This window comes from Streptomyces sp. WM6378 (assembly GCF_001279695.1).
Lineage (GTDB): Bacteria > Actinomycetota > Actinomycetes > Streptomycetales > Streptomycetaceae > Streptomyces.
Genome location: NZ_LGDD01000322.1, coordinates 17,274 through 65,159, shown reverse-complemented (window position 1 = coordinate 65,159; position 47,886 = coordinate 17,274). Strand labels below are relative to the sequence as shown.

The window sequence follows — 47,886 nt, the reverse complement described above, 5'->3', positions numbered from 1 at the left end:
GGCGGGGTGGGGGAAAGCCCCCCTCACCCCACCCGCCGCGCCCCCTCCGACGGCACCGCCTCGAACATCCTCGGGCGGGTCAGGCCGGCCCCCTCGAAGGCTGTCACCAGGGCCTTCGTGACCGGGCCCAGCTCGGCCTCCTCCAGCAGTACGATCGCCGAGCCGCCGAAACCCCCGCCGGTCATGCGCGCACCCAGCGCCCCCGCCGCTACCGCCGTCTCGACCACCAGGTCCAGCTCCGCGCAGGACACCCGCAGATCGTCCCGCAGGGAAGCGTGGCCCTCGGTCAGGACCGGGCCTACGCCCCGGACGTCGCCCGCCGCCAGCAGCGCCGCCACCCGCTCCACCCGCTCGTTGTCGCTCACCACGTGCCGTACGTAGTCCCGTACGGCCGGGGACGACAACTGGACCAGCGCAGAGTGGAGTTGCGCGAAGGGGACCTCGCGCAGGGTCCGTACACCCAGCTCCCGCGCGCCCCGCTCACAGCCGGCGCGCCGTTCGGCGTACGCGCCGTCCCCCAGCGCGTGCTTCACGCGGGTGTCCACGACCAGGAGCCGCAGTCCGTGCGCCGGTAGGTCGAACGGGATCTGGCGTCGGCTCAGGTCCCGCGCGTCCAGGTGCAGCACGTGGCCTTCCGTGCAGCACGCCGACGCCGTCTGGTCCATGATTCCGCACGGGACCCCGACGAAGGAGTTCTCCGCCTTCTGCGCCAGGCCGGCCAACTCCTCCATGGACAGCTGGAGTTGGAATACGTCTCGTAGCGCCAGGCCCGTCACCACCTCCAGTGCCGCCGACGACGACAGGCCCGCGCCCGTCGGTACCGTCGACGTCAGGTGGATGTCGGCGCCGGTCACCTCGTGGCCCGCCTGTCGCAGCGCCCACACCACGCCCGCCGGGTACGCCGCCCAGCCCGCGCCGGACAGCGGTTCCAGCTCGTCGATCCGGAGCTCCACGAGCGGGCCCCCGATGTCCGCCGAGTGGATCCGCAGCACCCCGTCCGCCCGCCGGGCCACCGCCGCCACCGCCGTGTGCGGCAGGGCGAGCGGCATGACGAAGCCCTCGTTGAAGTCGGTGTACTCGCCGATGAGGTTGACCCGGCCGGGCGCCGCCCACACCCCGTCCGGCTCCGACCCGTACAACTCCCGGAAGGCGGCGGCCACTTCACTCACCCGCGTGCTCCGTCCGCCGCGCGAACGCCCAGGCGTCCGCCACGATTTTGGCGAGGTCGGCGCGCGCGGGCTGCCAGCCCAGGCGTTCGCGGGCGCGCGCCGCGGAGGCCACCAGGACCGCCGGGTCGCCGCCGCGCCGGCCCGCGACGACCTCCGGGATCGGGTGCCCCGTCACCTTGCGCACGGTCTCCACGACCTCGCGGACCGAGAACCCGTTGCCGTTGCCCAGGTTGCAGACCAGGTGCTCGCCCGCCGTCGCCGCGTCAAGCGCGAGCAGGTGCGCCTCCGCCAGGTCCGCCACGTGGATGTAGTCCCGGACGCAAGTGCCGTCGGGGGTCGGGTAGTCGTCGCCGTAGATCGAGATCGACTCCCGCTCCCCCAGCGCCACTTGCAGCACCAGCGGGATCAGGTGCGACTCCGGCTCGTGGCGCTCGCCGCAACTCCCGTACGCGCCCGCCACGTTGAAGTAGCGCAGCGACACCGCCGCCAGGCCGTGGGCCGTGCACTCGCCCGCGATCATGTGGTCGACCGCCAGCTTGGACGCGCCATACGGGCTGGTCGGGGCCGTCGGGTCGGTCTCGGTGATCGGGGTCGAGACCGGCTCGCCGTAGGTCGCGGCCGTGGAGGAGAAGACCAGCGTGCGGACGTCCGCCTCGCGCATCGCCGAGAGCAGCGCCATCGTGCCGCCCACGTTGTTCGACCAGTACTTCTCCGGGTTCACCACCGACTCGCCCACCTGCGAGAACGCCGCGAAGTGGAGCACCGCGTCGAAGGAGGGGTCCAGCCACTTGGCCGCGTCCTGGATACGGCCCTCGATGAACTCGGCGCCCGCCGGGACCGCCTCGCGAAAGCCCGTGGAGAGATCGTCCAGGACGGTCACCTCGTGGCCGGCCTCGACCAGGTGGGCCGCCACCACGCTGCCCACGTACCCCGCACCGCCCGTCACCAAGTACTTGCTCACTTGCTTGCCGCCTCTCGCAGTCGCTCGGCCGCGGCCTCCGGCGGCACGTCATTGATGAACACGCTCATGCCGGACTCGGAACCGGCGAGGTACTTCAGCTTGCCGGAAGTGCGTCGGATGGTGAAAAGCTCAAGATGGAGCCCGAACTCCGCACGGTCGGCGGCGCCCTCGCCCCGGAACGGCGCCTGGTGCCAGGCGGCGATGTAGGGGGTGGGCGGCTCGTCGGGGCCGAAGATCCGGTCGAATCGCCTCAAGAGTTCCAGATACACCTGTGGGAACTCTGTGCGCGCACCCTCGTCGAGCTCCCGCAGGTCCGGGACGCGCCGCTTGGGGTGCAGATGGACCTCGTACGGCCAGTGCGCGGCGTACGGCACGAACGCCACCCAGTGTTCGCCGTCGAGGACCACCCGGTCACCGTCGGCGAGCTCCCGCTCGACCACGTCGTCGAAGAGGTTGCGCCCGCCCGTGCGCTCGCGGTGCTCGGCGAGCGAGCGGAGCATCAGGGCGGTGCGCGGGGTGGTGAAGGGGTAGCCGTAGATCTGACCGTGCGGGTGGCCGAGGGTGACGCCTATTTCGGCACCCCGGTTCTCGAAGCAGAACACCTGCTGGACCTGCGGGAGTTCGGCGAGTTCGGCGGTGCGGTCGGTCCAGGCCTCCAGGACGAGCGCGGCCTGCTCCTCGGTGAGGTCGGCGAAGGAGGCGTCGTGGTCGGGGGTGAAGCAGACGACCTCGCAGCGCCCGGATTCGCCCGCGAGCGAGGGGAAGCGGTTCTCGAAGACGACGACGTCGTAGTCGGCGGCCGGGATCTCGCTGAGGCGCCCGTCGCGCGACGGGCAGAGCGGGCATTCGTCGGCGGGCGGGTGGTAGGTGCGGCCCTGGCGGTGGGAGGCGATGGCCACGGCGTCGCCGAGCAGCGGGTCGCGGCGGATCTCGGACGCGGTCGAGACCGGGTCGAGGGGGCGGCGGTCCGTCTCGTCCCGAACGAGGTCGTCCCGCAAGTCGTAGTAGAGCAGCTCACGACCGTCGGCGAGCCGGGTCGACGTCTTCTTCACCTGCAACCTCCACCATCCAACAGAACCGCACACAACAAACCACAAGCCAACAGGCTCCGTCAATGGGCGTGCAAGCGGTTGCTATGGATGATCAAGTACGGCGGCAGCTCCGGCGGCGATCCACGCTCGATCACAATCAAACAAACAATCTCATCAAAACTGTTCAGTTTCTGAACACGGAGGCGTAGGTTCCCGTCCGGATCAGTAAGCGCGACGAAGCGAGTACGCATGCAATACCTGGCCGCGGGGCTACGGCTCCCCACCAACGGGCTCGACTACACGATTCTGGCGATCTACTTCATCGTCGTTCTGGGCATCGGCTTCGCCGCCCGCGCCAGCGTGAAGACCAGCCTCGACTTCTTCCTGTCGGGCCGGTCGCTGCCGGCCTGGGTGACCGGGCTCGCCTTCGTCGCCGCCAACCTCGGCGCCACCGAGATCCTGGGCATGTCCGCGACGGGCGCCCAGTACGGCGTCGCGGTCGTGCACTGGTACTGGATCGGCGCGATCCCGGCGATGGTCTTTCTCGGACTCGTGATGATGCCCTTCTACTACGGGTCGAAGGTCCGCTCCGTACCGGAGTTCCTGCTCCAGCGCTTCGACAAGTCGGCGCACCTGCTCGCCTCGGTGCTGTTCGCGTTCGCCGCCGTGCTGATCGCGGGCGTCAACCTGTACGCCCTGTCGATCGTCGTGGAGGCGCTGCTCGGCTGGCCGCAGTGGGTGGCGATCGTCGTCGCCGGGCTGTTCGTGCTCGCGTACATCACGATCGGCGGACTCTCCTCGGCGATCTACAACGAGGTGCTCCAGTTCTTCGTGATCCTGGCCGCGCTCATACCGCTGACCATCCTGGGTCTGAAGCGGGTCGGCGGCTGGGACGGCCTTACGAGCTCGCTCAAGACCAGCCACGGCGACAACTTCCTGTCCGCGTGGGGCGGCACCGGCATCGGCCAGGCCAACCCGCTGGGCGCGAACTGGCTGACCATCGTGCTCGGGCTCGGCTTCGTGCTGTCCTTCGGCTACTGGACGACCAACTTCGCCGAGGTGCAGCGAGCGCTGTCCGCGAAGAACCTGAGCGCCGCCCGGCGGACCCCGCTGATCGCCGCGTTCCCGAAGATGTTCATCGTGTTCCTGGTCATGATCCCCGGCCTGGTCGCGGCCGTGCTCGTGCCGAAGATCGGCACGGCGGGCTCGGACCTGACGTACAACGACGCGATCCCGATGCTCATGCAGGAGCTGCTGCCCAACGGCGTGCTCGGCATCGCGGTGACCGGTCTGCTCGCGGCGTTCATGGCGGGCATGGCGGCGAACGTGTCGTCCTTCAACACCGTGTTCACGTACGACATCTGGGCCAAGTACGTGAAGAAGGACCAGCCGGACGGCTACTACCTCCGGTTCGGGCGCCTGATCACCGCGATCGGGGTTCTGGCGTCCATCGGCACGGCGTTCATCGCCTCGTCCTTCTCCAACATCATGGGCTACCTCCAGACGCTGTTCTCCTTCTTCAACGTGCCGATGTTCGTGGTGTTCGTGATCGGGATGTTCTGGAAGCGGGCGTCGGTGAAGTCCGGGGTGTGGGGGCTGTTCGCGGGCACCACGGCGGCGATGGTCAACTACTTCTGGATCTACAAGCAGGGTGTCGTGTCCATCCCGACCGACCAGGGCGCGAACTTCGTCTCGGCGATCGTCGGCTTCGCGGCGGGTGCGGTGGTGATGGTCGTAGTCACGCTGTTCACGGATCCGAAACCGGCCTCCGAGCTGGCGGGGCTGGTCTACGGGACGAAGTCGCCCGGCGTCGAGGAGCCGCCCGCCGAGGGCGACGCCGCCTGGTACCGCCGGCCCGCCCTGCTCGGCTGGGGCGCGATCGCGCTGGCCGCGCTCTGCTACGTGCCCTACTCGTTCTGACCGGAGGTCCCTTTAAATGTCTGAACTGCAGCGCGAAGTCTCCGAGTTGGAGCGGAAGTCGGCGTCGGCGGCCCGGTTGTTCGACATCCGCCGGATCATCGGCGGGCTGTTCACCCTGTACGGGGTGATTGTCGGCGGGGCGGGGGTCTTCGCGTCCGACGCGGATCTGAAGAAGGCGCAGGGAGTCAACATCAACCTCTGGACGGGCTTGGGGATGCTGGCCCTGGGGGTGTTCTTCCTGGTGTGGCTGAAACTGCGGCCTACGGCTCCGCCTACGCCGACGTCCGGGGAGTAGCGCGTTCTGCGGGGTGGAGGTGGTTGGGTGCGGGCCGTGCGTGGCTGGTCGCGCCCGCGCGGCGGAGCCGCACAGTGTCACAGCCCCGCGCCCCTAGCGGCGTCGACCCTGGCAGCGCCGAGCATCTTCAGCCCGTCAGGGGACCACGGACGTACGCCCACCTTCAGCCCGTCCGGCGATTGAGGACGAGCGCCCTCAAGGCGCGAACGGGGTCTGGGGCAGAGCCCCAGGAACGACCGCCGGGCCGCAGTCGACCCACCCACCCCCGGAGGCCACGCGGCGGAGCCGCAGAGTGTCACAGCGGGAAGGGGTGGGGTGGGGCATCCCGGGGTCTGGGGCGGAGCCCCAGGGGGTGTGTTCACTGGCTCGGGGTGACCCGGTCCAGTAGGCCCGTTCGCGCGGCCAGCGCCGCCGCCTCCAGGCGGGAGCCCACCCCCAGCTTCATCAGGACCCGCTGGACGTGGGTCCGCGCGGTGGAGGGCGCTATTCCCATGCCCGCCGCGATCAGCCGGGTGTCCTCGCCGTCCGCCACCCTGACCAGGACCTCCACCTCGCGGGGGGTCAGCAGTTGGAGGAGGCGCTGGCCCTCGTCGTCGGGCTGGGCCGCCGGGTTGAGGAGTTCGGCGAACGCGCCCTGCAACAGCTGCGGAGCCACCGCCGCCTCGCCGGCCCTCGCTTTCACCATCGCCCGTTCGACGCCCTCTATGCGCTCGTCGTGTCGTACATAGCCGGAGGCCCCCGCCGCGAACGCCGCCGCGATGCCGCGCGGGCTCGGCACCGGGCCGAGCACCACCACGGCCACCTGCGGCCGCTCCCGTTTGATCCGTACGATCGGGTCGAACACCCCCGGTTCGGCGGGCGAGGCCGTGCCGAGCAGGCACACCTCGGGCGCCCGGCTCACCACCAGTTCGGCGGCCCCGGCGACCGGAGCCGCCGCGGCGAGCACCCGGTGGCCCCGCAGTTTCAGCGCCGAGGCGAGTGCCTCGGCGAGCAGCCGGTGGTCGTCGACCACCATGAGCCGCACGCCCATCGAGCTACCCCCATCCCCTGGACTCTCCCCAGCTCTACGAGCTGAGGGCAGCCCACTCGGACCCCCCGGTCCCCGGCCCCTCTTGCCCCGGCAAGCTACACGCTTGTTCGACGCCGCGCGCCCGTTACCGGTAAGAAGCCCCCGGAATGCCGAATTCTCCGGCATTCAGGCCCGGTTGAGGAAGAAGGAGGGGAGGCGGATGAAGCAAACTCAGCCCGTTCCGAACCTCCTGCACGCCCCCGACCTGCGAGGGAGCAGATGGCCGAAACGGGGCCCGGGAAAAGGGAAAGGCCCCGGCGGCGGAGTTCGTTCTCCGCCGCCGGGGCCTTCGCAAGACCCGCGCCTCAGCTGGTGCCGGTCGCCATGAACAGGAACTTCTTGTCGGCGTCACTCGCCGAGTACGGCTTGCTCAGGAGCACCGCGCCCAGGTACAGGCGGCCGTTGCCGTAGAGCATCTCGGAGTACTTCGGCGAGAACGACGTGATCGCGTCGCGGACCGCACGGTCGGCCGGGTTCTCCAGGAGCAGCGTCGACTTGAGGCTGCCGCCGTCGATGCTGACGACCTGGGTGCCCTTGTCGTACGGGGCGTCCTTGTACGCGATGACGTTGTTGCCGTCCATGCGCATCGGGTACAGCGTGTAGCCGTCACCCGCGTCCGCCTTGCCGGGCACGGGCTGGCCGGTGGTGAGGTCGAAGGCGACGATCTCGTTGGTGCGACCCACCGAGCTGGAGCCGGCGGCGTTCTCGTGCTGCTCGGTCGGCACGTACAGCCTGCCGTTGCCGGCCGCGACCATCTTGCACTTCTCGACGGAGGTGCCGTCGCAGCTGGCCGCGTACTTGTCGCCGGGGGCCGGGATGCGGGCGAGCAGCTTGCCGGTCTTGGCGTCGACGGAGAAGAAGTCCGAGATGCCGCTGCCGTCGCCCGCGCTCTCGCCGACGTCGGCGGCGAGCACCAGCGGGCTGGTGGAGACGATGTGGGCGTACTGGACGCCGGGCACCATCTTGTACGTCGAGACCGGCTGGCCCGACTTGGGTTCGAGCGTCTGGATGTTGATGGTGGGCTTGTCGTAGTCGCCGCACTTGCGGACCGCCACGAGCGCGTCACCGCCGCCGTAGCCGACGTCCTTGCACTGGTCGGCGGTGGTGGTGGGCTTCCACAGTTCCTTGCCGGTGTTCAGGTCCCAGGCCGCGCCGCCGTCGAGGCCGCCCGCGGCGACGGTGCCCGCGCCCAGGGTGACCTCGTCGAAGCGGGTCTTGCGGTCGCCGTTGGCGCCCTTGATGTCCGCCTGCCACAGCAGCTTGCCGGTGTTGAGGTCGAGGCCGGCGACCTCGGTGCAGGAGGCGACCTTGGCGCCGGCCTCCTGGCTCTCGAAGGCGAACGCGGTCTTGCCGTCGGCCGAGACGTGCGTGGTGGACTCGCAGACGTTGCCGGTCAGCGGGAGCTTCCAGAGCTGGGTGCCCTTGACCGGGTCGTAGCCGACGATCTCCTTGACGCCCGACTTGGCGTACACCTTGTCGGTGAGCCAGGAGCCGTGCACCGAGGTGAGGTCGGTGACCTTGGGCTGGGGGGTCTGGAAGAGCACCTTGCCGGCGGTGTTGGCGGGGACCTTCTCCTTGCCGCCGCCTCCGGTCGCGCTGCCGCCGTCGCCCTTGGCGCCTCCGGTGTCGCCCTGCTTGGCGTCGCTCTTGCCGTCGTCCTTGCCGGCGTACCAGATGCCGCCGCCGACGATCAGGCCCACCGCGACGACCGCCGCGATGATGATCGTCATCTGCGTGTTGAGCTTCTTGCCGCCGCCTTGACCGCCGGGCACGGGCGCGCCCGGCGTCGCGTACTGCGGCTGCATCGGCTGGGTGGCGGCCTGCGGCGTCGGGTATCCGTAACCGGGCTGCTGCGGCTGGCCCGGGTACCCGTAGCCCGGCTGCTGCGGGGGCGGGGTCTGCGGGTAGCCGTAGCCGGGCTGCTGCCCGGGCGCCTGCGGGTAGCCGTACGCCGGGGCCGCCGCGGGCGGCGGGGTGCTCGGCGGTCCTGCGGGCGGCGGCGGAGTGGGCGCGCCGAAGCCGGGCGCCGCCGGCTCCTGGGGCGCGCCGAACCCGGGGGCCGGGGGCTGCTGCGGGGCGCCGAAGCCCTTGGGTGTGTCCTCGGGCTGCGGGGGCTGCGATGGTGGCTGGGGTGGCTGGCTCATGCCGGGGAGACCTCTGACTGGAAGGCGGGGACGGGGAGTTGGGGCGTCACTTGCCGAAGGACAGGATCGAGTTGTCCTTCTTGTCGGCCTTGGGGCTGTTCACTCGCCCGTTGAGGAGGAAGACGCGCCCGCCCGCCCACGCCATGCGGGGGCTGAAGAAGGCTTGCTCGGTGCTGGCAGCCGCCGACGGGCTCTGCAGCGTGATCGTCGGGGTGCCGCCGGTCGGCGGCAGGGTCGCGATCGCGGCCCCCGCGTCGTCGATGCCGGGCTCGATGTAGACCACGACCTTGCCGCCCTCGACGGCCAGCGGCTCCATCATGCGGCCCTTGGGCGCGGCCGCGTGCCACTTCTCCTTGCCTGTGCCGAGGTCGATGGCGACCACGTCGTTGCTGCGGCCGACCCCGAGTTCGCCGGCGTCCTTGCCCTCGGTGGAGATGTAGAGGGTGTTGGCGTCGGCGGCCGTGCCCGAGCAGTCCTGGAGCTGGCGGTCGACGATGCCGAACCCGCTGCAGTTCGCGGTCAGTTGGGACTTGGAGTCGACCTGCGAGCGGACCTTGCCGTCAGGGGTGAAGGTGGAGATGTTCCACGTCTTCTTGTCCTTGTTGGTGGCGTAGACGACCAGCGGGTCCATCGAGTAGACGCGGCGGATCGACCAGCCCTTGTCGTACTGGTAGTTCCACTTGGGGTTGCCGGTGGCCGGGTCCAGCTCCTGCAGGAGCTCCGACTGCGGGGCGTCCATGCTGGTGTTGTTCGGGTCGCTGCAGGTGCCCACGGAGATCAGCTTGGGGCCGCCCGCGAACGCGTCGGAGCGGCAGTTACCGGTCTTCGGGGTGCCGTACAGCTTCTTGCCGTCCGTGACGGAGAAGCCGCTCGCGCCGCCCATGCGGGCCAGCGCCACGGTGTTCCCGCTGATCGCCATGTCGAAGCTGACCATGATGTCGAAGGCGTTCTCGGACGGCACCGGCGCCTTCCAGCCCGCCTTGCCCGCGGCCAGGTCGACCATCTGGAGCTGGTTGCACTTGGCGTCCTTGGTGTTGTTCTCCTGGACGCCGAAGACGATCTTTCCGTCCGCGGTGGTGTCGTGCGGGGCGCCGCAGATGGGGGTGTCCAGGGACACCTTCCACTTTTCCTTGCCGTCCGCCACGGCGTAGCCGACGACCTCCTTGTACATGGCCTTGACGACGACGTCGCCCAGGCGCCAGGGGCCGTACTGCTCGGCGCCGTTCTGGGTCAGCGCGGTCTCGTTCTCGTGCAGCCAGGCCCGCGCCTCGCCGTCCTTGATCCCGGCGTTGATGTCGTCGGAGTCGCTGCCCCCGTTGCCCTTGCCGTTGCCCTTGTCGACGGAGGGCGAACCGGAGGGCTGTGCGCCATGGCTCTTGTCGGCGACGGGCTTCTTGCCGTCGCTGCTGCTGCCGTTGAATATGAAGTAGGCGCCGCCGCCGATGACCAGGAGGCCCGCGACCGCCGCGGCCACGATCGCCCCGGGCTTGCCCTTGAACGGGTTCTTGCCACCGCCCTGCGGCGGCACCGGGGCGCCCGGGTACTGCGGCTGACCGGGGTAGCCGTAGCCGCCCTGCTGGGTCTGCGCATACGGGTTGGGGCCCGTCGGGGGCTGGCCCGGGTAGCCGTAACCAGGCTGCTGCGGGGGCGTCTGCGGATAGCCGTAGCCGGGCGCTCCGGTCGGTGGAGTCGGCGGCATCTGCGGCGGCTGCGCGGGCGGGGAGGGCGGCGCGGCCGGCATCTGCGGCGGCTGGGCCGGCGGTCCCTGAGGCTTGTCCTGCGGTGCTCCGAAGCCACCCTGTGGTGGTTGCGAACTGGGCGGCTGAGTCACAGCGAGATACCCCCGAATTTGCGTCTTTGCGTCTTTACGTCAGTCGAACGGAGCTACTTTCTATCACTCGGAGCACTACGCGCCACGGGCCGGTCACCCCTGTTCCCAAGGGAGAACCGGCCCGTAATGCCGCCGTTACTGACTCTGTACGCCGTCTCTACGCAAGCGCCGCAAGACGTTCGTAAGGGTGTGCCTCAGGCCTCCTCGGCCAGTTCGAGCCAGCGCATCTCCAACTCGTCGCGCTCGGCGATCAGTTCGCGCAGCTCTGCATCCAGTTTCGCCACCTTGCCGAAGTCTGTGGCGTTATCGGCGATTTGCGCATGCAGATTGGTCTCGCGGTCGGAGATCTTGTTGAGCTGCCGCTCGACCTTCTGGAGTTCCTTCTTGGCGGCGCGGGCGTCCTGGGCCGAGACCGCACTCGTGGGCTTGGCCGCGGGGGCCGCGACCGGAGCCGGCGCGGACTCGATCATCCGCTGCCTGCGCTCCAGGTACTCGTCGATGCCGCGCGGCAGCATCCGCAGCGTGGCGTCGCCGAGCAGCGCCCACACGTGGTCGGTGGTGCGCTCGACGAAGAACCGGTCGTGGGAGATGACGACCATGGAGCCCGGCCAGCCGTCGAGGAGGTCCTCCAGCTGGGTCAGGGTCTCGATGTCGAGGTCGTTGGTGGGCTCGTCGAGGAAGAGCACGTTGGGCTCGTCCATGAGGAGACGGAGCAGCTGGAGCCGCCGCCGCTCACCACCGGAGAGGTCCCCGACAGGCGTCCACTGCTTCTCCTTGGAGAATCCGAACTGTTCACAGAGCTGCCCGGCGGTCATCTCACGGCCCTTGCCGAGGTCGACGCGGTCGCGGATCTGCTGGACGGCCTCCAACACCCGCAGGGCGGGCGGGAGTTCGGCGACGTCCTGGGAGAGGTAGGCGAGCTTCACGGTCTTGCCGACGACGACCTTGCCGGCCACCGGCTGCGCCTCGCCCGCGGTGCGCCAGGCCTCGGTCAGCGCGCGGAGCAGCGAGGTCTTGCCCGCGCCGTTCACGCCGACCAGGCCGATGCGGTCGCCGGGGCCGAGCTGCCAGGTCAGGTGCTTGAGCAGCAGCTTCTCGCCCGCCTGGACGGTCACGTCCTCCAGGTCGAAGACGGTCTTGCCGAGCCGGGCGTTCGCGAACTTCATCAGCTCGCTGGTGTCGCGCGGCGGCGGCACGTCGGCGATGAGCTCGTTGGCGGCCTCGATGCGGTAGCGCGGCTTGGAGGTACGGGCCGGGGCGCCGCGGCGCAGCCAGGCGAGCTCCTTGCGCATCAGGTTCTGCCGCTTGACCTCCTCGGTGGCGGCGATGCGCTCGCGCTCTGCCCGCGCGAAGACGTAGTCGGAGTACCCGCCCTCGTACTCGAACACCGACCCCCGCTGGACGTCCCACATGCGGGTGCAGACCTGGTCGAGGAACCAGCGGTCGTGGGTGACGCAGACGAGCGCGGACCGCCGGGCCTGGAGGTGCCGGGCGAGCCAGCTGATGCCCTCGACATCGAGATGGTTGGTCGGCTCATCAAGAACAATCAGATCCGGCTCGCCGATGAGCAGCTTGGCCAGCGCGATGCGGCGCCGCTCGCCGCCGGACAGGGGCGCGATGACGGTGTCGAGGCCCTGCGCGAAGCCGGGCAGGTCGAGCCCGCCGAACAGGCCCGTAAGGACGTCGCGGATCTTGGCGTTGCCGGCCCACTCGTGGTCGGCGAGGTCGCCGATGACCTCGTGCCGGACGGTGGCCTCGGGGTCGAGCGAGTCGTGCTGGGTGAGCACGCCGAGGCGCAGCCCGCCCACGTGCGTGACCCGCCCGGTGTCCGGCTCCTCCAACTGGGCGAGCATCCGGATCAGGGTGGTCTTGCCGTCGCCGTTGCGCCCTACGACACCGATCCGGTCACCTTCGGAGACGCCGAGGGAAACACCGTCGAGCAGGGCACGGGTCCCGTACACCTTGCTGACTGCCTCGACATTGACCAGGTTGACGGCCATTTCACTCCTGAGCAGGGGGATGGATCGTCGTCCAGGGTAGTCGCCGCGGAGGGTCGGATAGCGTGCGGTGCGCGATCAGGGGATCACATGTTCGGTAATCCGAGGTTCAAAGCCTGGGGTTTACGAGTGGCAAAGGGGCGGGGGCTCATGAAGCGGAATGTACGGAATGTGGTGCGGGGCGCGGTGGCGCTGGCGCTGGCGGGGGCGGTGCTGACGGGGTGCGGCGAGGAGGAGGCGGCGCTGTCGACCCCGGCGAGCCCCGCGAAGCCCTCACAGAGCGGGGCGACGGCGCCGGCGGCCAAGGGCTCCGCGGTGGGGGCGGCGGGCTCGGCGTGCACACTGCCGGTGGCCTTCGACCTGGCGGCCAAGTGGAAGGCGAAGCCGGTGGAGCCGGAGGCCGCGGACTCCCCGCTCGCCGGGCTCAGCAAGCAGGGCCCGTTCACGATGGCGTGCGAGATGGACGCGAAGCCGGCGGGGAACGTCGGCTTCATGCGGGCCTGGACCGAGGACGCCAAGTCGGGCACGCCCCGTTCGGTCCTGGAGGCGTTCGTCGGAGCGAACAAGAACGCGAGCAAGGCGACGTACGAGGAGATCAAGGCGGGCTCGCTCCCCGCGACCGAGGTCGTCTTCGAGACGTACAACAAGCTGATGGACGAGTCGAAGCAGGAGCGTGCACTGGCGGTGGTCACGCCGAAGGGCACGCTCGTCCTGCACCTGAGCGGCCTGGACACGCAGGAGCAGACGGAAATGCTCCCGGCGTACGAGCTGGCGAAGTCCAGCATGAAGGCGACGCCGTGACACCCCGGTCCGTACGCTGAGCGAGCGTACGGACACGGAGGGTGGACGGTACGGTCGTGAGCGGTCACCCTGGGTGAGTTGAGCGGGGAGATCAACTCACCGGAAGGTGGCGGCACATGACCGAGGACTGGGAGTACGGCGCGGGCGAGCCCGTTTCGTCCGACAGCCTGAAGACGTTCGGGGCCTTCGTACAGGGCCTGCGCGAACACGCCGGCCTCACCCGAGAAGAGCTCGCCTCGCTGGTCCGCTTCTCCAAACACACCGTGGAATCGATCGAGTTGGGCCGCCGCATGCCGGACCGCGATTTCGTGGACCGAGCGGAGCCGGCCCTGGGCGGGACGGGGGCGCTGAAGAAGGCGTACCGCCATCTGACCCGGCATCCGGGGCTGGCGGCTTGGTTCCGCGAGTGGGCCCGGCGAGAACGGACCGCGGTGAGTCTGTGCACGTACGAATGCCGCATGGTGCCCGGGCTGTTGCAGTCGGAGGCGTATGCGCGCACGCTGTTCGAGAACGCTGTACCGCCCCTCACCGACGAGCAGGTGGAGAGTCAACTCATCGCGCGGATGGAACGTCAGCGGCTGCTTCTGGAGCGGCCGAACGTGCCGTTCAGCTTCATCGTTTCGGAGGCGGTGTTCCGGGAGCGGCTCGGCGGCTTGGAGGTGACTCGGGGCATGCTGGACCACGTACTGGAGGTCACGAAACTCCGCAACGTGACGCTCCAAATCATGCCGCTGGGTTGCGAGTTCCATGCGTGTCTGGATGGGCCGGTCGCGCTGCTGGAAGGGCCAGACGGGAAGCGGTACGCATACTGCGAGGGGCAGATGATCGGGCGTCTGATCAGCGACCTGAAAGAGGTGGGCCCCCTCCAGCGGGCGTATGACACACTGCGCTCGCAGGCCCTCAACCCAGCTGAATCACGGGCCTTGTTGGAGCGAATTCGAGGAGCCCTATGAGCAGCACAGAACTCACCTGGTTCAAAAGCAGCTTCAGCGGCACGCAGGGCGACAACTGCGTAGAAGTCGCCCTCGACTGGCACAAGTCGAGCTACAGCGGCACGCAGGGCGACAGCTGCGTAGAGGTCGCGGTCTGCCCCGCCACCGTCCACGTACGCGACTCCAAGGACAAGCAGGGTCCGCAGTTCGCCGTCTCGGCGCGGGCGTGGACCGCGTTCGTCGCGGGGCACCGGGGCTGATCTCAGCCGGTCAGCACCGTCGCCCCCTGTGCCGGTGACGAGGCCACCCGCGCGGTGCGGCAGGTGCCCGATGCGGTGAGGGCCGTCGCGACCTTGGTCGCCGCTTCGGGGTCTGCGCACAGGAAGGCCGTCGTCGGGCCCGAGCCTGAGACCAGGGTGGCCAGGGCACCCGCCTGCTTGCCCGTCTCCAGGGTGTCCGCGAGGGAGGGGCGCAGGGACAGGGCGGCGGGCTGCAGGTCGTTGACGAGGGCGGCCGCGAGGGCCTTCGGGTCGCCGGTGCGGAGTGCGTCCAGGAGGGCCGGGGAGGCTACGGGGGCGGGGGCGTCCGGGGTGAGGCGGTCGAACTCCCGGTAGACCGCCGGGGTGGAGAGGCCGCCGTCCGCCACCGCGAACACCCAGTGGAAGGTGCCGCCGACTTCCAGCGGGGTGAGCTTCTCGCCGCGTCCCATACCGAGGGCTGCTCCACCGACCAGGCTGAACGGGACGTCGCTGCCCAACTCGGCGCAGATGTCGAGGAGTTGGGACTGTTCGGCGCCCGTACCCCACAGGGCGTCGCAGGCCAGGAGCGCGCCCGCGCCGTCCGCGCTGCCGCCTGCCATGCCGCCCGCTACGGGGATGTCCTTGTCGATGTGGATGTGGACGTTGGGCTCGATGCCGTGCCGGGCCGCGAGGAGTTCCGCCGCTCGGGCGGCCAGGTTGGTGCGGTCCAGGGGGACCTGGGGGGCGTCCGGGCCCGTGCACGTGATGCGGAGTTCGTCGGCGGGGGTCACCGTGACGGTGTCGTAAAGGGCGACGGCGAGGAACACGTTGGCGAGGTCGTGGAACCCGTCGGGGCGGGCGGGGCCCACGGCCAGTTGGGCGTTGACCTTGGCGGGGACGCGGACGGTGACGGTGCGGGGGGTCACGTGGCTCCTTCGGGTGCGGGCGGCTTCATTTTCCCCCACCCCGCCCCTTCCCGCTGCAACACTCTGCGGCTCCGCCGCGTGGCCTCCGGGGGTGAAGGACCCTGGGGCTCCGCCCCAGACCCCGATCACGCCTGAAGGGCGCTCGTCCTCAAACGCCGGACGGGCTGGGTATGCCCGCATCCACCCTGCTAGGGGCGCGGGGAACTGCGCGACCAGCCACGCACGGCCCGCACCCGACCACTCCACCCCCGGAGGGTCTCGGGAAGGGGCGGGGTGGGGAATGGCTCGCCGCAGGCGGCTCTAGCTCGGGCGGTTCTCTGCGATCCGGGCGAATTCTTCCACCGTCAACCCCTCGCCCCGCGCCTGCGGAGAAACCCCCGCCGCGACCAGGGCCGCCTCGGCCGCCGCGGGCGAGCCCGCCCAGCCCGACAGCGCCGCCCGCAGGGTCTTGCGGCGCTGCGCGAACGCCGCGTCCACGACCGCGAAGACCTCCGCCTTGGCGGCCGTCGTCTCCACCGGGGACGTACGCCGCACCAGCGACACCAGCCCGGAGTCCACGTTCGGCGCCGGCCAGAACACGTTCCGGCCGATCGACCCCGCCCGCTTCACCTCCGCGTACCAGTTCGCCTTCACCGAAGGCACCCCGTACACCTTGTTGCCCGGCTTCGCCGCGAGGCGGTCCGCGACCTCCGCCTGGACCATGACCAGGGTGCGTTCGATGCTCGGGAAGCGGTCCAGCATGTGGAGGAGGACCGGGACCGCCACGTTGTACGGGAGGTTCGCCACGAGTGCCGTGGGGGGCGGGCCCGGCAGGTCCTTGACCAGCATCGCGTCGGAGTGGACCAGAGCGAAACGGTCCGCACGGCTCGGCATGCGCGCCGCGATCGTCGAGGGGAGCGCCGACGCCAGTACGTCGTCGATCTCCACCGCCACCACCCGGTCCGCCGCTTCGAGCAGCGCCAGGGTCAGCGAGCCCAGGCCCGGGCCCACCTCGACCACCACGTCGTCGGGGCGGACCTCGGCGGTGCGCACGATGCGGCGGACCGTGTTGGCGTCGATGACGAAGTTCTGGCCGCGCTGCTTGGTGGGGCGTACGCCAAGCGCCGCGGCCAGTTCGCGGATGTCGGCGGGGGTAAGGAGTGCGTCGGGCTCAGTGGTGCTCACCGATACAGCCTACGGCCGCAGTGCGGCCACGGGCTCGCCCCCCGGGCCACGAACAGCTTCTTCGCCCGGAACGTCTGCTCTCCCGCCGGTGCCTGCTCGGGCCGCCCGCTGCCGCCGAGCGAGTGCCAGGTGCCCGCGTCGAACTGGTAGAGCCCGCCGTACGTGCCCGACGGGTCGAGGGCGCTCGGGCGGCCGCCCGACTCGCAGTGGGCCAGGCCGCTCCAGTTGAGGTGGTCGGCGCCGCCCACCGAGGCGGGCAGCGCCTTGGTGCCGACCTTGACCTGCTGGGTGACCGCCTCGCGCACGATCTCCTCGGCGATCTTCTTCGGCCTCTGCTTGACCCCGTTGACCGTCCGCAGCGCGTACGTGACCTTGCGGGCGCCCTGCTGGCCCTGGCGGACCACGACCTGCGTACCCGTGAACAGCGTGTCGTCCTTGGTCTTCTCGACCTTGAAGGGGATGGGCTCCTCGCGCACCTCCCTCGTTCCGCTGATCCGCATGACCGTGACCGTCTGGCCGTCGCGGGGGAAGGACATCGGGGGTACGGAGGTCGTGTCCTGGCCCTGCAGCGAGATGCCCGCTTCCTCCAGGGCACCGGAGACCGTGGCCGCGTTGGTGCGCAGGGTGCGTTCGCGGCCGTCCGCGAGGAAGGTCACCGAGCGTTCGGTGCGTACGTCCAGGGAGAGGCCCGCGCGGCCGATCTCCAAGGAGCGGGACGCCGACAGATAGGCGCCCTCGGCGCGCACGCCGAGCTGGCGCAGGGCCCCGTCGACGGTGCGGGCGGTCGTCCACACCTGGCGGCGCTGGCCGTCGAGGGTGAGCTGGACGGGGCGGCCGTAGCGCACCACGATCTCGTCGCCGCCGGCGAGCTCGGCGCCGGGGCCGGGCGCCACGACGTCGTGCGCCCCGACCGGCACGTGCTCGTCGGCCAGGAGCTCCTCGACGCTGTCGGCGAAGGTGTGCATGGTGCGCGGTACGCCGTCGACGGTCAGGTGGACCGCCTTGTCGCTGACGACGAACGCGGAGGTGCCGCCTGCCAGGAACGCGACGACGAGGGCCTGCGGGACGAGCCGGCGCAGGCCTTCGGGCCCGCCCGAGGACTTGCGGCGCCGGGCCGCCCGGCGCGCCCCGGCCCGCCCTCCGGGCTCTGCGTCCTGGCGTTCTCGGTGTTCTGGGCGGGGCGGCACGGGTGCGCGCTGCTCGGGGACGGGCACCGGGGCGATCAGGGTCTCGTGGTCCGCGTAGGCGGGCGTGAAGCCGTCGTACCGGGGCGCGCGGGAGCCGAAGGGGGGCGCGGACGCCTCTCCCGTGCCCGCGGCGACCCCGTACGGAGGCGTTGCCGTGGCGGTCGCGGCGCGGTGGCCGCCGCGTGCGGCACGGTGACTGCCCTGCGAATTGCTCACGACGCTCCAGGGTCCGGTCCGATGGTGCGGGCCGGGACACTAGCGGAGCAGCGGTCACTCTCCAAAGCAACTCGACTACACAGCGTCGTGGCGCTACCCTGTGCACCGCTCGGCGCGACCGGATCCCTGTTATCGGTCAGTAATCAAACGCGCGCGCAGTGTTGTCCGCGATCGCCGCGGCCAGCACGTCTTCGCCGATACCCTTCACGGCCGCCATGGCCCGCACCGTGACCGGAATGAGATACGGCGCATTGGGCCGTCCGCGGTACGGAGCCGGGGTGAGAAACGGCGCGTCGGTCTCGACGAGAACGAGTTCCAGCGGGGCGACGGCGAGAGCGTCGCGCAGCGGCTGGGCGTTTTTGAAGGTCATGTTTCCCGCGAAGGACATGAAGTACCCGGATTCGGCGCAGAGTTCGGCCATTTCCGCGTCGCCGGAATAACAGTGGAAGACCGTGCGTTCCGGTGCGCCTTCCTCGCGCAGAATACGCAGCACATCGGCGTGCGCCTCGCGATCGTGGATGACGAGCGCCTTGCCCTGCCGCTTGGCGATCTCGATGTGCGCCCGGAAGGACCGCTCCTGGGCGGCCTTGCCCTCGGGGCCCGTGCGGTAGTAGTCGAGGCCGGTCTCGCCGACGGCCTTGACCCACGGCAGGGCGGCGAGCCGCTCGATCTCGGCGAGGGCCTCGTCCAGCGCGCCGTCGCCGCCGGGGCCGCGCGCGCCCTGGCGCGACCAGCCGTCGGGGTCTCCGTGGACGATCCGGGGGGCTTCGTTGGGGTGCAGGGCCACGGCCGCGTGCACGGGCGCGTACGCCTCGGCGGTCTCCGCCGCCCACCGGGAGCCCTTCACGTCGCAGCCCACCTGGACCACGGTGGTGACACCCACGGCCGCGGCCTTCTCCAGGGCCTGTTCGACCGTGCCGTCCTGCATGTCCAGGTGGGTGTGCGAATCGGCCACCGCCACTCCGAGCGGTTCGGGCAGGGGCGGCGGGGCATCCTTGGCGGCACTCATACGGGCGATCCTACGAAAGGGGCGCGCCCCCGTCGCGACCGGTCGCGTACGTGCGGGCGCCTACCTCCGGTGGAAGGGGTGCAGGAGGTCCGACAGATGCCAGTGGTGCTCCGGCTTCGCAGCGGTCCCGGCGGTGTCTTCCAGCTCGGACTTGGCCGGCTTCGCCTCGTGGTCCTTGAGCCACTGCTGTGCGGACGACACCCGCCCGGCACGCATGATGCGCACCACGTGCCCGCCGCAGTTGAGGCAGGTGGGGGCGGACAGCGGGGAGGGCACCCGTTCGCCATTGGCCTTGTATATGACGAATGCCTGGCCAGTGGCGTCTGTGTGGTGCTCTATTTCGTACGCCTGTTCCCAGCCGTATCCGCACCTCATGCACGCGAAGGCATACGCCTCGTGTGCCGTGGTCTCAGCGATCTCACTCATGTGCCGGCTCCTCTTGTCCGCTGGACAAGCTCTTGCGAGCGCTCTTGCGAGCGGGGGCGAAAGCGTCCCCGATCCAGGAGACGCCTTTCGCTGCCAAAACGCATCAGGGGCTGTCGAGAGTTGGCGTGGTCTTGGCCTTTCCTAGGGCTGCGTGCTTTTCCCTGCCCCGGTGCGCGGCCTGCGTTTTACTTTTTACGATAGTCCTTTACCTGCGGCGGGGCCCTGACGTGCCGCATTCTTTGCCGCCACTACCGCGTCGAACACCTCGCGCTTGGGTAGACCCGTCTCGACGGCGACGGCCGCGATGGCCTCCTTGCGCCGCTCCCCCGCCTCTTCCCGGACCTGTACGCGCCTGACCAGCTCGGCCTCGTCCAGATCGGCCGGGCCCGTCTGCGGCGCGCCCTCGACCACGACGGTGATCTCGCCGCGCACACCCTCGGCCGCCCACTCGGCGAGGTCCTTCAGGGGGCCGCGCTTGACCTCCTCGTACGTCTTGGTCAGCTCCCGGCACACCGCCGCGCGCCGCCCGGCGCCGAACACCTCGGCCATCGCGGCCAGGGTGTCGTCGAGCCGGTGCGGGGCCTCGAAGTAGACCAGCGTGCGCCGCTCGTCGGCGACCTCACGCAACCGGCCGAGGCGCTCGCCGGCCTTGCGCGGCAGGAACCCCTCGAAGCAGAAGCGGTCCACGGGAAGCCCGGACAGGGCGAGCGCGGTCAGCACCGCCGATGGGCCCGGCACCGCCGTGACCTTGATGTCCTTCTCCACGCAGGCCGCGACCAGGCGGTACCCGGGGTCGGAGACCGACGGCATGCCCGCGTCGGTGACGAGCAGCACCCGGGCGCCGCCTTCGAGGGCCTCGACCAGTTCGGGGGTGCGCGCCGACTCGTTGCCCTCGAAGTAGGAGAGGACCCGGCCCTGGGTGTGCACGCCGAGCGCCTGGGTGAGGCGGCGAAGGCGCCGGGTGTCCTCGGCGGCGACGACATCGGCCCGCTCCAGTTCGGCGGCGAGCCGGGGCGGGGCGTCCGCGGTGTCGCCGATGGGGGTGCCTGCGAGTACGAGAGTTCCGGTCACACCAACCATCCTCGCAGCCCGGCGACGGCCGGGCCGCCGGGCCCGGCCACGGGACTCGCACAGCCGGGTTCCCTACGATGGCGCGGTGACCAGTACTGCGCCACAGACCCTGCCGGGCCACGAAGCCGGGGACGAGCCGCCCTCCTGGCCGCACCGCATGCGCCGGTTCGGCCATGTCGTGCGGCCGAGAACCGGGCTGCGCGAGCGCCTGGTGCCTCCGTTCGCCCGGCCCTCCGGGCAGCTGTGGACAGTGCTCGGCATCCCGCCCCTGTGGGCGGCGCGCATCGTGCGCTGGTCGGCGTGGGCGGGGCCGCTCCTGGTGACGCTGGTCGCGGGGCTCATGCGGTTCTGGCACCTGGGCGCCCCGCACGCGGTGATATTCGACGAGACGTACTACGCCAAGGACGCCTGGGCGCTCATCAACCACGGCTACGAGGGCGACTGGCCGAAGGACATCGACAAGTCGATCCTCGCCAACCCCGATCTCATCGCGGTGCCGACCGCGCCGGGCTATGTGGTGCACCCGCCGGTCGGCAAGTACCTGATCGGCATCGGCGAGAAGATGTTCGGCTTCACGCCGTTCGGCTGGCGCTTCATGGTCGCCGTGCTCGGCACCCTGTCGGTGCTGCTGATCTGCCGGATCGGGCGGCGCCTGTTCCGCTCGACGTTCCTGGGCTGCCTCGCGGGCACGCTGCTCGCGGTCGACGGGCTGCACTTCGTGATGAGCCGCACCGCGCTGCTCGACACGGTCCTGATGTTCTTCGTGGTGGCCGCGTTCGGCTGCCTCCTCGTCGACCGCGACCGTACGAGAGCGAAGCTCGCGGCCGCACTGCCCGAGGGCGAGGACGGGCTGCTGCGCCCGGACGCGGAGATCGCGGCGACCTTGAGGTTCGGCTGGCGGCCGTGGCGGCTCGGCGCCGGGATCATGCTCGGCCTGGCCTGCGGCACCAAGTGGAACGGCCTCTACATCCTGGTCTTCTTCTGCGTGATGGCCGTCCTGTGGGACGTGGGCGCCCGGCGCACGGCGGGGGCGGTCACCCCCTACCGGGCGGTCCTGCGCCGGGACGCGTTCTGGGCGTTCCTCTCCACGGTGCCGGTCGCGATCGCCACGTACATGGCGTCGTGGACGGGCTGGTTCGTCACCGACAAGGGGTACGGCCGGCACTGGGCGGACGGCCGCGCGGGCCTGTCCCCCGACCACATCAAGCTCCCGGTCATCGGCACCATCAACCACCTGCCGCAGTTCGACCTGAGCTGGGTGCCGGCCTCGCTGCGCAGCTTCTGGCACTACGAGACCGAGGTCTACAGCTTCCACGTCGGCCTCACCGAGGGCCACACCTACCAGTCGAACCCGTGGAGCTGGCTGGTGCTCGGCCGGCCCGTCTCGTACTACTACGAGAGCCCCGCCCCCGGCATCCAGGGCTGCCCCTCCAACACGGTCGGCAAGTGCGCCTCCGAGGTCCTCGCGCTCGGCACCCCGCTGCTCTGGTGGGCCGCCTGCTTCGCGCTCCTCTACGTCCTGTGGCGCTGGATCTTCCGGCGCGACTGGCGGGCCGGCGCGATCGCGTGCGGCATCGCGGCCGGGTACCTGCCCTGGTTCATGTACCAGGAGCGGACGATCTTCTTCTTCTACGCGGTCGTGTTCGTGCCGTTCCTGTGTCTGGCGGTGGCGATGATGATCGGCGCGATCATCGGGCCACCGGGTTCGGACGAGCGGCGGCGTGCGGTGGGGGCGATCGGGGCGGGTGTGCTCGTCCTGCTGATCGTGTGGAACTTCGTGTACTTCTGGCCGATCTACACCGGCACGGCCATCCCGCTCGACTCCTGGCGCAGCCGGATGTGGCTGGACAGCTGGGTGTGATGCCGGTCGCGTTCCGGTAACCGTTCGACAACTGAGAGCACCGCTGTCACTGCCGTCCCGTAGAGTCGCCCCCAAGTAACCCCTTGAACACGTTCAAGAGGTTCGGGGGACTCCTGGGGAGGGGAACTGCGGGATGCGCAGTGGAGCGAAGGTCGCCATCGTGGGCGGGGTGTTCGTGGTGGTCGCCACAGGTGTGGCGTACGGGGGCTACACGCTGGTGGGCGGCGGTGACGACAAGGGCTCCGGCGGGACGCGCACGCAGGGCGCGCCCGCGCGCACCGGGCCGCCGGGCGCGGACGAGATCAAGGAGACCTCCACCGGCTTCCTCCAGGCCTGGGCGAAGGGCGACGCGGCGGGGGCCGCCGCCCTGACCAACAACCAGCAGGGTGCCTCGGCCGCGCTGGCCGGCTTCAGCGACCAGGCCCACATCACGAACGTGGTGGTCACCCCGGGCGCGCCGAACGGGGCGGTCGTCCCGTACACCGTCAAGGCCGACGTCTCCTTCGAGGGCAAGACGGCCCCGCTGTCCTACGCCTCCCAACTCACCGTCGTACGCGGCCAGTTGACGCACAAGGCGCTGGTGGACTGGCAGCCCGCCGTGCTGTACCCGCAGCTGAAGACGGGCGAGCGCCTGGTGACCGACAAGGCGCAGAACCCCGAGATCCAGGCCGTCGACCACAAGGACCGCCCGCTGACCAAGGAGCAGTACCCCTCGCTGGCCGCGATCCTGGACGGGCTTCGCGAGAAGTACGGCGCCAAGGTCGACGGCACGCCGGGCATCGAGCTCCAGATCCAGGGCAACAACACCCCGGCCCGCACGCTCATCACCCTGCAGAAGGGCACGCCGGGCAAGCTGAAGACGACCCTGGACGCGGATGTGCAGGCGGCCGCCGAGAAGGCCGTGAAGGGGTTCGGGGAGTCGTCGGTGGTGGCCGTCAAGCCGAGCACCGGTGAGATCCGGGCGGTCGCGGACAACCGCAGCGACAAGTTCCCGGCGTCGCTCCAGGGCCGGGTCGCGCCCGGCTCCACAATGAAGATCGTCACCGCGGCGATGCTGATCGAGAAGGGCAAGGCGTCCCCGGACAAGCCGGCCGAGTGCCCGGCGGACGCGATGTGGCAGGGCGTCACCTTCCACAACCTCAACAACTTCTCGATGGACGGCCAGCCCTTCTCGAAGAGCTTCGCCCGGTCCTGCAACACCGCCTTCATCAAGCTCGTCGACGACGTGAACGACGACGGGGCGCTGGGGCGCGTCGCGGCCAACTACTTCGGCATCGGCCAGGACTGGAAGATCGGCGTGCCGTCCTTCGACGGCAGCGTGCCCGCCTCGGCCGGTGCCGAGACGGCGGCGGCGTACATCGGGCAGGGCAAGGTCCAGATGAGCCCGCTCGACATGGCGTCCATCGCGGCGACCGCGAAGTCGGGCCGCTTCCGCCAGCCGGTGATCGTGCCGCAGTCCCTCGACGGCCGGGCGCTGGCCCAGGCCGACCCGCTGCCCTCGGGCATCGCCGGCCAGCTGCGCGAGATGATGCACATCACCGCGACCGCCTCGTACGGGACGGCGACCGTGGCCATGGGGAACGTCGGCGGCGACAAGGGCGCCAAGACCGGCTCCGCCGAGAAGGACGGCCAGAACAAGTCGGACAGCTGGTTCACCGGCTACAGCGACGACCTCGCGGCGGCCGCCCTGGTGCAGTCCGGCGGACACGGCGGGGACGCGGCGGGGCCGATCGTCGCGCAGGTCCTGCGCGCGGGCTAGGGGGACACCCCCCAAGCGCCTGGCGCGGGGTTCGAGCCCAGGCCCTGAAACCCTCTCGCATGGCCCGTACACCGACCACTAGCGTGCGGGCCATGAACTCTCCGGATCGCCCCCTCGCCCCGCGCGAGCGGCACTCGTGACCCTGACCATCACGTGCGCGGTGCTGCTCGCGGCCCTCACGCACGCCAGCTGGAACGCGCTCGCCCACCACCTCAAGGACCAGCTGCTCTCCTTCACCCTGATATCCGGCGGCGGCGCGCTGATCGGGCTGCTCGCGCTGCCGTTCGTGCCGGTGCCGGACCGCGGGGCCTGGCCGTATCTGCTGGTCTCGGCGGCGCTGCACGTCGCGTACATGCTGCTGCTCATGCGGTCGTTCACGCTGGGCGACTTCGGGCAGATGTATCCGATCGCGCGCGGCACGGCCCCGCTGGTGGTGACCGTGCTCGCCGCCGTGTTCGTGCACGAGATGCCGAACGCATGGCAGCTGGCGGGCGTGGCCGTGGCCTGCGCGGGCCTGGTCGGGGTCGCCCTGTGGGGCCTGCGCGGCTCGCGGCCGAACTGGCCGGCCATTCTCGCGGCCCTGGCCACCGGCCTCACGATCGCCGGGTACACCGTCGTCGACGGCGTCGGGGTGCGCGCCTCGGGCTCCTCGTCCGGCTACATCGCCTGGCTGATGATCCTGGAGGGCCTGGCCATCCCCGCTTACGCCGTGCACCGCCGGCGGTCCCAACTGGCCGTGGAACTGCGCCCGTTCACGGCCCGCGGGCTCCTTGGCGCGGCACTGTCCGTCACCGCGTACGGGCTCGTCCTGTGGGCGCAGACCAGGGCGCCGCTCGCCCCGATCGCCGCGCTGCGCGAATCGTCGATCATCGTGGGCGCGGCGATCGGCGCGGTCTTCTTCAAGGAACGCTTCGGCGCCCCCCGGATCGCCGCGGCGGGCCTGCTGGTGGTGGGCATCGGCCTGATGCTGCGGGCGGGTTGACATCCCCTCGGCCGGTCACTCCCCGCAAGCCGCCCGCTGGAAGCCGGTGTTGACGGCAAGGAGGCCGCCGTCGACGCGCAGGGTGGTGCCGGTGATCCAGGACGCGTCGGCCGAGGCGAGGAAGGCGACGGCCGCCGCGATGTCCTCGGGCTCGCCGACCCGGCCCAGCGGGTACAGCTTCGCCATCCGCTCCAGCTGGGCCTCGCGGCCGTCCCAGGTGGGGGTGTGGACGGTGCCGGGCTCGACCAGGTTGACCCGCACCCCGCGCGGCGCGGCGTCCCCGGCGAGCGTACGGGTCAGGGAGGCGAGGCCCGCCTTGGCGGCGCTGTAGGCGTGGTTGCCGAAGTCCTGCTCGCCGTTGACCGAGCCGATGCTGACGATCGCACCCCGGCCGGACGCGGCGAGGTGCGGCAGGGCGGCGCGGGCGCAGCGGAAGGCGCCGGTGAGGCTGATGTCGAGGTCGCGGGCCCACTCCTCGTCGTCCTCGTCCTCGAAGAGCGCGGCGTCCGGCGTACAGGAATAGGCGTTGTTGACGAGGACGTCGAGCCGGCCGAACTCCTCCACGGCGTAGGCGACCGCGGCCTCCACCGAAGCCCGGTCGGACACGTCGCAGCGCCGGGCGACGGCACCTTTCAGTTCGGCGGCCGTTTCGGTCGCCCGCCCCAACTCGACGTCGGTGACGAGGACTTGGGCGCCCTCGGCGGCCAGCCTGCGCGCGGTGGCGGCGCCGATGCCGCGCCCCGCGCCGGTGATCAGTACCGCGTGTCCGTCGAAGCGTGCTGTGTTGAAAGCCGTCTGGGAAGCCGCTTGGAAAGCCGTCTGAGGATGCGTCATACGGTCGAACGTAGCGCCCGCACCAGGGCCTGGGCACGGGGATCGGCGGTGACACCCTTCTGCAGGCCGTTGGTCACATAGCCGAACGCGGTCCCCGACTCGGGGTCGGCGAAGCCCAGCGAGCCGCCGCGTCCGGGGTGCCCGAAGGATCCGGGGGCGAGGAGCGGGGAGGCCGGGCCGTGCAGCATGTAGCCGAGGCCGAAGCGGGTGTTCACGACAAGGACCCTGTCCGGCCCCGAACTCTCCTCCGTGCGGGCCAGGGTGAGCGTGGCGGGCGCGAACAGCCGCTCCCCGCCGTCCACTTCGCCGAAGGTGGCGGCGTAGAAGCGGGCCAGCGCGCGGGCGGTGGAGATGCCCGCGGAGGCGGGGAGTTCGGCGGCGCGGTAGGCGGGGTCGTTCTCGTCCGGCAGCGGGTCGATCGCGCCGAACGCGCGCCGGGTCAGCGAGTGCGGGTCCTGGTAGGCCTCGGTGACGCTGCGCTTCGGCCTGAGCCGCAGCCCGCCGTCGCCCGCCTCGGGCGCCTCGACCGGGCCGACCCGGCCCACCCGGTGCGCCTCGGTGTCCGGCACGCCCATCCAGAAGTCCAGGCCGAGCGGCCCGGCTATCTCCTCTGCCACCCAGCGGCCGATGGTGCGCCCGGTGACGCGCCGGACCAGCTCGCCGAGCAGCCAGCTGTAGGTCTGCGCGTGGTAGCCGTGCGCGGTGCCGGGCTCCCAGAACGGCGGCTGCGCGGCCACGGCGGCCGGTCCGCTCTCGCCGTCGACGGCCTCGGCGGGGGTGAGCGGGCGGTCGAGGGCGGGCACCCCGGCCCGGTGGGAGAGGAGGTGCCGTACGAGAGTGCGCTCCTTGCCGGCCGCCTTGAACTCGGGCCAGTACGTCGACACCGGGGCGTCCAGGTCGAGCCGGCCGCGCTGGTGCAGGAGGAGGGGGACGGCGGCGGCCACGCCCTTGGTGGCCGAGCGCACTATCTGGGCGGTGTCCAGCGCCCAGGGGGCGGTGCCGTCCACGTCCTTGGTGCCGGCCCACAGGTCGACGACCTTGCGGCCGTGCCGGTAGGCGGCGACGGCCGCGCCGCGTTCTCCGCGCTGCTCGAAGTTCCGCACGAAGGCGTCCTTCACCGGTTCGTAGCCCGGTGCCACGGTGCCCTGTACGTCGACCACGATCGCTCCCCATCTTGCTGGGCGCCGCGCTGGTGCCCGCTACCCATGGTGCCTGACGGGGAGGCGGGGCCGACGCGGGCGGGGTTGCGGCCCGGCCGGGTGCGCTGGGGCTCCGCCCCAGACCCCGTTGAGACCCCACCCCACCCCTTCCCGGAACCCGCCGGGGGTGAAGGACCCTGGGGCTCCGCCCCAGACCCCGTTCGCGCCCAAAGGGCGCTCGTCCTCAAACTCCCCCAAGGCCTCAAGGGCCAGGGGGGACCCCCATGACAGGCTGAAGATGCCAGTACTGGGCCGACACCAGTCCTGCTAGGGGCGCGGGGAACTGCGCAAAAGGGCACGGCGGGCCCGCGCCGAAACGAACCGCCCCCTAGCGGAGCGCCGCCGTTGAGGACGGGTCGAAGCCGAACGGGAGCTCAAGGCGATGCGCCCGCATCAGGGCCGCGTCGGACAGGACATCCCCCGTGGGGCCGTCCGCCGCGATGACCCCCTCGCTCAGGATCACCGCCCGCCCGCACAGCTCCAGCGCGTACGGCAGGTCATGGGTCACCATGAGGACCGTTACGTCCAACCCGCGCAAGATGTCGGCCAGTTCGCGCCGCGACGCGGGGTCGAGGTTGGACGACGGTTCGTCCAGGACCAGGATCTCCGGCGACATCGCGAGCACCGTCGCGACGGCGACGCGGCGGCGCTGGCCGAAGGACAGGTGGTGCGGCGGCCGGTCCGCGTACTCGGCCATTCCCACCTGGGTGAGGGCCACGAGGACCCGCCGCTCCAGCTCCGCCCCGCGCACCCCGGACGCCGCCGGGCCGAAGGCGACGTCCTCGCGGACGGTCGGCATGAAGAGCTGGTCGTCGGGGTCCTGGAAGACGATGCCGACCCGGCGCCGGATCTCGGCGAGGTTCTTCTTGGCGACCGGCAGACCGGCGACGGTCACGGAGCCCGCGCCGCCTTCGAGGATGCCGTTGAGGTGGAGGACGAGGGTCGTCTTGCCCGCGCCGTTGGGGCCGAGCAGCGCGACCCGCTCGCCGCGCGCCACCGTCAGGTCGACGCCGAACAGCGCCTGATGCCCGTCGGGGTAGGCGAAGGCGAGCCCGGACACTTCGAGGGACGGGACGTTCTCAGCGTTCATGACGTTCTCACCTGTCACAGAATCCAGCCCAGCAGACAGACGGCGAGCGCCGTCACGGGGAGGGCCACGGCCCGCGTCCACTGGGCGCGGGTCGCCGTCACCTCGTCGATCACCGGCATGGCGCCGGCGTAGCCGCGGCTGACCATCGCGAGATGGACGCGTTCGCCGCGTTCGTAGGAGCGGATGAAGAGCGCGCCCGCCGACTTGGCGAGAACGCCCCAGGAGCGCACCCCGCGCGCCTCGAAGCCGCGCGAGCGGCGGGCGATCGACATCCGCCGCATCTCGTCGGTGATCACGTCCCCGTACCGGATCATGAAGGACGCGATCTGGACGAGGAGCGGCGGCAGTTTGAGTCGCTGCAGGCCGAGCAGCAGGGCGCGCAGTTCGGTGGTGGAGGCGAGGATCACGGAGGCGGCGACGCCGAGGGTGCCCTTGGCGAGCACGTTCCAGGCGCCCCACAGCCCGTTCTCGCTGAGCGAGAGGCCGAGCACGTGGACCTGCTCGCCGGGCACGACGAACGGCATGAGCACGGCGAACGCCACGAACGGGATCTCGATGAGCAGCCGCTTCAGGAGGTATCCGGCCGGGATGCGGGCCGCACCCGCGACGCAGGCGAGCAGCACGGCGTACAGCGCGAAGGCCCACATCGCCTCGCGCGGTGTGGACACCACGACGACCACGAACAGGAACACCGCGGCGAGCTTGCAGTGCGGCGGCAGGTCGTGGACGGGTGAGTGGCCGTGCCGGTAGAGCCGGTGGGAGTGGCCCGCTCCCACGTCAGACCGCTTCCGGGGTGCGCTCGGGGGCGGGCTCCGTGCGGCGGCGGCGTACGACCCAGAACACGCCGCTGCCCACCACGACGGTCACGCCGACGCCGATCACTCCGGCGAGGCCGCCGGCCAGGCGGGCGTCGCCGATGTCCTTGACGGAGTAGTCGGCGAGCGGCGAGTCGGAGGTGGCGTGCGGCTTGGTCTTGGCGTCGATGCCCTTGTCGTGGGCGACCTTCTCCAGGCCGTCGGGGCTGGCCGAGGCGTAGAAGGAGACGAACCCGGCGAGGACGAGCGCGGTGACGATGCCGATGCCCCACACCTTCTTCGTGGAGCGGGTGCGGGCCGCCGCGGGGGCGGCGGCGGGCGCGTCGACGAGTTCGCCGCCGACGCGCAGCTTGAGCGGCGCGGTCAGGCCGCGGGCGCCGTGCACGAGGTCGGGGCGTACGGCGATGACGGCGCCCACCGTGAGCGCGGTGATCACGGCCTCGCCGATGCCGATCAGGACGTGCACGCCGACCATCGCGGTGAGCACCTTGGTGATCGGCACGTCGGTGGTGCCGCCGAGCGCGTAGATCGCGGTGAAGACGAGGGCGGCGGCCGGGACGGAGAGCAGCGCGGCCACGAACGAGGCGACGGTGATCGAGCGGCGGGTGCGGGGCAGCACCTTCACGAGGCCCCGGAAGAGGGCGTAGGCGACGACGGTCGTGGTGATCGCCATGTCGGTGATGTTCACGCCGAGCGCGGTGAGGCCGCCGTCGGCGAACAGGATGCCCTGCATGAGCAGGACCACGGACACGCACAGCACGCCGGTGTAGGGCCCGACGAGGATCGCGGCGAGCGCGCCGCCGAGCAGATGGCCGCTGGTGCCGGCCGCGACGGGGAAGTTGAGCATTTGCACGGCGAAGATGAACGCGGCGACGAGACCGGCCAGCGGCGCCGTCTTCTCGTCGAGTTCCCTGCGCGCTCCGCGCAGGCTGACGGCGACGGCTCCGGCGGCGACCACACCTGTGACCGCCGATACAGGTGCGTTGATGAATCCATCGGGTACGTGCATGGGGGGACTCCGATTTCCCGTGGCGCCCTCTTCCCTGCGCGGCATGCGCAGAACCGTTTGATGATAGTGCCCTGTTGCGAACCCTTCGCAAGAGCGGCTGAGTACCAAGTGACAAGCCGACTCGCTGGGGGTTTACCCGAAAAATATGGGACATTTGATACCAACTAGCACGAACCGGATTTCATTCAGCACCCAGCGTGAGGAGCGACCGATGTCCCCCGCAGTCGAGGAACACGCCGAGGAACACGCCGACAGCCGCTCCGTCGAGGATCACGCCCGGGCCCGCATCGTCACGGACGCCCCGCTCACCAACCCCGTCCCGGTGAAGCTGCGCTATGACCCCGCCGACGCCCCCGGCACGGTCTGCTTCGCCTTCCCTGGCGGCAACGAATGGATCTTCCCGCGCGACCTGCTCGAATCGGGGCTGCGCGCGCCCGCCCGCCGGGGCGACGTGGAAGTGTGGCCGTGCGGCCGCGCCCAGACGGTCCTCGAATTCCACTCGCCGGACGGGGTCGCGGTGGTCCAGTTCGACAGCTCGCCGCTGGTCCGCTTCCTGCGCCACACCTACGCCACCGACGCGCGGGCGGCCCCGTCCGCGGCGGGCCGCCACCGCTGAGCTTCCGTACGCCATTCCGTACAACATGTCTTACGACATGCGGAGGCCCCCCGTGCGCGGTACGCACGAGGGGCCGAGGGGCGCCGGCGGTCCCGTCCCCACAGGCCGCCGACGTCGGCCGGGACCCACGGCCGCTCGGTTCGAAGGGTCCCGGCGTTCAGGAGGCGGGGGTCAGACCCGCGCCAGCTCGCGACGTCCGTCGGGGTCGCCGTCGCTGTCGAGTTCGGCGGCCTCCTGCTTGCGCAGGCCCTCGCCCTCGACGTCGACGTTCGGCAGCACCCGGTCCAGCCAGCGCGGCAGCCACCAGGCCTTCGCGCCGAGCAGCGCGAGCACCGCGGGCACGATCGCCATGCGGACGATGAACGCGTCGAAGAAGACCGCTATCGCGAGGCCGAAGCCGATCATCTTGATCATTTGCTCGCTGGAGCCGATGAAGCCGGAGAACACCGCGATCATGATCACCGCGGCTGCGGTGACCACCCGGGCGCCGTGCTTGAACCCGGTGACGATCGCCTGGCCGGGCCGCTCGCCGTGGACGTACGCCTCGCGCATCCGCGTGACCAGGAAGACCTCGTAGTCCATCGCGAGACCGAAGACCACGCCCACCATGAAGATCGGCATCATGGACATGATCGGGCCGGTCTGCTGCACGCCGAACAGCGAGCCGAGCCAGCCCCACTGGAAGACCGCGACGACCGCGCCGAGGGCGGCGACCACCGAGAGCAGGAAGCCGAGGGCCGCCTTCAGCGGGACCAGGACCGAACGGAAGACCACCATCAGGAGCAGGAAGGCGAGCCCGACGACGAGTGCCAGGTAGGGCAGCAGGGCGTCGTTCATCTTCTGCGAGAAGTCGATGTTCATCGCGGTCGAGCCGGTGACCAGGAGCTTCGCCCCGGTCTCGGCCTTGATCGACTCGTTGGTGTCCCGGATCGAGTGGACCAGGTCCTCGGTCTGGGTGGAGGACGGCTTGGACTTCGGTATGACCGTGATGGTCGCCGTGTTGTTGCCGTGGTCCTTGTTGAACAGGGGCGGGAGCACCGGGCCCGCGTCCGGCAGCTTCTTGATCGCGTCGACCGTCTTGTTGGCGGCGGCCTGCGGGTTCGTGCTGTCCTTGCCGTCGACGACGACCATGAGCGGCCCGTTGAAGCCGGGCCCGAAGCCCTCGGAAAGGGTGTCGTAGGCGCGGCGCTGCGTGGTGGAGGTCGGCTGCGAGCCGTCGTCCGGCAGGCCCATCTGCAGCGAGCTCGCCGGCAGCGCTATCGCGCCGAGGCCGAGCACGCCGACGAGCAGCACCCACACCGGCTTGCGCAGCACGAAGCTCGCCCAGCGGGTGCCCATGTTGGGCTTGCCCGAGGCGGTCTTCTCGCCCTGCTCATGTGCCTTGCGGGCCTTGCGGCCGAGCACGCGCTTGCCGGCGAAGCCGAGCAGCGCGGGGATCAGGGTGAGCGCGATGAGGACGGCGATGACGACCGTGCCGGCCGCGGCCGCGCCCATCTTGGTGAGCATCGGAATGTTGACCACGGCGAGGCCGACCAGTGCGATCACCACGGTCAGACCGGCGAACACCACGGCGGAGCCGGCCGTTCCGACGGCCCGTCCGGCGGCCTCCTCGCGCTCCCTGCCCTCGGCCAGCTCGGCCCGGTAGCGGGAGACGATGAACAGCGCGTAGTCGATGCCGACCGCGAGCCCGATCATCATCGCGAGGGTGCCGGTGGTGGTGCCGAGGTCGAGTACGTTGGCGAGCGCGGTGATCGTGGAGATGCCGATGCCGACGCCGATGAGCGCGGTGAGCAGCGGGAGCCCGGCCGCCACCAGCGACCCGAAGGTGATCACCAGGACGACGCCCGCGATGATCACGCCGATGATCTCGCCGGCCCCCTGCTCCGGCATGGCCTGCAGCGCGTCACCGCCGATCTCGACGGTGAGCCCGGCCTTCTTCGCCTCGTCGCCACTCTTCTTGAGCGCGTCACGGGTGTCGTCGGTGAGCTGCATCGCGTTGGCCTTGTACGACACCTGGACGTACGCGATCGGGCCCTGGCCGTTCTTGGAGACGGCGTTGGCCTTGAACGGATCGGTCACCGCGGCGACCTGGTCCGAGCCGGCCTTCAGGCCCGCGATCGTCTTCTCGACCGCGGCCTTGTTGGCCTGGTCGGCCATCTTCTGGCCTTCGGGCGCCTTGAAGACGATCCGGGCGGTGGCACCGTCGGCGCTCGCGTTCGGGTTCCGCTCCTTGAGCAGGTCGAACGCGCGCTGCGCCTCGGTGCCCGGGATCGAGAACGAGGAGGAGGTGGCGGTGGCGGCTGAGGCGGCGCCGAACCCGGCGAGGGCGAGCAGCGCCACCCACACCAGGGCGACGTAGCGGCGGCGCCGGAAGGCGAACCTGCCTAGGCGATAGAGGAACGTGGCCACGAGGGCGTACTCCCGGTCAAGTCGTATGGAACCAGCAGGGCATGGGGAACCAGCCCGACGACGAGAGCGGCGTGCGTCAGGTGGGGCGGGTGGTGCGTGGGGAGGGTGGTCTAGCTGGGGTCACCGAGGGCGGGGAGGACCACGGCGTCGATGTAATGGCCGAGGAAGGCCCGGTCGACCGGGCGGTCCTCGATGAGCTGCCGGGCGACGAACGCGCCGACCAACATGTGTACAACATAGGACAACGCGGGGTTGTCCCCGCGGACCTCACCGCGGTCCACGGCGCGTCGCAGCACCGCGTCGAGACCGGTGATCTCCGGCTCGATGAGCAGTTCCCGCAGTGCCTGGTGGAGATCGGGGTTGTCGTGGACGGCCCGCGTCAGACCCCGCATCAGCGCGGAGTCCTTCTCCATCTTGCAGTCGTCCTCGCGGGAGACCAGCTCGCGGAAGTCGCCGCGCAGCGACCCGGTGTCGATCTCGGCGAGACTGACCGGCTTGTTGTGCCGCAGAGCGCGCGCGACCAGCTTCGGCTTGCTCCCCCACTGGCGGTAGAGGGTGGCCTTGCTGGAGCGGGTGCGGGTGGCGACGGCGTCCATGGTGAGGGCGTCGTAACCGACCTCGCGCAGCAGGTCGAGCACGGCCTCGTAGAGCTCTGCCTCGCGTTCCGGGGTGAGCCTGCCCGCCATGATCGACCTCCTCTCCTTGCACGTATTGCACGTACGAACTTCGCGTACGAACTGTGCGTACCGTACGAAGGTAACCCCGCCCCGAAGCGAAACGGAACCGTTTCGCTTGTGTCGTCGACCACAGGTGTCGGAACGGAATAAAGCGCTCCTACGAGTTGCCGCGGGCACCTCGCGCGGAAAGCATTGGGGGGTGAGTGACGACGCCGCGTACCTCCGGTTCCCGCATCTGCACGACGACTTGCTGTGCTTCGCCGCCGAGGACGACCTGTGGGTCGCCCCCCTCGTGCCTGCCGGGCACAGCCCGTCCCGCGCCTGGCGGGTCACCGTCGACCGCACCAAGGTCGGCCACCCCCGCTTCTCGCCCGACGGCAGCCAGATCGCGTACACGACCTGGCGCAGCCTCGACCCGGAGATCCATCTGGCCCCGGTGACCGGCGGCCCGGCCCGCCGGATCGGGTACTGGGGGTCCTCCGACACCCGGGTGTGCGGCTGGACGCCCGACGGCGACATCCTCGCGGTGTCCTCCCACAGCCAGCCGTTCTCGTACTTCTCCTGGGCCTACAGCGTGCCCACCGACGGCTCCCCCGGCGGAAAGCTCCCCTGGGGCCCGGTCTCCGACATCGCCGTCACCGACGTCGACGGCGAACGCCGCACCCTGCTGCTCACCGGAAAGCCGCCGCACGAGCCGGCCGCCTGGAAGCGCTACCGCGGCGGCGCCACCGGCCGCCTGTGGCTGCACGGCAGACGGCTGCTCCCCGACATCGGCGGCCACCTCGACTCGCCGATGTTCGTCGAGGGCCGCATCGCCTTCCTCTCCGACCACGAGGGCGTCGGCAACCTGTACTCCTGCCTCCCCGACGGCAGCGACCTGACCCGGCACACCGACCACGACGCCTTCTACGCCCGGCACGCCTCCAGCGACGGCCGCCGGGTCGTCTACCAGTGCGCGGGCGACCTGTGGATCGTGGACGACCTCACCCCCGACTCGGTGCCGCGCAAGCTGGACGTACGGCTCGGCGGGCCCCGCGCCGGGCGGCGCAGCTACCAGGTGCCGGCCGCCAACCACGTGGACGCGCTGTCCGTCGACACCACGGGCCGGGCCAGCGCCATCGTGGTGCGCGGCAGCCTGTACTGGCTCACCCACCGCGACGGCCCGGCCCGCACCATCGCCGACACCCCGGGCGTACGGGTCCGGCTGCCCGTGATGCTGGGCAGCGGCGGCCAGGTCGCCTACATCACCGACGCGGACGGCGAGGACGCCGTCGAGATCGCCTTCCTGCCGCGCGCCAGCGGCGAGCGCGAGCCGCGCCGCCTCGCGGCCGGCGAGCTCGGCCGGGTGCAGGAGATGGTGTCCGACCCGGACGGCGAACGCCTGGCGATCGCCGCGAACGACGGCCGCCTGCTGCTCATCGACGTCACGGAGGAGTCTGGGGGCACTTCCCGGACGGAGTCTGGGGGAGGAGAGGTCACCGAGCTCATCCGCTCCGTCAACGGCCCGGTCCGCGACCTCGCCTTCTCGCCCGACGGGGCCTGGGTGACCTGGTCGCACCCGGGGATCGGCCGCTCGCTGCGCCAGATCAAGATGGCCCGCATCTCGGGACCCGGCGCCCGCACCGTCGTGGACGTCACCAACGGCCGCTTCGAGGACGAGAACCCGGTGTTCACCAGCGACGGCCGCTACCTGGCGTTCCTGTCGTGGCGCGGCTTCGACCCGGTGTACGACGTCCACACCGGCGACCTGTCCTTCCCGCTCGGCTGCCGCCCCTACCTGGTGCCGCTGTCCTCGGCGACGCCCTCGCCGTTCGCGCTCTCGCCGGACGGGCGGCCCGCGGCGGGGGGCATGGACCCGCTCGACGACTCGGGCGACGGCACGGTGACGGTGGAGGTGGAGGGCTTGGAGAGCCGAGTCACCCCGTTCCCGGTCTCCGCCTCCAAATACTCGGCCCTCTACCCGGTATCGGGCGGCGGCCTGGTCTGGCTGCGCTGGCCCATCTCGGGCGCGCTCGGCGAGACCTTCGCCAACCCGGCCGACACCTCGGGCCGCCCCACCCTGGAACACTTCAACATCTCCAAGGCCCGCAAGACCGAACTGGTCGACCACCTCGACTACTTCGCGGTCAGCGGCGACGCCAGCCGACTCGTCGTGGTGGACGAGGGCGAACTGCGAGCGGTCCCGGCCACCGAACCCGGCGACAACGACTCCACGGTCTACCTGGACCTGCGCCGCATCCTGCACGACGTCGACCCGGCCCTGGAATGGCGCCAGGCCTACGACGAGGCGGGCCGCATCATCCGCTCCTACTTCTGGGAGCCGAAGATGTGCGGCATCGACTGGTCGGCGATCCTGGACCAGTACCGCCCGCTGGTGGAACGCGTGGCCTCCCCGGACGAGTTCGCGGACCTGCTGCGCGAAGTCCTCGGCGAACTGGGCACCTCACACGCGTACGTCACCGCCGCCCGCCGCAACGAAGGCCCCCCGCACTACCAGCGCGCGCAAGGCCTCCTCGGAGCCAACCTGGTATGCAGGGACGGGAGTTGGCAGATCCGGCGCATCCTGCCGGGTGACTCGTCCGACTCCAAGGCACGTTCCCCCCTGGCGGGCGCGGGCATCCGTGAAGGCGCGGTCCTGACCCACGTGGACGGCCGCCCGGTCGACCCGGTCGCGGGCCCGTACCCCCTGCTGGCGGGCGCGGGCGGCACGACGGTGGAGCTGACCTTCCAACCTGCCGAGGGCGAGGGAAGATCACGCAGAGTGGCCGTGGTCCCCCTGGTCGACGAACGCCCCCTGCGCTACCAGGACTGGGTGGCCAAACGCCGCGAGGTGGTACGGGAGCTGAGCGGCGGCAAGTGCGGCTACCTGCACATCCCCGACATGGGCGGCTCGGGCTGGGCCCAGTTCAACCGGGACCTGCGCCTGGAGGTGAGCCGCCCGGCCCTGATCGTGGACGTACGGGGAAACGCGGGAGGCCACATCAGCGAACTGGTGGTGGAGAAACTGACCCGCAGAATCCTGGGCTGGGACCTGACGAGGAACGCCCAGGCGGTGTCGTACGCGTCGAACGCGCCGCGGGGCCCGGTGGTCGCGCTGGCCGACGAGGCCACGTCCTCGGACGGCGACATGATCACGGCGGCGTTCCGCCTCCTCAAGCTCGGCCCGGTGGTGGGCCAGCGCACCTGGGGCGGGGTGGTCGGCATGACGGGCCGTCACACCCTGGGTGACGGAACGGTCATCACGGTGCCGATGAACGCGGCGTGGTTCGACGAGTACGGGTGGTCCGTGGAGAACCACGGGGTGGAACCGGACCTGGAGATCCTGCGCACCCCCCTGGACTGGGCGGAGGGCCGCCACGCCCAACTGGACGACGCGGTCCGCCTGGCCCTGGACCTCCTGACCCTCCACCCGGCGTCGGCACCACCGGGCTATGCGACAACGCCGAACCTCCAGCGCCCCAAGCTGCCACCGCGGGGGGTGGGGGGCTGAGGGTGCCACGGGGTGCCCCAACCCCGCAGCGTTCTCGGCCTGCGGACCGGGGGTGCGGGGTTGCGCAGTTCCCCGCGCCCCTAGCAGCCTCATTGCTGGCCGGCACCGGCATCTTCAGCCCGTCATGGGGGTCCCCCCTGGCCCTTGAGGCCTTGGGGGAGATTGAGGACGAGCGCCCTTGAGGCGCGAACGGGGTCTGGGGCGGAGCCCCAGGAGACAAGTTCAGCCCATCCACACCCCCCGGAGGGTCTAGGGAAGGGGCGGGGTGGGGAGAGTCCCCCGGGCCTCCTCGTCCGCCGCCCCGCCCGCGCCGACCAGCCCCCGCCCAACCCCCTTGAGCCGCGGCTCGAAGCGCCGCATCTCCCGAGCCCCCACCGCCCCGATCACCCCCGGCAAATACCCCCGCACGGACTGCATCCCCCGCAACCACCACTGCGCGTACACGTGCGAGGACCGCCGCTCGATCCCCGCGACGATGCGATCGACGGCGGGCCCCAGCGGATACGTCCGGTTCGAAGGCCACGGCAGCCGGGACCGCAGCTCCCGCATCACCTCGTCCTGGTCGGCGCCCCGCACCATGTCCGTATCCGTCCACGACAGATACCCGACCCCGACCCGCACCCCCTTGTAGCCCACCTCCGCCCGCAGGCTGTGCGCGAACGCCTCGACCCCGGACTTGGAGGCGCAGTACGCCGTCATCATCGGCGCCGGGGTGATCGCCGCGAGGGAGGCGATCTGGAGGAAGTACCCGCGCGACTCCATCAGTACGGGCAGGAAGGCGCGAGCCGTCACGGCCCCGCCGATGAGGTTGACCTCGATGACGCGGCGCCACGCGTCCGGGTCGGAGTCGACGAACGGGCCCCCGGAGGCGACCCCCGCGTTGGCGACGACGATGTCGACCTTCCCGAACCGCTCCTTGACCTCACCCGCGACCCGCGCCATCGCCGCGTGGTCGGTGACGTCCGCGTACCAGGACTCGGCCTCGGTGTGCAGCCGCGCCGCTACCCGCTTCAGCTCGTCGGGTTCGAGCCCGACGAGCGCGACCTTGGCGCCGCGCGCCGACAGCTTGCGCGCGAGGAGTTCGCCGACGCCGCGCGCGGCTCCGGTGACGACCGCGACCTGCCCTTGCAGACTGACCCTGCTCATACGGCACGCTCCTCGGCGTCGGCGGCGGGGGCCACGAGATGCGCGGCCACCAGTGCGCGGATCTTCTCGGTGATGAACTCGGGCGCCTCGACGGGCGTCATGTGCCCGACGCCGGTGAGGACGTCGAGCGAGCGGCAGTCGGGCAGCCCGGCCGCGATCCGCTCCGCGTGCACGGGCGGCGTGAGCCGGTCCACGCGGCCGGCCACGACAGCGGTGGGCACCATCAACTCCCGTACGAGCAGACCGAGTTCGAGCTCGGCCAGCACGTGGGACCAGTTCTGGCGCACATCGCGCGGGCAGGCGTGCACGATGCGGGCGCACGCCTCGACCTTGTCGGGCGCGGCCCCGGGCCCCATCGTCGCGTACCGCAGGACCTTCTTGGCGAGCGGAGTGACCGGCCCGAGCGGCGCCCCCGAGCCAAGGACGCGCCGGGTGAGCCCGGTACGTATCCTCCCCGCCCGCATCGGCACCACCCGCGACTCGGCCACGAGGCGCGAGGCGCCCGTGCTGCACAGCAGGACCGCCGCCGCGTGCTCGCGAAGGCCGGCCCGTCCGGCGGCCGCCATGAGGGTCATGCCGCCCATGGAGTGCCCGGCGAGCACGGCCCGTTCACCCGGCGCGAGCGTCGCGGCGAGCACCGCTTCGAGATCGTCGGCGAGCGCCTCGGTGGTGCAGGAGGAGCCGGCGGGCGTACGCCCGTGCCCGCGCTGGTCGTACGCGATGACCCGGCACTCGCCGGACAGCGCCCGGATCTGCGCCGCCCAGAACGCGGTCGAGCAGGTCCAGCCGTGCGCGAGGACGACGGCGGGCGCGTCCGCGGGCCCGTGCACCTCGACGTGCAGCGGGGTGCCGTCGGCGGAGCGGGCGGTGAGCTCGCGCTCGGCGACGGGGGGCGCGTACACCCCGGCCCGCACGGCCCCGACCCGGCTCACGCGGACACCGCCGGAGCTTCCGCGGACTCCCGCACCGGGGCGCGTACGACCTCGTACTCCCCCAGGTCCACCTCACGGGTCGCGCGGCGGAACTCGCCGGTGGTGCCCGGCCAGACGGTGGTGTTGCGGCCGGCCGCGTCGAGGTACCAGCTGGTGCAGCCGCCGGTGTTCCACACGGTCCGCTTCATGCGTTCCTGCACCCGCCGGTTCCAGGCGCCGACGGCGGACGGCCGGGCGGCGAGCGCGACGCGGCCGCCGAGCACGTTCAGCTGCCGCAGGTAGTCGGCCATGTAGTTGAGCTGGGACTCGATCATCAAAATCATGGAGGAGTTCCCGAGGCCGGTGTTGGGCCCGATGATGGTCATCCAGTTGGGGAACCCGGCGGCGGTCGCCCCGCGCAGCGACTGCATGCCGTCCTTCCACGACTCGGCGAGCGTGTGCCCCTCGGCGCCGACGACACGGTCGGCGATCGGCATGTCGGTGACGTGGAACCCGGTGCCGAAGATGATCGCGTCGACCTCGGCCCCGGTGCCGTCGGCGGCGACGACGGTGGACCCGCGCACCTCGGCGAGCCCGGAGGCGACGAGGTCGACATTGGGCTCGGCGAGCGCCGGATAGTACGAGCTGGAGAGCAGGATCCGCTTGCAGCCGATGCGATAGTCCGGGGTCAGCTTGGCCCGGGTGGCAGGGTCCTTGATGGCGCGGGCCATGTTGGACTTGGCGAGCGACTCGATGAGGCCGAGTTCGTCGGGCCTCTTGGTGAACGCGCTGACCTGCAACTCCCGTATGCCCCACAGGAGTCCACGCCGGGCGGCCCCGGTGAACGGCAGCTGACGGTGCAGCCAGCGCTCGACTCCCGTGATTTCACGGTCCATCCGCGGCATCACCCAGGGCGGCGTGCGCTGGAAGAGCGTGAGCCGGGCGACGTCGGGCTGGATGGACGGCACGATCTGAATCGCCGAGGCCCCCGTGCCGACCATGGCGACCCGCTTGCCGCGCAGGTCGTAGTCGTGGTCCCAGCGGGCGGAGTGGAACACCTTGCCGGGGAAGGTGGAGAGCCCCGGAATCTCCGGCGTCTTGGGATCGGAGAGCGGCCCGGTGGCGGAGACGACGACGTCAGCGGTGAGCGTGACCCCATTGGCCACCTCGATCTCCCACCACAACTCCTGCGCGTCCCACCGCATCATGGTGACTTCGTGATCGAGACGGATGTGGGGCCGCAGCCGGAAGACGTCGGCGACGTGCTCCAGATAGGCGCGGATGTGCTCCTGCCCGGAGAAGGTGCGGGGCCAGTCGGGGTTGGGCGCGAAGGAGAAGGAGTAGAGGTGCGAGGGCACGTCGCAGGCGCACCCCGGGTAGCTGTTGTCGCGCCAGGTGCCGCCGACGGAACCGGCCCGCTCCAGGACGACGAAGTCGGTGATCCCCTCGCGCCGCAGCCGAACCGCCGCCCCGAGCCCGCCGAACCCCGACCCGATCACCGCCACACGCACATGCTCGCGCTCGTGCTGGCCCATGCCACCGCCTCCAATTCCGCCAGTAATCACTGGCACTGTTGGGAGGGTAGAGCAGTCGCATACCGAGCGGTAGGGGTACGGGCGGGGAAAGTTACCGCCGGTACAACTCGTCGGTGCGGGGCGCTGGTCACCGCATAGGCTGACGTGGTGGCAGAAGACCAGGCAAGTGAGGGCGTCGGCGGCGGCAGGGCGTCGGGGCGGGGTGAGCCGACCGACGGCACCCGCGAGTACCGCATGGCGGAGCTGGCCCAGAAGGCCGGCATCACCGAACGCACCCTGCGCTTCTACCGCGAGCGCGGCCTGATCCCGCCGCCGCGCCGGGAGGGCCGCATCGCCTGGTACGACGACCACCACCTGGCCCGCCTGCGCACGATCTCCGCACTCCTGGAGCGAGGCCACACCCTGTCCGGCATCGCGGACCTGACCTCGGCCTTCGAGTCGGGCCGGAACGCGGGCGAGGCGCTGGGCCTGGTGGAGCCGACCGAGGAGACCCCGGTGCGCCTGACCCCTCAGGCGCTGGCCGACCACTTCGCGGGCGAGGTCACCCCCGAGAACCTGGCGGCCGCGCTGGACCTGGGCTACCTGGCCGTCTCGGGCGAGGAGATCGTCCACATCAGCCGCCGCCTCCTGGACGTCTCGGCCTCCCTGGTCCGCGAGGGCGTCCCGCTGGCGGCGGTCCTGGCGGCCGGCCGCGAAGTCCGCGACCACGCCGACGCCCTGGCCGCCCTGTTCACCGACCTCCTGCACACCCACGCGGCCCCGGAAGACGCCAAACGCCTGCGCCCCCTGGCCAAGGCGGTGGTGGACGCGGAGCTGTCCCTGGCCCTGGACCGGCGGCTTTCGCGGGAGCCCTGAGGGGACCGGACATCCCAACCCCCCTGGACGCCGGGCCCTACAGGTCGTAAGCCACCGTCACGGGCGCATGATCGCTCCACCGCTCCCCGTGCGTCGCGGCCCGCTCGACGAAGCCCTTCACGGCGCGCTCGGCGAGGCCGGGGGTCGTGACCTGGTAGTCGATCCGCCAGCCCGTGTCGTTGTCGAAGGCGCGGCCGCGGTAGGACCACCACGAGTACGGGCCCTCGACGTCCGGGTGCAGGGCGCGCATCACGTCGACGTAGCCGCCGTCCGCCGCGTCGAAGACCCGCGTCATCCACTCCCGCTCCTCGGGCAGGAAGCCGGAGTTCTTCTTGTTGCCCTTCCAGTTCTTGAGGTCGGCCTCCTGGTGGGCGATGTTCCAGTCGCCGCAGACCACGACCTCGCGCCCGTCGGCGGCGGCCCGCGCCTTCAGGTCCTTGAGGTACTCCAGGAACTCCGCCATGAAGCGGATCTTCTCGTCCTGCCGCTCGGTGCCGACCTCGCCGGAGGGCAGGTACAGCGAAGCGACGGTCACGCCGGGCAGGTCCGCCTCGATGTAGCGCCCGCTGCCGTCGAACTCCGCGCTCCCGAACCCGGTCCGCACCCGGTCCGGCTCGCGCCGGGTGAGCAGGGACACACCGGCCCGGCCCTTGGCGGCGGCCGGCGCGTGCGCGGCGAACCAGCCCTCGGGCGCGCCGGCCTCGGCGGGCAGCTGGTGGGGCTCGGCCCGCACTTCCTGCAGGCAGATCACGTCGGCCCCGGTTCCCCCGAGCCACTCCACGAAGCCCTTCTTGGCGGCGGCCCGCAGCCCGTTTACATTCACAGAGGTAACAGTGAGCATCCCGGCACCCTACCCACCCGGCACGGTCCGACCTTCGCATAGAAGTACGCTATAGCGCATGAATATCCACCAGCTCGGCTACGACCACCCCGACGCCGTGAAGCTCAACGACCAGGTCCAGCTCGAATACGCCGAGCGGTACGGGGACGAGGGCGACGTCACACCCCTGGACGCCGCGATGTTCCTGCCCCCGCGCGGCCTGTACCTGATCGCGTACGACGCCGAGGGGCGCCCGGTGGCCACCGGCGGCTGGCGCAGCCAGGAGGCCAACGAGGAGAACTACCGCGACGGCGACGCCGAGCTGAAGCGCATGTACGTCGTCCCCGAGGCCCGGGGCCTGGGCCTGGCCCGCCGCATACTCGCCGCTCTGGAGGCCGACGCCCGCGCGGCCGGCCGCACCCGCATGGTCCTGGAGACCGGCATAAAGCAACCCGAGGCGATCACCCTGTACGCCTCGACGGGCTACGAACCCTGCGAAAAGTTCGGCCACTACCGCACGTACGACACGAGCCGCTGCTTCGCGAAGCCGCTCACGGGTGCCTGACCCCTGACCCGGAGGCTCTGCTCAGCCACCCCCGGAAACGACGAGATCCCGCCCGATCGTGATGATCGGACGGGATCTCGCTGTTGTTGTGGACCTGAGGGGATTCGAACCCCTGACCCCCTCGATGCGAACGAGGTGCGCTACCGGACTGCGCCACAGGCCCTTGCAACGAGTGAAACCTTAGCACCCGGATGGGAGTGCTTGGAAATCCGTTCCCCGCTGGTCAGCGAGAGCGGGGTCATTCGTTGGCGGCGCGGGGGCGGTCGTCGTCCGCGTACTGGTCGAAGAGCGGGGTGCGGTGGCGACTTGGGCCCGTGCGCTGCCTCGGGGGCGGGTCGGCGGCGGGCGGCGCCGGGGTGGGATCGGCGGTCGAGGAGCGGGCCGAGGACCACGTGTCGGGGGCGCCCAGGTCGATGCTGCCGGTGGCGCGCGGGGCGACCGGCGCGGTGACGTAGGTGGGCAGCGGGACCGGGACCGGGTCCCAGCTGGCGCCGCGTTCGGGGCCGCGCTCGCGCTGTTGGTCGACCCACTCCTGGTGGTCGGTCTGCTCGACCAGGGCGCGCCGGCCGGCCTCCTGCGGGGAGAGGGCCGGGGCGGGCGCGGGCTCGGGCACGGGGGCCGGCTGGTGGGACTCCGCGTCGTCGTCGGCCTCGGCGCCCGGCGCCGTGGCCCTGGCGCGCGGCCGGCTCTCGCGCAGCCGCTGGGCGGCGGCCTCGGCGCGGCGGCGGTCCATGGTGAAGGCGAAGCGCCGCCGCTCCTGGATCCGCAGGTGCACGATGTACGCGCTCAGCAGGGCGGCCGGCGCGGCCGGTGCCCACAGGAAGCCGAGTCCGCCGACCGCCGCGACGACCGCGCCCAGCGTGAACGCGAGGAAGAGGACGACGGTGGTGCGCCGGCGTCGGGCGAGCACCGCGCTGCGCTGGGCGCGCCGGGCCCGCTCCGCCGAGGTGAAGTTCGCGGGACGCGCACGCCGCGGCTCCGGGGGTTCCGGCCGCTCGCGCCGCTCCTGCCGCTCGGGCCGGGCCGCGCGGGCCGGGGGCACGCCGAATTCCCGGGCGCCGGTGGACTCCCCCGGGGTGGCGAGGGGTTCCGTCAGGGCGTCCGGAGGGGTCGCGGGGGGCGCCTCGGGCGCTGCCTCGTCGGTTGCCCGCTGACTCAGCTCCTTGGCGTACCGGCGCTCCATGGCCGACCGTCCGGACAGCAGCCGGATGGCGGTGCTGAAGCGTTCCGTCGGACGGGCCTCGTTGAGCTCGTCCTGCCTGCGGAGCCACATCGGCACCAAGTAGGCGGCCCAGGCCCCGACGATGACTGCGTAAATGAGGCCGCTGCTGCTCACACACCACACCGTAGAGGGACGGGCGCGCGGGGATACGCCAATTGAGCCGGTGTGTCGCACGATCTGGCTGATATCACCGGCTTTTTTTGTGATTTCTCGGATCGTTCGACGGGAGAGAGGGATCAGATCCCGATCGAATTCGAACGTTTATTTCATTTCCCGGTGTTTCCCGTGTTCCCGTGCTGCGACTCGCGGGCCCGCCGCCACCGGGCGAGGAGCCCGTCGGGGACTTCCTCCGCGGTGAGCGCGTACACCAGGTGATCGCGCCACGCGCCGTCGATGTGCAGATAGCGCGGGCGCAGCCCCTCCTCGCGGAAACCGAGCTTTTCCACCACCCGGCGGCTCGGCGCGTTCTCGGGGCGAATGCAGACCTCCATGCGGTGCAGCCCGACCGTGCGGAAGCAGTGGTCGGTGACGAGCGCGACGGCCGTCGGCATCACGCCCCGGCCCGCCACGTCACGGTCCACCCAGTACCCGACGTGGCCCGAGCACATCGAGCCCCAGGTGATCCCGGCGACCGTCAACTGGCCCACCAGGCGGCCCTGGTACTCGATGACGAACGGCAGCATGCGGCCCGCGTTGGCCTCGGCGCGCAGGTGGCGGACCATCTGGCGGTAGGTGGGGCGCTGGGCGAAGGGCACGCCGGCCGCGGGCGGCGGGATCGTCGCCTCCCAGGGCCGCAGCCAGTCGCGGTTGCGCCGGTTGACCTCGCGCCAGGCCCGTTGGTCGCGCAGCTTTATGGGGCGGAGGACCACATCGCCCTCCGCGAGCTCGACCGGCCAGGAAGGAACGTTCAGCTCGGGCTCCCCGCGGGTCTCGGGTGGTCGCCGCCGCGGATCTGGTCCACGGCGTGCCGCAGGATCCGCTCCAGGACGGCGAGTCCGTCGCGTACGCCGCCGGTGGAGCCCGGCAGGTTGACGATCAGGGTGCGCCCGCCGGCCACTCCGGCCAGGCCTCGCGAGAGGGCTGCGGTGGGGACCTTGGCCAGGCCCTCGGCGCGGATGGCCTCGGGGATGCCGGGCACGTCGTAGTCGATGACCCGGCGGGTGGCGTCGGGGGTGCGGTCGGTGGGCGAAACGCCGGTGCCGCCGGTCGTGACGATCACGTCGTACCCGGCGGCCGCTCCCGCGCGCAGCGCCTGCTCGACCGGGTCGCCGTCGGGCACCACGAGCGGGCCGTCCACGGCGAAGCCGATCGCGGCGAGGCCCCCGGCGAGCAGCGGGCCGCCTGTATCCGCGTACACCCCGGCGGCCGCCCGGTTGGAGGCGGTGACGACGAGGGCCGCGTACGGAGCCCGAAGCGCCTCGCCGAGCCCTTCGCCGCCCGGGGGGAAGGGCACCGCGGCCTGCGGGCCGGGCCTCGGCGGGGTCGTAGCGGGCTGAGGGGGCTGAGGGGGCGTCATGCTCCGGCCGCCTCGGGCCGGTTCCAGTCGCCGGACTTGCCGCCGGTCTTCTCCTCGACCCGGATGTCGGTGATCACGGCGGCCTTGTCGACCGCCTTGACCATGTCGACGACGGTGAGCGCGGCCACCGAAACCGCGGTCAGCGCTTCCATCTCGACGCCGGTGCGGTCCGTGGTCTTCACCGTCGCGAGGATCTCCACCGCGTCGTCGGCCACCGACAGGTCGAGCTTCACGCCCGAGACCGCGAGGGGGTGACACAGCGGGATGAGGTCGGGGGTGCGCTTGGCGCCCATGATCCCGGCGATGCGTGCGGTGGCCAGGGCGTCGCCCTTGGGGACGCCCTCGCCGCGCAGGAGCTCCACGACACGCGGCGAGACGAGCACGCGGCCGCTCGCGCGGGCGGTGCGTGCGGTGACGTCCTTCTCGGAGACGTCGACCATGCGGGCCGCCCCCGCCTCGTCGATGTGCGTGAGCCTGCCTTGCGTCGTACTCATTCGGTGGCGCTCCCGGTACGGCTTCTGTGGGCAGACACCGTACCCCCACCGACTGACACTCAGCCGAGCAGGACCACGTCCACCTCGCTGTCGGGCTCCGCCGACGTGGTGTCCTCGGGCAGCACGATCAGGCAGTCGGCCTGCGCGAGCGCCGCGATCAGATGCGATCCGGAGCCGCCGACCGGGCGGACGGTGCCCGCCTCGGCGTCGTAGGTGCCGCGCAGGAACTGGCGCCGGTCCGCGGGCGAGGACAGTGCCTTGTCGGCCTTCAGGACGGCGCGCGCGGTCGGCCGGTGGACGTCGTGGAGGCCCATCAGGGTGCGGATCGCGGGGCGTACGAACAGCTCGAAGGAGACGTACGAGGACACCGGGTTGCCGGGCAGGGCGAGCAGCGGGGTGTGGTCGGGGCCGATGGAGCCGAAGCCCTGGGGCTTGCCGGGCTGCATCTTCAGCTTGCGGAAGTCGATGCCGCTGCCCGGCTCGTCCTCGTCTCCCACGGAGGACAGCGCCTCCTTGACGACGTCGTACGCGCCGACGCTGACCCCGCCGGTGGTGACCAGGAGGTCGGCGCGGATCAGCTGGTCCTCGATGGTGTCGCGCAGGACGGCCGCGTCGTCGGTGACCGCGCCGACCCGGTAGGAGATGGCGCCCGCGTCCCGGGCGGCGGCCGCCAGCGCGAAGCTGTTGGAGTCGTAGATCTGGCCCGCGCCCAACTCCTCGCCGGGCTGCACCAGTTCACTGCCGGTGGAGAGCACGACCACGCGCGGGCGCGGCCGTACGGTGACCGTGCCTCGGCCGATGGCTGCGAGCAGGCCGATCTGGGGCGGGCCGAGCACGGTGCCGGCCGTCAGGGCGAGGTCGCCCACCTGGACGTCGCTGCCGCGCGCGCGGACGTGGGCGCGGGCCTCGGCCGGGCGGTTCACCCGCACTTCGCCGCTGGCCCCTTCGGGGGCGTCTCCCGCGGGGCGCATGGTGGTGGCGGCTCCCCGGCCGGTCCCGCCGTCGGTCCACTCGACGGGGACGACGGCCTCGGCGCCGGGCGGCAGCGGGGCGCCGGTCATGATCCGGGCGGCCTGGCCGGGGCCCACGGTGGGCAGTTCACCACTGCCCGCCGCGACGTCGCCGATGACGGTGAGCACCGCGGGGAACTCCCCGCTGGCGCCCGCGACATCGGCGACCCGCACCGCGTACCCGTCCATCGAGCTGTTGTCGAAGGGCGGCAGGGCGACGGACACCGTGACGTCCTCGACCAGGACGCAGCCCTGGGCGTCGGGCAGTTGCAGCTCGATCGGTTCGAGCGGCCTGACCGCGGCGAGGATGTCGTCCAGGTGCTCGTCCACCGACCAGATCGTGTTGCTCACGGGTGCCTACATCTCCTCGGTGACGTACCGGCGAAGCCAGGCCTTGAAGTCCGGGCCCAGGTCTTCACGTTCGCACGCCAGTCTGACAATGGCTCGCAGATAGTCTCCGCGATCGCCGGTGTCATAGCGACGGCCCTTGAAGACGACGCCGTGCACGGGGCCGCCGATCGACTCGTCGGCGGCCAGCTGCTGGAGGGCGTCGGTGAGCTGGATCTCGCCGCCGCGGCCCGGCTCGGTGGTGCGCAGCACGTCGAAGACGGCCGGGTCCAGGACGTAGCGGCCGATGACGGCGAGGTTGGAGGGCGCCTCGGCCGCCTCCGGCTTCTCGACCA

Annotated in this window: 41 protein-coding genes, 1 tRNA gene and 1 pseudogene (1 of these 43 cut by a window edge); 12 read left to right on the top strand and 31 right to left on the bottom strand. The window is 71.3% G+C overall.

Features of this window, described 5'->3' with window-relative positions; all coding sequences use genetic code 11:
* Positions 1-23: 23 nt before the first annotated feature.
* From galK to galT, 3 genes are read right to left on the bottom strand one after another with little or no spacing between them, the layout of a single operon-like run.
* Positions 24-1,169, bottom strand: a complete 1,146-nt coding sequence (gene galK, locus ADK54_RS33950; protein WP_053729635.1) for a galactokinase — start codon at positions 1,167-1,169, stop codon at positions 24-26.
* Positions 1,162-2,130 (bottom strand): UDP-glucose 4-epimerase GalE, encoded by a 969-nt coding sequence (gene galE / locus ADK54_RS33945; protein ID WP_053729634.1) that lies wholly within the window; start codon positions 2,128-2,130, stop codon positions 1,162-1,164. The genes galK and galE overlap by 8 nt, the downstream gene beginning before the upstream one ends.
* Complete coding sequence (gene galT / locus ADK54_RS33940; protein WP_053729633.1) at positions 2,127-3,182, bottom strand: galactose-1-phosphate uridylyltransferase; 1,056 nt, start codon at positions 3,180-3,182, stop codon at positions 2,127-2,129. The genes galE and galT overlap by 4 nt, the downstream gene beginning before the upstream one ends.
* Before the next feature lie 228 nt (positions 3,183-3,410).
* Between galT and ADK54_RS33935 the strand changes: the two genes are divergently transcribed.
* Positions 3,411-5,081, top strand: coding sequence for a sodium:solute symporter family protein (locus ADK54_RS33935; RefSeq protein ID WP_053729632.1), 1,671 nt, complete (start codon positions 3,411-3,413; stop codon positions 5,079-5,081).
* Positions 5,082-5,097: 16 nt separating this feature from the next.
* Entirely contained in the window at positions 5,098-5,376 is a 279-nt protein-coding gene (locus ADK54_RS33930; protein WP_053729631.1) for a hypothetical protein, read from the top strand.
* 358 nt (positions 5,377-5,734) lie between these two features.
* On the opposite strand, the gene ADK54_RS33925 is transcribed toward ADK54_RS33930, so the two are convergent.
* The 4 genes from ADK54_RS33925 to ADK54_RS33910 form a co-directional block, all read right to left on the bottom strand.
* Positions 5,735-6,406, bottom strand: a complete 672-nt coding sequence (locus tag ADK54_RS33925; protein ID WP_053729630.1) for a helix-turn-helix transcriptional regulator — start codon at positions 6,404-6,406, stop codon at positions 5,735-5,737.
* 344 nt (positions 6,407-6,750) lie between these two features.
* On the bottom strand, positions 6,751-8,589 hold the full coding sequence (locus ADK54_RS33920) for a PQQ-binding-like beta-propeller repeat protein (RefSeq protein ID WP_053729629.1): 1,839 nt from the start codon (positions 8,587-8,589) through the stop codon (positions 6,751-6,753).
* Between the two features lie 46 nt (positions 8,590-8,635).
* A complete protein-coding gene (locus tag ADK54_RS33915; RefSeq protein WP_234392315.1) occupies positions 8,636-10,288 on the bottom strand; it encodes a PQQ-binding-like beta-propeller repeat protein in 1,653 nt (550 codons plus the stop codon).
* Positions 10,289-10,614: 326 nt separating this feature from the next.
* Positions 10,615-12,420 carry an ABC-F family ATP-binding cassette domain-containing protein gene (locus ADK54_RS33910; RefSeq protein ID WP_053729627.1) on the bottom strand — a complete coding sequence of 602 codons (1,806 nt, stop codon included), beginning with the start codon at positions 12,418-12,420 and terminating at the stop codon, positions 10,615-10,617.
* Positions 12,421-12,567: 147 nt separating this feature from the next.
* On the opposite strand from ADK54_RS33910, the gene ADK54_RS33905 reads away from it, so the two are divergent.
* The 3 genes from ADK54_RS33905 (at position 12,568) to ADK54_RS33895 (ending at position 14,410) form a co-directional block, all read left to right on the top strand.
* Positions 12,568-13,218, top strand: coding sequence for a lipoprotein (locus tag ADK54_RS33905; protein WP_053729626.1), 651 nt, complete (start codon positions 12,568-12,570; stop codon positions 13,216-13,218).
* 116 nt (positions 13,219-13,334) lie between these two features.
* Positions 13,335-14,171 carry a helix-turn-helix domain-containing protein gene (locus tag ADK54_RS33900; protein WP_053729625.1) on the top strand — a complete coding sequence of 279 codons (837 nt, stop codon included), beginning with the start codon at positions 13,335-13,337 and terminating at the stop codon, positions 14,169-14,171.
* A complete protein-coding gene (locus tag ADK54_RS33895; protein ID WP_053729624.1) occupies positions 14,168-14,410 on the top strand; it encodes a DUF397 domain-containing protein in 243 nt (80 codons plus the stop codon). Before ADK54_RS33900 ends, ADK54_RS33895 begins: the two co-directional genes overlap by 4 nt.
* Positions 14,411-14,412: 2 nt before the next feature.
* Here ADK54_RS33895 and ADK54_RS33890 read toward each other — a convergent pair whose 3' ends face one another.
* From ADK54_RS33890 to rsmI, 6 genes are all read right to left on the bottom strand, one after another.
* Positions 14,413-15,315 carry a 4-(cytidine 5'-diphospho)-2-C-methyl-D-erythritol kinase gene (locus tag ADK54_RS33890; protein ID WP_053729623.1) on the bottom strand — a complete coding sequence of 301 codons (903 nt, stop codon included), beginning with the start codon at positions 15,313-15,315 and terminating at the stop codon, positions 14,413-14,415.
* Positions 15,316-15,615: 300 nt separating this feature from the next.
* Positions 15,616-16,479 carry a 16S rRNA (adenine(1518)-N(6)/adenine(1519)-N(6))-dimethyltransferase RsmA gene (rsmA, locus tag ADK54_RS33885; RefSeq protein WP_053729622.1) on the bottom strand — a complete coding sequence of 288 codons (864 nt, stop codon included), beginning with the start codon at positions 16,477-16,479 and terminating at the stop codon, positions 15,616-15,618.
* Positions 16,476-17,882, bottom strand: coding sequence for a resuscitation-promoting factor (locus tag ADK54_RS33880; RefSeq protein WP_078966827.1), 1,407 nt, complete (start codon positions 17,880-17,882; stop codon positions 16,476-16,478). The genes rsmA and ADK54_RS33880 overlap by 4 nt, the downstream gene beginning before the upstream one ends.
* A gap of 136 nt (positions 17,883-18,018) precedes the next feature.
* The gene (locus tag ADK54_RS33875) at positions 18,019-18,891 is read right to left on the bottom strand and encodes a TatD family hydrolase (protein ID WP_053729621.1); all 873 of its coding nucleotides are present in this window, start codon (positions 18,889-18,891) and stop codon (positions 18,019-18,021) included.
* Positions 18,892-18,951: 60 nt separating this feature from the next.
* The gene (locus ADK54_RS33870) at positions 18,952-19,317 is read right to left on the bottom strand and encodes a hypothetical protein (protein ID WP_053729620.1); all 366 of its coding nucleotides are present in this window, start codon (positions 19,315-19,317) and stop codon (positions 18,952-18,954) included.
* A 192-nt stretch (positions 19,318-19,509) separates the two neighbouring features.
* Positions 19,510-20,397, bottom strand: a complete 888-nt coding sequence (gene rsmI, locus ADK54_RS33865; RefSeq protein WP_199827084.1) for a 16S rRNA (cytidine(1402)-2'-O)-methyltransferase — start codon at positions 20,395-20,397, stop codon at positions 19,510-19,512.
* A 76-nt stretch (positions 20,398-20,473) separates the two neighbouring features.
* Between rsmI and ADK54_RS33860 the strand changes: the two genes are divergently transcribed.
* The 3 genes from ADK54_RS33860 (at position 20,474) to ADK54_RS33850 (ending at position 24,990) form a co-directional block, all read left to right on the top strand.
* Complete coding sequence (locus tag ADK54_RS33860) at positions 20,474-22,249, top strand: dolichyl-phosphate-mannose--protein mannosyltransferase (RefSeq protein ID WP_053729618.1); 1,776 nt, start codon at positions 20,474-20,476, stop codon at positions 22,247-22,249.
* 133 nt (positions 22,250-22,382) lie between these two features.
* A complete protein-coding gene (locus tag ADK54_RS33855; protein WP_053729617.1) occupies positions 22,383-24,008 on the top strand; it encodes a penicillin-binding transpeptidase domain-containing protein in 1,626 nt (541 codons plus the stop codon).
* 136 nt (positions 24,009-24,144) lie between these two features.
* Positions 24,145-24,990 (top strand): DMT family transporter, encoded by an 846-nt coding sequence (locus ADK54_RS33850; RefSeq protein ID WP_053729616.1) that lies wholly within the window; start codon positions 24,145-24,147, stop codon positions 24,988-24,990.
* 15 nt (positions 24,991-25,005) lie between these two features.
* Here the strand turns inward: ADK54_RS33850 and ADK54_RS33845 are convergent, their stop codons facing one another.
* The 5 genes from ADK54_RS33845 to ADK54_RS33825 all read right to left on the bottom strand — a co-directional run bounded on the left by ADK54_RS33845 (position 25,006) and on the right by ADK54_RS33825 (position 29,937).
* Positions 25,006-25,824, bottom strand: a complete 819-nt coding sequence (locus ADK54_RS33845; protein ID WP_053729615.1) for an SDR family NAD(P)-dependent oxidoreductase — start codon at positions 25,822-25,824, stop codon at positions 25,006-25,008.
* The gene (locus tag ADK54_RS33840) at positions 25,821-26,987 is read right to left on the bottom strand and encodes a serine hydrolase domain-containing protein (RefSeq protein ID WP_199827085.1); all 1,167 of its coding nucleotides are present in this window, start codon (positions 26,985-26,987) and stop codon (positions 25,821-25,823) included. The genes ADK54_RS33845 and ADK54_RS33840 overlap by 4 nt, the downstream gene beginning before the upstream one ends.
* 364 nt (positions 26,988-27,351) lie before the next feature.
* Positions 27,352-28,113 (bottom strand): energy-coupling factor ABC transporter ATP-binding protein, encoded by a 762-nt coding sequence (locus tag ADK54_RS33835; RefSeq protein ID WP_053729613.1) that lies wholly within the window; start codon positions 28,111-28,113, stop codon positions 27,352-27,354.
* Positions 28,114-28,127: 14 nt separating this feature from the next.
* The gene (cbiQ, locus tag ADK54_RS33830) at positions 28,128-28,889 is read right to left on the bottom strand and encodes a cobalt ECF transporter T component CbiQ (protein WP_053729612.1); all 762 of its coding nucleotides are present in this window, start codon (positions 28,887-28,889) and stop codon (positions 28,128-28,130) included.
* A gap of 1 nt (position 28,890) precedes the next feature.
* A complete protein-coding gene (locus ADK54_RS33825) occupies positions 28,891-29,937 on the bottom strand; it encodes an energy-coupling factor ABC transporter permease (RefSeq protein WP_053729611.1) in 1,047 nt (348 codons plus the stop codon).
* A gap of 211 nt (positions 29,938-30,148) precedes the next feature.
* Here ADK54_RS33825 and ADK54_RS33820 point away from each other — a divergent pair, with 211 nt between their 5' ends.
* Complete coding sequence (locus ADK54_RS33820) at positions 30,149-30,553, top strand: SsgA family sporulation/cell division regulator (RefSeq protein ID WP_053729610.1); 405 nt, start codon at positions 30,149-30,151, stop codon at positions 30,551-30,553.
* Positions 30,554-30,724: 171 nt separating this feature from the next.
* On the opposite strand, the gene ADK54_RS33815 is transcribed toward ADK54_RS33820, so the two are convergent.
* Entirely contained in the window at positions 30,725-32,962 is a 2,238-nt protein-coding gene (locus tag ADK54_RS33815; RefSeq protein ID WP_053729609.1) for an MMPL family transporter, read from the bottom strand.
* A 110-nt stretch (positions 32,963-33,072) separates the two neighbouring features.
* The gene (locus tag ADK54_RS33810; RefSeq protein ID WP_053729608.1) at positions 33,073-33,648 is read right to left on the bottom strand and encodes a TetR/AcrR family transcriptional regulator; all 576 of its coding nucleotides are present in this window, start codon (positions 33,646-33,648) and stop codon (positions 33,073-33,075) included.
* Between the two features lie 190 nt (positions 33,649-33,838).
* Between ADK54_RS33810 and ADK54_RS33805 the strand changes: the two genes are divergently transcribed.
* Entirely contained in the window at positions 33,839-37,129 is a 3,291-nt protein-coding gene (locus ADK54_RS33805; RefSeq protein WP_053729607.1) for a S41 family peptidase, read from the top strand.
* Between the two features lie 249 nt (positions 37,130-37,378).
* Here ADK54_RS33805 and ADK54_RS33800 read toward each other — a convergent pair whose 3' ends face one another.
* From ADK54_RS33800 to ADK54_RS33790, 3 genes are read right to left on the bottom strand one after another with little or no spacing between them, the layout of a single operon-like run.
* Positions 37,379-38,275: an SDR family oxidoreductase gene (locus ADK54_RS33800; RefSeq protein ID WP_053729606.1), complete on the bottom strand. Its 897-nt coding sequence runs from the start codon at positions 38,273-38,275 to the stop codon at positions 37,379-37,381.
* The gene (locus ADK54_RS33795) at positions 38,272-39,207 is read right to left on the bottom strand and encodes an alpha/beta fold hydrolase (protein WP_053729605.1); all 936 of its coding nucleotides are present in this window, start codon (positions 39,205-39,207) and stop codon (positions 38,272-38,274) included. The genes ADK54_RS33800 and ADK54_RS33795 overlap by 4 nt, the downstream gene beginning before the upstream one ends.
* Positions 39,204-40,721, bottom strand: coding sequence for a flavin-containing monooxygenase (locus tag ADK54_RS33790; protein WP_053729604.1), 1,518 nt, complete (start codon positions 40,719-40,721; stop codon positions 39,204-39,206). The genes ADK54_RS33795 and ADK54_RS33790 overlap by 4 nt, the downstream gene beginning before the upstream one ends.
* A 234-nt stretch (positions 40,722-40,955) precedes the next feature.
* Here ADK54_RS33790 and ADK54_RS33785 point away from each other — a divergent pair, with 234 nt between their 5' ends.
* Complete coding sequence (locus ADK54_RS33785; protein WP_053729641.1) at positions 40,956-41,576, top strand: MerR family transcriptional regulator; 621 nt, start codon at positions 40,956-40,958, stop codon at positions 41,574-41,576.
* 37 nt (positions 41,577-41,613) lie between these two features.
* On the opposite strand, the gene ADK54_RS33780 is transcribed toward ADK54_RS33785, so the two are convergent.
* The gene (locus ADK54_RS33780; protein WP_053729603.1) at positions 41,614-42,417 is read right to left on the bottom strand and encodes an exodeoxyribonuclease III; all 804 of its coding nucleotides are present in this window, start codon (positions 42,415-42,417) and stop codon (positions 41,614-41,616) included.
* A 58-nt stretch (positions 42,418-42,475) separates the two neighbouring features.
* On the opposite strand from ADK54_RS33780, the gene ADK54_RS33775 reads away from it, so the two are divergent.
* Positions 42,476-42,961 carry a GNAT family N-acetyltransferase gene (locus ADK54_RS33775; protein ID WP_053729602.1) on the top strand — a complete coding sequence of 162 codons (486 nt, stop codon included), beginning with the start codon at positions 42,476-42,478 and terminating at the stop codon, positions 42,959-42,961.
* 89 nt (positions 42,962-43,050) lie between these two features.
* On the opposite strand, the gene ADK54_RS33770 is transcribed toward ADK54_RS33775, so the two are convergent.
* From ADK54_RS33770 to galU, 7 genes and pseudogenes are all read right to left on the bottom strand, one after another.
* Positions 43,051-43,124, bottom strand: a tRNA-Ala gene (locus tag ADK54_RS33770).
* 75 nt (positions 43,125-43,199) lie between these two features.
* Positions 43,200-44,297, bottom strand: coding sequence for a gephyrin-like molybdotransferase receptor GlpR (glpR, locus tag ADK54_RS33765; protein WP_053729601.1), 1,098 nt, complete (start codon positions 44,295-44,297; stop codon positions 43,200-43,202).
* 152 nt (positions 44,298-44,449) lie between these two features.
* On the bottom strand, positions 44,450-45,094 hold the full coding sequence (locus ADK54_RS33760) for a GNAT family N-acetyltransferase (RefSeq protein WP_053729600.1): 645 nt from the start codon (positions 45,092-45,094) through the stop codon (positions 44,450-44,452).
* Positions 45,091-45,699: a MogA/MoaB family molybdenum cofactor biosynthesis protein gene (locus tag ADK54_RS33755; RefSeq protein WP_078966826.1), complete on the bottom strand. Its 609-nt coding sequence runs from the start codon at positions 45,697-45,699 to the stop codon at positions 45,091-45,093. Before ADK54_RS33755 ends, ADK54_RS33760 begins: the two co-directional genes overlap by 4 nt.
* The gene (moaC, locus tag ADK54_RS33750) at positions 45,696-46,193 is read right to left on the bottom strand and encodes a cyclic pyranopterin monophosphate synthase MoaC (RefSeq protein ID WP_053729598.1); all 498 of its coding nucleotides are present in this window, start codon (positions 46,191-46,193) and stop codon (positions 45,696-45,698) included. The genes ADK54_RS33755 and moaC overlap by 4 nt, the downstream gene beginning before the upstream one ends.
* 59 nt (positions 46,194-46,252) lie before the next feature.
* Positions 46,253-47,554, bottom strand: coding sequence for a gephyrin-like molybdotransferase Glp (gene glp, locus ADK54_RS33745; protein WP_053729597.1), 1,302 nt, complete (start codon positions 47,552-47,554; stop codon positions 46,253-46,255).
* 6 nt (positions 47,555-47,560) lie between these two features.
* Positions 47,561-47,886: pseudogene (galU, locus tag ADK54_RS33740) on the bottom strand (UTP--glucose-1-phosphate uridylyltransferase GalU) (it continues 569 nt past the right edge of the window).

Coding starts and splice junctions, on each gene's coding strand:
- ADK54_RS33800 (WP_053729606.1), bottom strand. CDS start 38,275: ATGAGCAGGGTCAGTCTGCAAGGGCAGGTCGCGGTCGTCACCGGAGCC.
- ADK54_RS33855 (WP_053729617.1), top strand. CDS start 22,383: ATGCGCAGTGGAGCGAAGGTCGCCATCGTGGGCGGGGTGTTCGTGGTG.
- ADK54_RS33810 (WP_053729608.1), bottom strand. CDS start 33,648: ATGGCGGGCAGGCTCACCCCGGAACGCGAGGCAGAGCTCTACGAGGCC.
- ADK54_RS33895 (WP_053729624.1), top strand. CDS start 14,168: ATGAGCAGCACAGAACTCACCTGGTTCAAAAGCAGCTTCAGCGGCACG.
- ADK54_RS33875 (WP_053729621.1), bottom strand. CDS start 18,891: ATGAGTGCCGCCAAGGATGCCCCGCCGCCCCTGCCCGAACCGCTCGGA.
- ADK54_RS33775 (WP_053729602.1), top strand. CDS start 42,476: ATGAATATCCACCAGCTCGGCTACGACCACCCCGACGCCGTGAAGCTC.
- ADK54_RS33845 (WP_053729615.1), bottom strand. CDS start 25,824: ATGACGCATCCTCAGACGGCTTTCCAAGCGGCTTCCCAGACGGCTTTC.
- rsmI (WP_199827084.1), bottom strand. CDS start 20,397: ATGGTTGGTGTGACCGGAACTCTCGTACTCGCAGGCACCCCCATCGGC.
- ADK54_RS33870 (WP_053729620.1), bottom strand. CDS start 19,317: ATGAGTGAGATCGCTGAGACCACGGCACACGAGGCGTATGCCTTCGCG.
- moaC (WP_053729598.1), bottom strand. CDS start 46,193: ATGAGTACGACGCAAGGCAGGCTCACGCACATCGACGAGGCGGGGGCG.
- ADK54_RS33755 (WP_078966826.1), bottom strand. CDS start 45,699: ATGACGCCCCCTCAGCCCCCTCAGCCCGCTACGACCCCGCCGAGGCCC.
- ADK54_RS33820 (WP_053729610.1), top strand. CDS start 30,149: ATGTCCCCCGCAGTCGAGGAACACGCCGAGGAACACGCCGACAGCCGC.
- ADK54_RS33790 (WP_053729604.1), bottom strand. CDS start 40,721: ATGGGCCAGCACGAGCGCGAGCATGTGCGTGTGGCGGTGATCGGGTCG.
- ADK54_RS33780 (WP_053729603.1), bottom strand. CDS start 42,417: ATGCTCACTGTTACCTCTGTGAATGTAAACGGGCTGCGGGCCGCCGCC.
- ADK54_RS33835 (WP_053729613.1), bottom strand. CDS start 28,113: ATGAACGCTGAGAACGTCCCGTCCCTCGAAGTGTCCGGGCTCGCCTTC.
- ADK54_RS33925 (WP_053729630.1), bottom strand. CDS start 6,406: ATGGGCGTGCGGCTCATGGTGGTCGACGACCACCGGCTGCTCGCCGAG.
- ADK54_RS33935 (WP_053729632.1), top strand. CDS start 3,411: ATGCAATACCTGGCCGCGGGGCTACGGCTCCCCACCAACGGGCTCGAC.
- ADK54_RS33930 (WP_053729631.1), top strand. CDS start 5,098: ATGTCTGAACTGCAGCGCGAAGTCTCCGAGTTGGAGCGGAAGTCGGCG.
- ADK54_RS33785 (WP_053729641.1), top strand. CDS start 40,956: ATGGCGGAGCTGGCCCAGAAGGCCGGCATCACCGAACGCACCCTGCGC.
- ADK54_RS33910 (WP_053729627.1), bottom strand. CDS start 12,420: ATGGCCGTCAACCTGGTCAATGTCGAGGCAGTCAGCAAGGTGTACGGG.
- ADK54_RS33915 (WP_234392315.1), bottom strand. CDS start 10,288: ATGCCGCCGACTCCACCGACCGGAGCGCCCGGCTACGGCTATCCGCAG.
- ADK54_RS33825 (WP_053729611.1), bottom strand. CDS start 29,937: ATGCACGTACCCGATGGATTCATCAACGCACCTGTATCGGCGGTCACA.
- ADK54_RS33920 (WP_053729629.1), bottom strand. CDS start 8,589: ATGAGCCAGCCACCCCAGCCACCATCGCAGCCCCCGCAGCCCGAGGAC.
- ADK54_RS33905 (WP_053729626.1), top strand. CDS start 12,568: ATGAAGCGGAATGTACGGAATGTGGTGCGGGGCGCGGTGGCGCTGGCG.
- ADK54_RS33900 (WP_053729625.1), top strand. CDS start 13,335: ATGACCGAGGACTGGGAGTACGGCGCGGGCGAGCCCGTTTCGTCCGAC.